Here is a 57,671-nt window from a genome sequence, read left to right as displayed (position 1 = left end):
TCCCGCCGCGGCCCGGCTGCCGGGCGTGCACATCGTCGACATCGAGGGACTGCGCGGCGACTCCGAGACCCAGGCCGCCGAGGACGACACCCTGGCGGCCCGGTCGATCGTCGCCGCCGAGCTCGCCGACTACCTCACCCATCAGCGTCAGGCCGAGGTCACCCCGACCGTCGCGGCCCTGCGTCAGCGCGCCGCCGACGTCGTCGAGGCCGAGATCCTGCGTCTCGAGACCCGCCTCCCCGACCTCGAGGGCGCGCAGCGCGACGAGGTCGCCAAGACCGTCCGGCGCGTCGTCGACAAGCTGCTGCACGCACCGACCGTGCGGGTCAAGCAACTGGCGTCGACCCCCAACGGGGACCACTACGCAGAGGCGCTACGCGAGCTGTTCGAACTCAAGCCCGGTGCAGCGGAGGCGGTTTCGGCTCCTGACCATCTCGGTGGCCTGCCCGCGGGCGACGCGGCCGGCGAGCTGGGTGACCGATGAGCGCAACCTCTCCCGCGCCGATCCGGATCGGTACGCGGGGTTCACTGCTGGCCACCACCCAGTCGCAGACCATCGCCGACGCGTTGATCGCCGCCGGGCATCCCGCCGAACTGGTCATCATCAAGACCGCCGGTGACGCCTCGGCCGCGCCGGTGGCCGAGATCGGCGTCGGGGTGTTCACCACCGCCATCCGCGTGGCCCTCCGGAACGACGAGGTCGACGTCGCGGTGCACTCGTACAAGGACCTCCCGACGGCGCCCGAGGAGGACCTGACGATCGCGGCCGTCCCGACGCGCGTCGATCCCCGGGATGCGCTGGTCGCCCGCGACGGACTGGTGCTCGGCGAGCTCCCGCCCGGCTCGGTCATCGGGACCTCGGCCCCGCGACGGGCCGCGCAGCTTAAGGCATTGGGTCTCGGTTTGGAAATCCGCCCCCTACGAGGCAACCTAGATTCTCGGTTGGGCAAAGTCGCCAGCGGCGAACTCGACGCAGTCGTGGTCGCCCGCGCCGGGCTCGTGCGGATCGGACGGACCGAAGTGGTCTCCGAAGCGCTCGAACCGGCGGTCATGCTGCCGGCTCCGGCGCAGGGTGCACTCGCTGTGGAGTGCCGCTCAGACGATGCCGAACTGGTGAGAATTCTCGCCGAGTTGGACGACAAGTCCACCCGCGCGGCCATTGATGCCGAACGGGCGGTACTGGCGGCTCTCGAAGCCGGTTGTACCGCACCGGTCGGTGCGATCGCCGAGGTGGTCGAATCGATCGACGAGGACGGGCGCATCTTCGCCGAGCTGTCGCTGCGAGCGGCAGTGGCGGCCGAGGACGGATCGGACGTGATCCGTGCTTCGGCGGTGGGTCCGGTCGATCGTGCCGTTCAGCTGGGCAAGGATCTCGCCGCCGAACTGCTGGAGCTGGGAGCGGGCGACCTCGTCAACTCTCCCTAGCAGAGAACGAACTGCAGCCCTCGCCGAGAGGGCAGGAGAGTGCGAACCCATGAGCCGTACGAAGAAGGCAAATCCCGGACGGATCCTGTTCGTGGGGTCGGGTCCCGGGGACCCAGACCTGCTCACCGTGCGGGCGCGCACCGTGATCACCAACGCGACCACCGCCTACATCGACCCCGATGTGCCCGCGCCCGTGGTGTCGCTGATCGGTAGCGCGCATCGCGACGAACCCGCCGCCGACACTCGCCGATCCACCAAGAAGGCCGAGAAACCCGCCGACGACACGGCGTCTGCCGCCCCGGCCGTCGAGCCGCAGGCCGTCGCCGACGAGGCCGGCCGGGCCGATGCCGGACAGGCCGACGAGGAGTCGGTGGTCCGGCCGGCACTCGGCGACCCGGCCGAGGTCGCCAAGACCCTCGTCGCCGCGGCCCGCAACGGCGACGACGTCGTGCGCGTGGTCTCCGGCGATCCGCTGACCACCGACTCGGTCCTCGCCGAGGTCAACGCCGTCGCCCGCACGTCGGTCACCTTCGAGGTCCTCCCGGGTCTGCCCGCCGCCTCCGTCGTGCCGAGCTACGCCGGCATGCCGCTCGGCTCGACCCACACCGAGGCCGACGTCCGCGGCGAGGTCGACTGGGCCGCGCTGGCCGCCGCCCCGGGACCGCTGGTGCTGCACGCGACGTCGGGGCACCTCGCCGAGACCGCGAGCGCGCTCACCGAACACGGCATGGCGCCCCAGACCCCGGCCGCGATCACCATCAACGGCACCACCTGTGCGCAGCGCACCATCGAGGCCACCCTCGCGACGCTCAACGAGCAGGGCAACGCGCTCACCGGCCCGCTGATCGTCACGGTCGGCAAGGTCGTGGGTGCGCGCGGCAAGCTCTCGTGGTGGGAGTCGCGCGCCCTGTACGGCTGGACCGTCCTGGTGCCGCGCACCAAGGACCAGGCCGGCGACATGAGCGAGCGGCTCGTCAGCCACGGCGCCATGCCCAAGGAGGTGCCGACGATCGCGGTCGAGCCGCCGCGGAGTCCCGCGCAGATGGAGCGTGCCGTCAAGGGTCTGGTCGACGGGCGCTACCAGTGGGTCGTGTTCACCTCCACCAACGCGGTCCGCGCGGTGTGGGAGAAGTTCGCCGAGTTCGGACTCGACGCCCGCGCATTCTCCGGCGTCAAGATCGCCTGTGTCGGAGAGGCCACCGCCGAGAAGGTGCGCTCGTTCGGCATCAACCCCGAACTCGTGCCGTCGGGTGAGCAGAGCTCGCTCGGACTTCTCGAGGAGTTCCCGCCCTACGACGACGTCTTCGACCCGGTCAACCGAATCCTGTTGCCACGCGCCGACATCGCCACCGAGACACTGTCCGAGGGCTTGCGCGACCGCGGCTGGGAGATCGACGACGTCACCGCCTACCGGACCGTGCGCGCGGCACCGCCGCCCGCCGAGACCCGCGAGATGATCAAGACCGGCGGCTTCGACGCGGTCTGCTTCACCTCCAGCTCGACCGTGCGCAACCTCGTCGGCATCGCCGGAAAGCCGCACGCGCGCACCATCGTCGCGTGCATCGGACCCAAGACTGCCGAAACCGCAACCGAATTCGGGCTGCGGGTGGATGTGCAGCCGGAGAACGCGTCGGTGGTCGAACTGGTCGACGCGCTCGCCGAGCACGCCGCCCGACTCCGGGCCGAGGGCGCACTTCCGCCTCCGCGCAAGAAGTCTCGCCGTTCGCGTTCGTGAGACGAAGGACACCGCGATGGCACCCGTGATCCGGCCCCGGCGGCTGCGCACCACCCCGGCGATGCGTCGGCTGGTCGCCGAGACCTCGCTCGAGCCGCGGCATCTGGTGTTGCCGATGTTCGTCGCCGACGGCATCGACGCGCCGGTGCCGATCTCGTCGATGCCGGGCGTCGTGCAGCACACGATGGATTCGCTGCGCGGTGCCGCGGCCGAGGCGGTCGCGGCCGGCGTCGGCGGGTTGATGCTGTTCGGCGTCCCGCGGGCGGAGGACAAGGACGCCACCGGGTCGGGGGCCGACGCCGAGGACGGGATCCTCAACCGCGCCCTGCGCGGCCTCGCCGACGATCTCGGCGACGCCACGGTCCTGATGGCCGACACGTGTCTCGACGAGTTCACCGATCACGGCCACTGCGGCGTCGTCGACGGTCGGGGTCGCGTCGACAACGACGAGACCCTCGAGCGGTACGTGTCGATGTCGCTGGCGCAGGCGCGCGCGGGTGCGCATCTCCTCGGGCCGAGCGGGATGATGGACGGTCAGGTCGCCACGATCCGTGCCGCCCTCGACGCGGAGGGCTTCACCGACACCGGGATCCTGGCCTACGCGGCGAAGTACGCCTCGGCGTTCTACGGTCCGTTCCGGGAAGCCGTCGGCTCGTCGTTGCAGGGCGACCGGCGCACCTACCAGCAGGACGCGGCCAACCGGGCGGAAGCGCTGCGCGAGGTACGCCTGGACCTCGAGGAGGGTGCCGACATCGTGATGGTGAAGCCGGCGATGAGCTACCTCGACATCGTGCGCGACGTCGCGGAGATGAGCGAGGTCCCGGTCGCGGCGTATCAGATCAGCGGCGAGTACTCGATGATCTCCGCCGCCGCCGAACGGGGCTGGATCGACCGGGACGCCGCGATCCTGGAGTCGCTGACCTCCATCCGGCGCGCCGGTGCGTCGATCGTCCTGACCTATTGGGCGACCGAGGTGGCACAGCGGCTGTCGTGATCCCGCGCGTAGCGCTTGTCGTGACGCCCGTTCACTAGGCTGGTCCCATGTCCGCACCGTACGGCCCCGCGCCTGAGTCCGACCCCGGCGGGTCGTCGCAACCGAAGATCCCCGACTCCGTCTCCATCGCCGTCGAGCTGTGGGTGGTGGTGATCGTCGGGCAGATCGTGGCGCTGTTCGCGCAGACGGGCACCTTCGTGGACATGATCGGCGATCAGGTGCGATCGGCTCCCCAGGAGGGGATCCCGCCCGAACAGGTCGACTTCATGACGTCGTCGGGGTTCGTGGTGGGTGTGCTCGTGGTGACCTCGCTGTTCCTCACCGCGATCACCGCGCTGGTCGTCTGGTTCACCCGCAAGGGCTACAACTGGGCCCGCGTGGTGCTGTCGGCGATGGGTGTCTACGTCGTCGTCAGCCTGCTGTTCTCGCTGTTCGGGGACACGTCGCCGACGTGGGCGATGATCCCGCAGGTGATCAGCGGCGTCGCGGCGCTGGGCGCGACGGTCCTGCTGATGCGGGGCGACTCCGAGAAGTACTGCCGGGCCATGGCGCAGGCGCGTAGGCCGCAGCCGGTGCATCCGCCGATGCCGCCCTATCCGCTCGGTCAGAACCCGTACAGCCAGAGCCCCTATGGCCAGAGCCCGTATGGCCAGAACCCGTACGGCCAGAATTCTTACGGCCAGAACCCCTACGGTCAGGATCCGTACGGTCGGAACCCGTCCGATTCGAGTCCCCGGGGACAGAGCCCGTACGACCAGAACACGCCGTATGGTGACAGCGAGCATCGGGGCGAGCGCACCGGCCCGCACCCGCAGAACACCCACCCGGAGAGCCCCCAGACCGGGAATCCGAGCCCGGAGAACCAGAACGAAGGACCGAAGAACCAGTGACAAGTCCCGATCCGGCGCTGCGTCCGAAACTCGTCGTCTGGGCCTATCGGTGCTGGTTGACCTCGGGTGCCCTCCTGATCGCGCTCGGTGCGCTCGTCATCGTCGTGTCCGCGGTCGGCGACTCCGGGACCGTCACGTCCGGGGTGCTGGGCGCGATGGTCGTCGTCGTGGGTGTCGCCTACATCCTGCTGGGCAGCAAGGCATTCACCGGTGACGCGAGATGGCGCTCGTCGCTGGCGGCGCTGACCCTGGTCGTCGTGGCGATGTTGCTGTTCCTGAGCCTGGGGATGAACTTCTTCGCGTTCCCGTTGCTCGCCGGCATCATCGGCCTGTTCGGGTCGTTGCTCGCCTACCGGCCGCCCGCCGAGGCCTGGTACACCGGCAAGGAGCCGGATGCGCCGGCCCGCCGGTCCCGCAAGAAGAACACATGACCGCCGACCCGGCCGGCTCCGAGCCCGACCCCACGGAGTCCGATGTCTCGGAGTCCGATGTCCCGGAATCCGATGCCCCGGAATCCGATGCCCCGGAATCCGATGCCGCCGAAACCGACGTCGCCGAACCCGACGCGCTGGTGGAACCGGCCGGGGAGATCTTGTTCGCCGAGTCCGGCGGGAGTTGGTGGGTGGTCCTGATCGGCCCGATACTGGTCGGCGCGGTCCTCGCGATGGAGATCGCCGGACCCGGCCAGGTGCACTGGCCGGTGCTCGCGATCTTCTTCGTGCTCCTACTCGGGTTCTCCCTCGTGCAGGTCTCCGCCGCCCGGCGGCACGTCAGCGTCGAGCTCACCGAGACCACGCTCCGGCAGGGCACGGTCACGACACCTCTCGCCGACATCCGGACGATCTTCCCGCCCAACCACGGTCACGCCCCGGAGGACTGGGAGAGTGCGTCGGCGCTCGGCGAGCTGCACGGCGTGCCCCGGCGCCGCACGGGCATCGGGGTGGAGCTGACCTCGGGGACACTCGCCCAGGCGTGGGCCAGGGACGTCGAACGGTTGCGCAGCGAACTCACGCAAGCGCACGAGGCCGTCCGGCTGGGGTTGCCGCCCCGCGGCACCTCGGCCACGGGATCTGACCCGGGGGATCAGGAATCGACCGAGTGACGGCCCGCCCGGCTGTCGCGGTAGGCGCGGCGTCGTAGGTCACCGAGCCACGACGGCGCGAACTCGACGCCCGCGGGCCGGTGCAGGATCGGATCGAAGTCGACGTCGAGTCCGGTGAGGACGTGATCGAGTTCGATCCGGACCACCGGGACGAACCGTCCGACCCCTGCCTCGAGGACGATCACGATCGGCTGGTTGCGGCGCAGACGGGCGGCCAGATCCTCGATCGACAGTCCCGAGGACTCCGACGGCTCGAGGATGCGGGCTCGAATCCAGTACAGCTCGCCGTCGTACCGGTAAGGAGTCAGGCTCGACACCGCGGTCGCCCAGTGCGTCGTGGGAAGCGGTACGGGCAGGCGGCCGGCCAGCGGGGCCGGGCCGGCCAGCAGGAGGTCCCAGGCGCCGGTCGCGTTGGTCGACGGCGAGACGCCGCCGCCGCCCACCGTGCCCGGGTCGGTCGACGGGAAGCGGATGGCCAGCCCCACGATGTCCGGTAGTCCGCCGGGCGTGCCGATCCCTTTCGACACCCGCACCGACACCGGCCCGCTCCGGAAGGGCAGTGGGTGATCCGCGGACAGCGCCGCTCGGCCTCCGCACAGCAGTCCGTCGGGATGGAACACCCGTGCATGCCTGAGGGCGCCGAGCCAGCGGAACGGGGTCGTGATGAGGTCGGGTAGTGCGCTCATGAGAACTCCGGTTGTCGGGTGGACGCGCGCCGTGCCCGGAGGCGTCCCCGTGATCGGGTCCGCCGCCGGGCGACGTGCGCAGAACAACTGTCGGTCTAGCCGGACGGGTCGGGGTCGACGGCGTCCTTGATCTTGCCGATGACACCCTTCTCGGTGCCGAACTGCGGCTTCTGCGGGGTGCCCATCGCGCCGTCGTAGGTGGCGTAGAGCTTCGGGTCCGGCGGGGGGCCGGACTGCCGGTCGCCGAGGGGTTGCGGATCGGCCAGGAACTTGAACTCGTGGGCACCGTCGGGGGTGGGCCCGCTGGCCCAGCCGCCCTTGTTCGAGTCCTCTCCGTCGGAGAGGTGCCACAGCGTGCTGGCGTGCTCGCTGAACTCTTCGTCGAACAGATCGTCGGGAGCGATGGTGCCCTCCAGGCCGTCCTCCTTGAGCTCCTCGATGCCCTTCAGCCACAGGTTCTGGTGGAAGGTGTCGCGGGCGAGGTTGAACCGCAGCATCGCCTTCACGCCGGGATCGTCGGTCATGTGCCACAGACGCGCGGTCTGCACGCGTCCCTGGGCCTCGGCGGTCACATTGGCGTGGAAATCGGCGAGCAGATTGCCGCTGTGTGTGATGTAACCGCTGTTCCAGGGCACGCCGTTGCTGTCGGCCAGGCGGGGCCCGCCGCCGGAGAAGATGGCCTGGGTGGGATCGGTGCCGCCGAGGACGGCCGCGACGACGGGGTCCCCGAGCGCGTTCTCGGTCGAGTTGGTGACCGGGGCGCCCTCGAGCAGCCGCGCGACCATGGTCGCGATCATCTCCACGTGACCGATCTCCTCGGTCGCGATGTCCATGATCATGTCCTTGTACTTGCCCTTCATGCGGCAGTTCCAGCCCTGCATGAGGTACTGCATGGTCACGGTCATCTCGCCGTAGGCGCCGCCGAGCAGCTCCTGGAGCTTGCGTGCGTAGATGGGGTCGGGCTTCTCGGGTTTGACGTCGAATTGCATGTAATCGGTGTGGCGGAACATGATTCCCCTTCCGAATCGGCATGTGGGCACGCTGTGCAAGCGCGGATGGGACAAGTCACGGCACAGGCCAGAGCGGACGCGAGGCCCGGGCGATCTCGTCGGTGCGTCGCAGCGTGGTCTCCACAGCGGCGTCGGCGGCAGTATGCCCGCTTTGCCGATGACCAAACACCGGCCCGGAAAACGCACTGCGGCCACCGTCTCCTCGACGGTGGCCGCGGTGGGGCTGTGAGGCGGGCGTTCAGCCGTTCTGCAACATGGGTGCGCGCAACAGCTCCTCGGGGACGCCGAATGCGTCGACGAGCGACCGCGCGTGCGGGCGCAGCTCCTGGCACAGCTCGTTGACCCCGCGGCGGATGGCCTTGGCGCGCTCCACCGAGATGTGCCGGTGCATCAGGAACCAGGACAGGTCGTCCTCCAGTGCCGAGTAGACGAACAGGTCGCACACCTTGCCCAGAAGCTCTGCCGCCGAACGGGAATCGCAGTTCTCGATGGCTTCGACGAAGGCTTCGAGCACCACGCGTTCGATGTGGGCGTGACCCACCTTCAACAGGTGGTCCTGCGCGTTGTTGAACACCTCGAAGGCGTCGTTGTCGTCGTCGAGGGCGCGGCGCAGACGTTGCGCACACGTGCGGACGAGGTGGTCCTCGCGATTGCGGAACAGTCGGATCTGCGTGCTGCGGTCGGTGAGCGCGGACTTCTCGGTGTCCTCGTCGGAGCCGTCGAGCAGGGTCTGCACGACCTGCCGGACCGCGGTCTTCTCGGCCACGACGTCGCGGGCCATACCGGCGATGAACCGCACCCAGCCGCCGGCCGAGAGTCCTTGCACGTCCTCGGAGTACGCCGACAGCAGCTCCTTGGCGATCAGCTGCGTCATGATCGTGTTGTCGCCCTCGAAGGTGGTGAAGACGTCGATGTCGCCGCGCATGATCGACAGCTGGTTCTCGTCGAGATAGCCTGCGCCGCCGCAGGCTTCGCGGCTGACGTTGATGGCATGGGAGGCGTGCCAGGTGGCGTAGGCCTTCAGGCCGGCTGCCTGGCCCTCGAGCTGGCGCTGACGACCGGCGTCGGAATCATCGGGTGCGACCGACTGGACCTCGTGCAGCTCGTCGACGATCTCGTTCTGCGCGAACCCGATCGCGTACGACTTGGCGATGAGCGGCAACAGCTTTCGCTGGTGACCGAGGTAGTCCATCACGGTGATCTCGTCGGTGCCCTCGGGTGCCTCGAACTGCTTGCGGATCAGTCCGTAGCGGGTCGAGAGTGCCAGGGCCTTGCGGCCGGCCGCACCCGCCGTCGCGGCCACGCTCACGCGACCGCGGATGAGCGTGCCGAGCATCGTGAAGAAGCGGCGGTTGGTGTTCTCGATCGGGGAGCTGTAACTGCCGTCGTCGGCGACGTCGGCGTATCGGTTCAGCAGGTTCTCGGCGGGGACGCGGACGTTGTCGAACATGATCCGGCCGTTGTCGACGCCGGCGAGTCCGCCCTTGTATCCGCAGTCGCTGGTGGTGACGCCGGGCAGGTCGTTGCCGTCCTCGTCGCGGATCGGTACCACGAAACAGTGCACGCCACGGCCTTCGGCCTCCTCGTCGGGCCCGCCGGTGACGAGCTGGGCGAACACCGCGGCGTAGCGGGCGTGGGCGGCGGCGCCACCGATGTAGTCCTTGCGCGACGACGGGGTCGGGGAGTTGATGACGAATTCGCGGGCATCGGGGTCGTAGGTCGCGGTGGTCTCGATGGCCTGGACGTTCGAGCCGTGTCCGGTCTCGGTCATCGCGAAGCACCCGAGGACGCTCAGGTCGATGATCCCGGGCACATACTTCTCGTGATGCCGTGCGGTGCCGAGGTTCTCGACGGCGCCACCGAACAGGCCCCACTGCACACCGGCCTTGACCATGAGCGACAGGTCCGCGTAGCCGAGCATCTCGATGGCGGTGATCGAGGCGCCGATGTCCCCGCTGCCACCGTGGTCTTCGGCGAAACCGGCGGCGGCGAAGCCCTGGGAGGCGAGCTCGCGCATCACCTCGAGGGTGTGGGCGCGCGCCTCGTCGAGTGTTCGGGACGGGTCCGGCAGGAGGTCGGCGCGATTCGAGTTCTCCCGCACCGTCTCCCTCGTCGTGCGCCAGCGACCGTCCAGGACGAACCGCAGATTGTCGACGAGCAGGGCTCGCTCGTCCGCGGACAGCTCGTCGTCGGCGGACACCGGTGCCGGCGTCACCGGGTCGTCGACGGTCGGCTCGGTGGCGATGGGCGTCGGACTCGTCGTCGACGGGGTCTTCTCCGTCGAGCTCTTCTCAGCCGGAGTCTTCTCGGAGGGAGCGGTGGGGGTTGCCATGGCTCCACCGTACGTAGTGACCACGCGTCGGACCCAGCTTTTGTGGCGGCCGCTACTGACGAGTAATGCGTGCCGATCCGCTACACAGGTCGGCGCCGAACTCCTTCTTCGGGAACGGCCCGAGGGCCTCGTCGCCTCGATGTGGTGATACTTGACCCATGTCAGTCGCGGACACCGATCCGGTCGTCTTTCGCACGCGTGTCGTCGCCGAGTCGATCCGATTGTTCAGCGAGCACGGCTACGAGTCGACGACCGTCGACCAGCTCGCGGCGGCCGCCGGTATGTCCCGCCGCACGTTCTTCCGGCAGTTCGGGTCCAAGGAGGACGTGATCTTCGCCGATCACGAGTCGTTGCTCGCGCAGGTCGACGACCGGCTCGCCACCGACCACGGTGACCCGTGGCTGGCCGTCTGTGCCGCCGCGGAACTGGTCTTCGCCCACTTCGTGCGGGATCGGGAGCTCGCGGTGCGGCGGGCGCAGGTGGTGCAGGAGGTGCCGGCGCTGCGAGACCGGGAACTGGTGACGACCTATCGCTACCAGGGCGCGTTCGAGGAGTTCCTGCGTGCGCGATTGCCCGACGAGTCGCCGGTTCACGTCGTCGCCTACGTGGCGGCGGTCACCGGCACCCACAACTTCCTGCTCCGACAGATGATCCGCGGCGACGCCGAGGCCACGCCCGAACGGCTGCGTGTGGAACTGGAGCGGGTGGCCTTGGCACTCGGTGCCGCACGCCTCGGGGAGGTGTCGACGCCGGTGGCGGACTCGGGCAGACAGGTCACCGTCGTCACCTACCCGGCGGGCACCGCGCCGGCCGAAGTTGCACGTCGCGTGGCCGAAGAGCTGGGGGAGGGCTGACTCCGGCGCGCGGCCGCGGGACAATCGCCGCGGATTCGAGGACAATCGGCCGGGTAAGGGTTCGTGCGGATTGACATGGCACTCAGTGCCGTGCTGCACTGGTCGTCAACATCTGCCGGTACACGCGTGCCGGGAACGAACAGGCACCGCAGGTGCCGTGAGGAGTTGTCATGGGTTACGGAAATCCCGACTTCAACGTCTTCGAGCTCCCGGAAGAGCACATCGCGCTGCGCGAGGCGATCCGTGCGCTCTCCGAGAAGGAGATCGAGCCCCACGCCGCCGACGTCGACGAGAACTCCCGGTTCCCCCAGGAAGCGCTCGACGCCCTCGTCGCCTCGGGATTCAACGCCATCCATGTGCCCGAGGAGTTCGGCGGCCAGGGCGGCGACTCCATCGCGGCGTGCATCGTCATCGAAGAGGTCGCCCGCGTCGACGCGTCGTCGTCGCTCATCCCCGCCGTCAACAAGCTCGGCACCATGGGCCTGATCCTCAACGGCTCCGACGAGCTCAAGCAGCAGGTGCTGCCCGGGATCGCCTCCGGCGAGGCGATGGCGTCGTACGCACTCAGCGAGCGCGAGGCCGGCTCCGACGCCGCGGGGATGAAGACCCGCGCCCGCAAGGACGGCAACAACTGGGTGCTCAACGGCTCCAAGTGCTGGATCACCAACGGCGGCAAGTCGACCTGGTACACCGTCATGGCCGTGACCGACCCGGAGAAGAAGGCCAACGGCATCTCCGCGTTCATGGTGCACAAGGACGACCCCGGCTTCACCGTCGGACCGCTCGAGAAGAAGCTCGGCATCAAGGGTTCGCCGACCGCGGAACTCTACTTCGAGGACTGCACGATCCCGCTCGACCGCATCATCGGCGACGAGGGCACCGGCTTCAAGACCGCGCTGCAGACCCTCGATCACACCCGCCCGACCATCGGCGCGCAGGCCGTCGGCATCGCCCAGGGCGCGCTCGACCAGGCGATCGCCTATGTCAAGGACCGCAAGCAGTTCGGCAAGCCGATCAGCTCGTTCCAGGGTGTCGAGTTCATGATCGCCGACATGGCGATGAAGGTCGAGGCCGCTCGCCTCATGGTCTACACCTCGGCCGCCCGCGCCGAACGCGGCGAGAAGAACCTCGGCTTCATCTCCTCGGCGTCGAAGTGCTTCGCCTCCGACGTCGCGATGGAGGTCACCACCGACGCCGTACAGCTCTTCGGCGGTGCCGGATACACCCGCGACTTCCCGGTCGAGCGCATGATGCGCGACGCCAAGATCACCCAGATCTACGAGGGCACCAACCAGATCCAGCGCGTCGTCATGAGCCGCGCGCTCCTGCGCTGAGCGCCCCCACCGCTGGTTGAGCCTGTCGAAACCACGGATTCGCCCCGCCGGCCTTCGCCGGCGGGGCGTTTCGTCGACTGGGCGTCGTTTTCCGTCGACTGGGCGTCGGATTTCGTCGACTGGGCGTCGAATTTCGTCGAGCGTGCGATCGTCGCCGTGCCTCACGTCGGGTAGATGAAACCGATCCGCCTCCTGCTGCGTCCGAGTCTGTATGACGATCTTCGTGACCGGTGCCGTCCCCTTGACCACCCGCAACGACGCAACGCTCGGTGACATGGCGTCGGCGCAGTTCGACGTCGGATTCCGGCATCTGCGAGGTAGCAACTTCGTCGATCGGTCGACGCTGCTCACCGCGCGGCAACGGATTCTGGCAGTCGCCGCGAGTGCGCAAGGCGAACCCGTGGTGGGAGGTATGGCGGCGGCGATACTCCTCGGCTCGGCGTGGTACGACGACGACTTCAGCATCGAACTCGTCCGACGTACGACCGGATCCGGACGCCCCGCCAAGGGGACCATCACCCACCGGTTCGACATCGACCCGGCAGATTGGTGCGTTGTCGATGGTGTGCGGGTGACGACCCCCCTCCGCACCGCTTTCGACATCGGCCGAATGCAACCGGCATGGCGCGCTCTCGGCTATCTCGATGCCTTGGCCAAGGCGACCGACCTCGACACCCGGACCCTGGCCCGGTACGCCGACGCCCAGCGGAGACGCCGCCACGTTCGTCAGATACGGGAGTTGGCACCCCTGGTCGACGCGCGAGCCGAGTCGCCGCCCGAGAGTTGGGTGCGGTTGCTCATGTTCCGGTCGGAACTGCCCACCCCGGATCTCCAGATCGCTGTGCCTAACCCGAGCGAAAAGCCCTTCGCGCGAATCGATCTGGGATACGAAGCGCTGAAGATAGGCGTCGAGTACGACGGCGAGGACTTCCATTCGTCACCGGAGCAGCGCGCTCGAGACGAAGAGCGAGACGCGAGATTACGTGAGCAGGGGTGGATCATGATCCGCGTCGATCGCCATCGCCTCCGTGACGAGCCCTTCGGGATCGTCGTCGAGATCGTCACAGCGATGAAGGCACGAGGTGCGTACTGATCGCTACGTCGACGACTTGCGACGCACCGTCGACGCAATCGAGCGCACAGTCAACGCGGCCGGACGCACAGTCGACGAATTTCGACGCACGGTCGACGGGATCCGATGCACAGTCAACGAATGTCGACGCACGGTCGACGGATGACGACGCACGCTCGGCGCGGCATCGCTCAGGCGTACGCGGACCGGAACTCGATGCGCGCGTTCTGCTTCCGGGCCGCGTCGCGGAAGTTCTTCATCGCGCGCTCCATGTGGAAGCCGTTGGTCACGATGATGGCACCGTTGGCGCCCATGGCCTTGAGCATTCCGACGGTGTAGTGCGCGTTCTGCACGGTCGACGTCGACCGCCCCTCGTTGACCATCTGCCACATGGGGATTCCGCGACGGATGAGTCCGAGGTTCATGAACTGCGCTTCGGTGACCGGTAGCCAATGGGTGTCGCCACCGGAGACGATCATCCGGTTGAACGGGTGTTTCTTGCCCAGGTTGGCGGCGACGTCGAGTCTGCGCTTGAGAACGTCGGGCGTCTGGCCGAGGACACCGAACTTGGCGCCGAGGACGACGATGTAGCGCGTCGGCGGACTCTGCCAGAGGAAGTTGCTGTTCGGGGTCCCGAGTTCGGAGCTGCCGAGGTCGACGCTGCCGAAATCGGTACTGATCGCGGCATTCTGGACATTCGCGACCGGTTCCGACGGTGCGGCGGCGACCGCCACCGAGGCGGCCGTGGCGATCGCGGCCGCGGCAGCCGCGGTCGTGAGGGTTCTACGACGCATGGTGACCGAGTGTAGGGATCAGTACGGCCGTGCAGGTATCAGATCGATAACACCTGCATCACTAGTCACTTACGTAACACATTCAGGTGAGGGCGACGTACTTCACCGAGAGGTACTCGTCGATGCCCTCGCTGCCGCCCTCGCGCCCGATCCCGGACTGCTTGATCCCACCGAACGGTGCAGCGGCATCGGAGATCACGCCTCGGTTGACCCCGACCATGCCCGAGTCCAGGCGCTCCGCAACTCGCATGCACCGCTCGAGGTCGCGGCTGTAGAAGTACGACGCCAGGCCGTACTCGGTCGAGTTCGCGGCCTCGATCCCGGCCGACTCGTCGTCGAAGGTGCTGATCACCGCGACCGGCCCGAAGATCTCCTCGCGGGTCACCGGTGCATACGGGTCGACGTTGTCGAGAACCGTTGCCGGATAGAAGAAGCCGCGACCCTCCGGACGTTCACCGCCGAGTCGTACGCGGGCGCCGTCGGCGACGGCCTGCTCGACCGCCTCGGCGACCTTGTCCCGCTGATCCGCGTTCACCAGCGGTCCCAGGGTCACCCCGTCGGAGTACCCCGGGCCCATGTGGACGTCCGCCATCTTCGCGACGAGCTTCTCGGTGAACTCCTCGGCGACGCCCGACTGCACCAGGAAGCGATTGGCCGCGGTGCAGGCCTCACCGCCGTTGCGCATCTTCGCGGCGAACGCGCCCTCGACGGCAGCATCGATGTCGGCGTCGTCGAAGACGAGGAACGGGGCGTTGCCGCCGAGCTCCATCGACGTGCGCAGGACACGATCGGCGGCCTGGCCGAGCAAGCTGCGGCCCACCGGCGTCGAACCGGTGAAGCTGATCTTGCGGATACGGTCGTCGGTGATGAGCGCCGACGACACGTCGCCGCTCGACGTGGTGGGCAGGACCGACAGCACACCTGGCGGGAGACCGGCTTCGGCGAAGGCCTCGGCGAGCGCGAGCATCGTCAGCGGCGTCTCGCGGGCCGGCTTGACGAGGATGACGTTGCCCGCCGCGAGCGCGGGGCCGATCTTTCGCGTCCCCATCGCGAGCGGAAAGTTCCACGGGGTGATCGCCAGACACGGACCGACGGGCTGATGGGACACCAGGATGCGTCCGTTGCCGGCCGGTGCCGGACTGAATCGGCCGCCGACGCGGACGGCCTCCTCGGCGAACCAGCGCAGGAACTCCAGGCCGTACGTCGTCTCGGCGCGGCTGTCGGGCAGGGCGCGGCCGAGTTCGAGCGTCATCAGCATCGCGATGTCGTCGGCGCGGTCGGTCAGCAGCTCGAAGGTCCGGCGGAGGATCTCGCCGCGCTCGCGCGGTGCGGTGGCCGCCCAGTCGGCGGATGCGGCGACCGCGGAGTCGAGCGCGGCACGGGCGTCGACGACTCCCGCGTCGGCGACCGAGACGAGCGATTCCTCGGTTGCGGCGTCGTAGACCTCGAAGGTCGCGCCGTCGGCGGCCGGGGTGGCCCGGCCGTCGATCCAGAGTCCGGTGGGCACGCCGTCGAGCACGGCCTGCGGGTCGAGAATCTCCCTGTCGCTCATGCGCATTCACATCCTCGTCACTCGGCTGCGGGACACCGCTGGACGCGGAGGTCCCCTCGGCGCACCACGCTACTCGCGTGGGCGGGCGGCAGGTCGGTGGTTGCCGATGGGCTTCCCCGCACGCAGGATGGCGGAATGAACGCACGCAGGTTCGGGGATCGACGTCCGCGGCGGCTCATCCGGTCCGGACTCGTGCTGCTCGCGGCGGGTGTCGTTCTCGCCGGATGCGCACAGTCGACGCAAACGCCTGCACAGTCGACGCAAACGCCTGCACAGTCGACGCAAACACCTACACAGTCGACGCAAACGCCTGCACAGTCGACGCAAACGCCTGCACAGTCGACGGAAAAGGCCGCACGGTCGACGAAGCACGTCAACCTCGGCGACAGCTTCAGTGCCGGGACCGGCGTGAGCCCGCTCGAGGCCGACTCGCCGATCTACTGCCAGCGGTCGTCGAAGAACTACGCGCACGTCGTCGCCGAGGACGAGGACTACGACCTCACCGACGTCAGCTGCGCGGGCGCCGACACCGGCGACTTCCGCGAGGCGCAGCACCAGGGCGTACCGCCGCAGCTCGACGCCCTCGACGACAACACCGACGTGGTGACGCTCATGATCGGCGGCAACGACAAGCAGACCTACGGCCGGGCGATCCGGCTCTGCAGCGAACTCGCCGACGTCGACCGCTCGGGTGCGCCGTGCACCGATCGGTACGGGAGCTCACTGATCGACCCGGTCGCCGCCGACATCTACCCGGCGGTCCGGCAGGCGCTGCGCGACGTGCGGGACCGCGCGCCCGACGCCCGCGTCCTGCTCGTCGGCTATCCGTGGCTGCTGCCGCCGACCGTCGGTTGTTATCCCGAGATGCGGCTCGCCGAGGGCGACGTGCCGATGATCCGGGAACTCCAGACGGCGCTGAACACCTACGGACGCCGGGCGGCGGAGGACGAGGGCGTGGAGTTCGTCGACATGTCCCAGGTGTCCGAAGGCCACGACGCCTGTGCCGGCGACCGGCGCTGGATCGAGCCGATGACCACCTCGGGCCCCGGCGCGGTGCACCCCAACGAGCAGGGGCAGGCGGCGATCGCCGAACAGGTGCGCAAGGCGCTCGCGGGGTAGTCCGCGCCACCGCACGGCGACGTCCCGACCCCTCTGACCAGCGAGGATTTGGGTCACCCGGTGCCGTTTGGAACACTGTAGGCCGTGACCCCTTCCGCTGCTGCCACGCCTGCTCCCGGAACGGCCGCCTCCGCCGCGCTGTTCACCCGCGCGACGCAGGCCATCCCGGGCGGCGTCAACTCCCCCGTGCGCGCGTTCTCCGCGGTCGGCGGGACCCCGCGCTTCATCGCCTCGGCGGCCGGGTGCCGGCTCACCGACGCCGACGGCAACGACTACGTCGATCTGGTCAGCTCCTGGGGCCCGATGATCCTGGGGCACGCGCACCCGGCGGTCGTCGAAGCGGTGCGGGAGGCGGCCACCGGTGGCCTGTCCTTCGGAGCGCCCACCGAGGCCGAGATCGAACTCGCCGAGGAGATCATCGGTCGTGTCGATCCCGTCGAGCGCGTCCGGCTGGTGAACTCCGGCACCGAGGCGACGATGTCGGCGATCCGGCTCGCCCGCGGATACACCGGCCGGTCCAAGATCATCAAGTTCGCCGGCTGTTATCACGGGCACGTCGACGCACTGCTCGCCGCCGCCGGGTCCGGCGTCGCCACGCTCGGCCTCCCGACGAGCCCCGGCGTCACCGGTGCGTCGGCCCACGACACGCTCGTGCTGCCCTACAACGACCTCACCGCCGTCGCCGACGCCTTCGCCGAGTTCGGCGACGACATCGCCGCCGTGATCACCGAGGCGGCGGCCGGGAACATGGGCGCGGTCGCGCCGGTGGAGGGCTTCAACGCCGGACTGCGCGATCTCACCCGACGCCACGGCGCGCTGCTCATCATGGACGAGGTCATGACCGGCTTCCGGGTGAGCCCGAGCGGCTGGTACGGGCTCGAAGGTGTGGCCGGTGACCTCTACACCTTCGGCAAGGTCATGAGCGGGGGACTGCCCGCCGCGGCCTTCGGTGGCCGCGCGGATGTGATGGAGCGGCTGGCGCCGACCGGGCCGGTGTACCAGGCGGGCACGCTGTCCGGTAATCCCGTCGCGGTCGCGGCCGGTCTTGCGACCCTGCGCAACGCCGACGTCGAGGTGTACCGCACGCTCGACGCCAACGCCGACCGGCTCGGCACGCTGCTGCACGAGGCCCTCGCCGCGGCCGGGGTCGCCCACCGCGTGCAGAAGGCGGGCAGCCTGCTGAGTGTGTTCTTCACTACCGACCCGGAGATCCCGATCTTCGACTACGCCGGCGTCTCGGCCACCGAGACCTGGCGGTTTGCGCCCTTCTTCCATGCTCTGCTCGAGCGCGGCGTCTACGCACCACCGAGCGCCTACGAGGCCTGGTTTGTGTCCGCGGCGCTCGACGAGGATGCTTTCTCGCAGATCGCCGATGCGCTGCCCGCGGCAGCGCAGGCGGCCGCGACCGCAGCCACCCCGGGGGACAACGCCTGATGCACACGATCGTCCACATGATGCGCCACGGAGAGGTCGACAACCCCGACGGCATCCTCTACGGCCGTCTGCCCGGTTTCCGCCTCTCCGGCGACGGCCAGGCGCAGGCGCGCAAGGTCGCCGATGCTCTCGCCGACCACGACGTCAAGGCCGTGTTCGCCTCGCCGCTGCAGCGTGCGCAGGAGACGGCCACGCCGATCGCCGCCGCGCACGGCGTCCCGATCCTCACCAACGACGACCTCATCGAAGCCGACAACGTCTTCGAGGGCCTCAAGGTGTCGGTCGGCGACGGCGCACTGAGCAAGCCGCGCCACTGGCCGAAGCTGCGGGACCCGTTCACCCCCTCCTGGGGTGAGCCCTACATCCAGCTCGCGCACCGCATGCTGGCCGCGGCCAACAAGGCCCGCGACGCGGCCCGCGGTCACGAAGCCGTCTGCGTCAGCCACCAGCTGCCCGTGTACACGCTCCGCCGGTTCCTCGAAGGTCAGCGCCTCTGGCACGACCCGCGTCGTCGGCAGTGCTCACTGGCCTCGCTGACCAGCCTCATCTACGACGACGACGCGCTCGTCGACATCATCTACTCCGAACCGGCCGGGGCCTCGGACCCGCTCGCCACCGGTGCGTGAGCCGGCTGTGACAGGAGTCCCGCTCGCTGCGCTCCCGGCGACAGCAAGAGAAGTGAAGGTCTGACGTAGTGCGCAAGTTCCTCCTGCCGGCGATGCTGTCGGCCCTGGTCCTGCTGATCGCCGGCTGCAGCACCGGTGACGACGCGGTCGCGCAGGGGAACACCTTCCAGTTCGTCTCACCGGGCGGGCAGACCGTCATCACCTATGCGCCCGACGAGCGCAAGCCGATCGCCGCTCTCACCGGCGAGGACCTGGTGACCGGGCAACCGCTGTCGCTGTCCGACGGCCGGTTCGCGGACAAGGTCGTCGTCGTCAACGTGTGGGGATCGTGGTGCGGCCCCTGCCGCGGCGAGGCCGACGACCTCGAGCGCGTCTACGAACGCAATCGCGCCGACGGCGTGGAGTTCCTCGGCATCAACCTGCGCGACGACCGCGAGTCGGCGAAGGACTTCGTCATCGACCGCAACGTCGGCTTCCCGTCGATCTACGACTTCCCCGGTATGTCGCTGGCCGCGCTGACCACGCCCACCTCGGTGGTGCCGACGACGATCGTGCTTGATCGCGAGCACCGTCCGGCGGCCGTCTTCCTCAAGGCGATCTCCGACAACGAGCTCGACGAGGTCGTCAAGCGCGTCGCGGCCGAGCCGGCGGGGTCGGTGTGATGAACCCGTCCACAGTGGAACTTTCTGGCCTGGAACCGACCACCCTGGTACTCGCGTCGTCGATCGGCGACACGTTCGCCGACACGGTCTCCAGCGGGCCGCTCCTGCTCGCCTTCGCCGCGTGCCTGCTCGCCGGACTCGTGTCCTTCGCCTCGCCGTGCGTCGTCCCGCTCGTCCCGGGGTACCTGTCGTATCTCGCGGGTCTCGTCGGAGCCGAGGCGCCCGCGGTGAAGGTGGGCGAGAGCGCGAAGAGCGGCCGCTCGCGGGTCGCGCTCGCCGCCGGCCTGTTCGTCCTCGGCTTCACCGTCGTCTTCGTCGCCGCCACCGCCACCGTCCTCGGCGTGACGAGCACCTTCGTACTGAATCGTGAACTGCTGCAGCGCATCGGCGGGGTCGTCACCATCGCCATGGGCCTGGTGTTCATCGGTCTCATCCCGGCGTTGCAGCGCGAGGTCCGCTTCGAGCCGCGGCGGGTCTCCAACATCGTCGGGGCGCCGCTGCTCGGCGCGGTCTTCGCGCTCGGCTGGACGCCGTGCCTGGGGCCGACCCTGGCCGCGGTGATCGCCACCGTCAGCGGGACCGAGGGTTCGACGGCGGCCAAGGGCGTGACCCTCATCGTCGCGTACTGCCTCGGCCTGGGCCTGCCCTTCGTGGTGCTGGCCTTCTCCTCGGCGTGGGCCCTGCGCAGTCTCGGCTGGCTCCGCCGGAACGCCCGCACGATCCAGGTGGTCGGCGGTGTCCTGCTGATCGGGGTCGGCGTCGCCCTGCTGACCGGCTGGTGGGACCAGTTCATCGTCTGGGTCCAGGTCCGCTTCGTCACCGACACCCAACTACCGATCTGAGCGCTGGACCCATGACCGATCTGACCGACCGCCCGCAGGTGGACACCCCCGAGCCGGCCCCGAAACCCCACTGGGCCCGCCGCCGGGTGCTGTGGCCGCTGCGCAACCTGTGGCGATCGCTGACCTCGATGCGGACCGCGCTGATCCTGCTCTTCCTCCTCGCGCTCGCCGCAATCCCCGGTGCCCTGCTCCCGCAGCGCGAGCTCAACGAGCAGAAGACGCTCGAGTACATCGCCGCTCGCGGTCAGCTCGGTGTCTGGATGGACCGGCTGCAGCTGTTCGACGTCTTCTCCAGCGCCTGGTTCACCGCGATCTACGTGCTGCTGTTCATCTCGCTCGTCGGTTGTCTGACGCCGCGGATGGTCGAGCACTTCCACAGTCTGCGCGCGAAACCCGTTGCCGCGCCCCGCAACCTGTCCCGTCTGCCCCGGCACGTCACCCACACCGTCGACGGCGACCCGGAGACGGTCGCGCGCCGGATCGATGGCCGGCTGCGCGGCTGGCGTCGCGAGGTGGTGGTCCGCGAGCCGAGCAAGGCGTACCCGGACGGATGCGTCGAGGTCTCCGCGGAGAAGGGCTACCTGCGCGAGTTCGGCAACCTCGTCTTCCACTTCGCCCTGCTGGCACTGCTGGTGTCGATCGCGCTGGGCAAGATGTACGGCTACGAGGGCACCCGCAGTCTCGTCGCCGACGGCGAGCAGGGGCTGTGCAACACCTCGACCGCCGTCTACGACTCGTTCCGCGCCGGCAACCTGGTCGACGGCACGGACCTCTCACCCTTCTGCTTCCGCGTCGACGACTTCTCGGCGACCTTCCTGCCCAGCGGTCAGCCCGACATGTACGACGCCACCATCCGCTACGCCGCGGGCAGCGACGGCAGCGTGGCCGACCTCGGTGATCCCGCCGGCTGGGCGACCACCTCGGTCCGGGTCAACGAACCGCTGCGCGTCGCGGGCGATCGCGTCTACGTGCTCGGCAACGGGTTCGCGCCGACGTTCACGGTGACCTTCCCCAACGGGGAGAAGCGCACGCAGACGACGCCCTTCGTGCCCGACGAGCTCCAGACGATGCTCTCCTCCGGTGCCGCGCGCTTCGACACCCCGGCCGGCCTGTATCCCGACGCCGACGACCGTCGCAAGAACCAGATCGCCCTCGAGGGCCTGTTCGCGCCGACCGCGTCGTTCCACGGCTCGCTGCTGACCTCGTCGTCGCCGGAACCCGACGACCCCTTCGTCGCGATCCGGATCTTCAAGGGCGACACCGGTCTCGACACCGGCAAACCGCAGAACGTCTACTCGCTCGACCAGGATCTGATCGAACAGGGCCGTCTCCAGCGCCAGGCCCAGGTGAATCTCGGGGTCGGCCAGAGCCACACCCTGGCCGACGGTACGACGGTGACCTTCGACGGTTACGAGCGCTGGGTGTCGGTGCAGGTCTCGCACGACCCGGCCCAGGTCTGGGTGCTGGTGAGCTCGATCGTGATGCTCGGCGGTCTGCTGGTGTCGCTGCTGATCCGTCGCCGGCGCATCTGGGCCCGGCTTGTCCCGGTACCGGCCGCGAGCGCCCGTGTCGACGGCGATGACCAGGCCGCTGATGGCCACGACAACGGGCAACGACGTACTGTAGTAGAGATTGCCGGGCTGGCGCGCACCGATCAGGCCGGCTGGGGTGAGGGCTTCGACGAGCAGGCGGCCGATCTCGTTGCCGGCGACGCCGACGCACCCGCCTCGCGGCGGACGACCCGGCGGCTCTAGCAGCCGGCGAAAGGAAGCACATGAACTCCGAAGCTCCGGCGATGCCGATCGACGAGACGCTCGCGCGGTACTCCGACCTGCTGTACGGCACCGCCATGACGGTCTATGTCGTCGCGGTCATCCTGTTCCTGGGCGCGCTCGCCGCGGTCCGCGGCCGGCGTCTCGAGCAGAAGCAGCTGGTGAACGCGGGTGCGAGCGGGACGCAGACCCGGATGCCGGGACGTGTCGACGAGTCGTCGCGCCGGACTCTCGGCGAGAAGCTCGGCAACATGGCGCTGCCGGTCGTCGTCGTCGGGCTGGTCGCCCACATCGCGTCGATCGTGCTGCGCGGTATCGCGACCGACCGCGCGCCCTGGGGCAACATGTACGAGTTCATCTCGATGACGTGTGCCGCGGGCGTGCTCGCCGGATTGGTCATCCTGCGCAAGCGCGAACACCGTCCGCTGCTCTCCTTCGTGCTGCTGCCGGTCATCCTGCTGATGTTCATCGCCGGCCGCTGGCTCTACACCCAGGCGGCACCGGTCGTGCCGGCCCTGAAGTCCTACTGGCTCGCCGTGCACGTGTCGATCATCTCCGTGTCCTCGGGCATCCTCCTGGTGTCGGGTGTCGCGAGCATCCTCTACCTGGTCAAGATGCGCTGGGCGGCGACCTCGCCCGACGACGCCGCCGCGGTCTCGACCCGCCCGGGCGTCGCCGGCGCGATCCGTCGTGTCGTCGAGCACCTGCCGTCGGCCGAACACCTCGATCGGCTGGCCTACAAGTGCGTCGTGATCGGCTTCCCGCTGTTCGGACTCGGTGTCATCTGCGGTGCCATCTGGGCCGAGGCGGCGTGGGGCCGGTTCTGGGGCTGGGACCCCAAGGAGACGGTGTCCTTCATCGCGTGGGTGATCTACGCGGCCTACCTGCACGCGCGGGCGACGGCCGGCTGGCGCAACAACGCCGCGGCCTGGATCAACGTCGCCGGATTCGTGGCGATGCTGTTCAACCTGTTCATCATCAACCTGGTCGTGTCGGGCCTGCACTCCTACGCGGGTCTGTAGGAGGCCCGGCCGTCAGCCGGGGGTGTCGCTCGGGGCGTTCTCTTCGGCCTTCTTGGCCAGCGCCTGCGCCTTGACCAGTTTGAGCAGATCGATGAGCGCGTCGATGGTGTCCGGGCAGAGCGACCCCATGTCGATCCCGGACAGATGGCTGCCGGTGACCTGGAGCATCTCGACGTAATTCTGTTGCTGCCGAACACGTTCGAGATCTTCATCGGGGTTGGACAGGAAGTATGTGACGCTCACGTCGAAGGCGCGGGCGATGGCTTCGACCGTCCGGAACGACGGGGTCCGGGCCTTGCCGGTGCGCAGTTGGGAGATGTAGGCGTCGGACAGCGAATATCCGAGCCGGTTGGCCTTCTCGGCGATCTTCTTGCCGGTATATCGKATGCCGTTCTCGTCACGACTGTGTTCGAAGAGGTAACCGATCTTCTCGGCGAAGCTCAGGTCGTCATCGGTCGACGTCCCTCGCGGAGATCGTCCCGGGGTCAACGGCGCCTTCTCTCGGATCAGCCATCGGGGAGTCGATGGTGAGGTGGACGATACCCTACCCCTGGGTATGTTCCGCAGAGACGTTCTGAACCTGGTCTCAGCTTTTCTGCCGAGCGTCACGCCTCAGATCTCGTCACCGTCGGTGCCGTTGGTACCGCGGGTGCGATTGTCGAGGTCGCGCAGGAAATCGGGGTCGTCGTCGGGGCCGAGCGGGCCGCGCGGACGGGCGCGACGAGGGCCGGACGAGGGGGTGTCGCCGGACTCGTCGGAATGGGGTCCGAAGGCGCGCCACATGAGGAAACCGATGGCGAGCAGACCCAGAACGGCGAACAGATAGATCATGACAACCTCCCGTCGTCCAGCGTACGTGAGATGTCGGAGCGGCCTGGGCGAACGCCCGGCGCCGGGAGCACGCGAGCGCGCCGGGTGTCGCCGGGGTCAGTGGGTACGGCGATTGAGCAGTGCGACGACGTCCTCTTCGCGGAAGCGTCGGTGGCCGCCCGGGGTGCGGATCGAGCCGAGGATGCCCGAACTCGCCCAGCGCGCGACGGTTTTGGGATTCACGTTGAACATCGCGGCGACCTGGCCGGGGGTCAGTGTGTGCTGGCTGGCGAGCCCCGGGGTGATGTAGGTGGCGGGCGGTGCTGTCTCGATGCTGGTCATGATTCCCCCTGGCGTGTTGGAGTGCTCGGTCGGTGCGCCGGAGGTGGCGAAGCGGCTCTGCACGTGGTGGATGAGTTCTTCATGAATACACGCAAATCGCCCAGGTACTCGAACCGTCAGCGGGAGGTAAAGAGCGTGCAAAGGCCCGCGACCTGCGGGAGCGCGACGACCGCCCAGTACGCTGAGGGGGTGAGTGAAGCGCACGACCCAATCCCAGGCAAGAAGGCCGCGCCCGACGAGGCCACCTCCGCATCCACCGCCGCGGACACCGCGCCGCAGGCGGGTGGACGCCCGATGACCGTGGCGGTCGCCCTGTTCCTGTACACGTTCGCGCGGCTGCTCCTCGTCGCCGCGGTCGTGGTGATCATCATGGTCGGCGGCCGCCTGGTCGACGTCGAGGTGCCTTTCCTGGTGGCCGCGGTGTTCGGTGTGCTGATCGCACTTCCGCTCGGCATGGTCCTGTTCAAGACCCTGCGCCTGAAGGTGAACAGCGAGATCGCGGCGCTCGAGGCCGGTCGCCGGTCCAAGCACGACGATCTGCAGGCACGGCTCCGCGGCGACAAGTGAGGCCGACGCGGCTCGTCGACCGTCGCGCCGACCGCGCCTGGACCCAGAACGCCGTCCGCCTCATCGAGGCCGACGGCCGGCGCAGTGCCGACACCCATCTGCTCCGCGTCGCGTTGCCCGCGTGGTCGCGCTGGACCGAACCCGGCCCGACCGGGCCCGGCGGGGCCGGGCGCGATGGGGAAGGGGCTCGCGAGGTCGGCGTGGACCTCTATGTGAAGGACGAGTCGACCCATCCCACGGGGTCGCTGAAGCACCGGTTGGCGCGCTCGTTGTTCCTCTATGCCCTGTGCAACGGGTGGGTCGTCGAGGGCACCCCGGTGATCGAGGCGTCGTCGGGGTCGACGGCGGTCAGCGAGGCCTACTTCGCCGAACTGATCGGGGTCCCGTTCATCGCGGTGATGACGCGGAGCACCTCGCCCGCGAAGACCGCGCTGATCGAACGCCACGGCGGGCGGTGCCATTTCGTCGACCACCCCGGCGAGGTCTATGCCGAGGCGCTGCGTCTCGAGGCCGAACTCGGCGGCCACTTCATCGACCAGTTCACGATGGCCGAGCGTGCGACCGACTGGCGCGGCAACAACAACATCGCCGAGTCGATCTTCGCCCAACTGGCCGAGGAAGAGCATCCGATACCCACCTGGATCGTCGTCGGGGCCGGCACGGGCGGCACATCGGCGACCCTGGGGCGATATGTGCGCTACCGGCGACACGACACCTGGCTGGCGGTCGTCGACCCGGAGAACTCGGTGTTCCTGCCGGCCTATGAGTCTGCCGACGGCACCCTGACCGCCGAGACGGGATCGCGCATCGAAGGGATCGGGCGTCCGCGGGTGGAGCCGTCATTCATCTCGCAGGTGATCGACCGCATGATCGGTGTGCCCGACGAGGCGTCCGTCGCGACCGCCCGCCGCGTGAGCGATCTCCTCGGCCGCCGCGTCGGCGGATCCACCGGCACCAACATGTGGGGGGCCTTCTCGCTCGTCGCCGAGATGGTCGCCGCCCGGACGCCGGGCAGCATCGTCACGTTGCTGTGTGACTCGGGGGACCGGTACGCGACCACCTATTTCGACGACGACTGGCTCGCCTCCCAGTCGTTCGCCCTCGGGCCCGCCGAGACGGTGCTCGACGAGTTCCTCGCCACCGGTCGCTGGACCGCCTGAGACCCGGGCGGGACGCCGCGGGTGGGCTACGATCCGGAAGTGTCGATGGAACCCGGGCGGATGCCCGGCACCGGAAGTGCCCTGGTAGAGGCGGTCGATCTGGTGCGCGAGTACCAGATGGGCGACGAACGGGTCCGCGCCCTGGACGGTGTGAACCTCTCGATCGACGGCGGACAGTTCGTGTCGGTGGTCGGCCCGTCGGGTGCAGGCAAGAGCACCCTGCTGCACGTGCTCGGAGCTCTGGACACCCCGACGTCGGGGCGGATCAGCATCGACGGGGTCGACCTCGGTGCGCTCGACGACACCGCGGCCTCGGAGTTCCGGCGCAATCGCGTCGGTTTCATCTTCCAGTTCTTCAACCTCGTGCCGACGATGTCGGCGTGGGAGAACGTCGCACTGCCGCGCCTGCTGGACAACCAGTCGTTGCGCAAGGCGAAACCTCGTGCCGTGGAACTGCTTCGGCGGGTCGGACTCGGCGATCGGGTCGACCACCGGCCCTCGGAGCTGTCCGGCGGTCAGATGCAGCGCGTCGCGATCGCCCGTTCGCTCATCATGGACCCGACGATCCTGCTCGCCGACGAACCGACCGGCAACCTGGACTCCAAGACGGGTGAGGCGGTACTCGAACTGCTCTCGGAGGTCGCGCACGACACCCCCGACCGGCTGGTGGTGATGGTGACCCACGATCCGAAGGCGGCCGCGGTCGCCGACACCACCATCACGGTCCGCGACGGGAAGATCGCCTAGTGCCGACCCTCGTTTCCCTGCTGGCTGAGCAGGGGAGGAGAGCGACGACCCGTGTCGAAGCCCTCCTCGCCGGGCTCACCCGCATCCGGCTGCTCAACATGCGCGAGATCCGTACCCACCGGCTGCGCCTGCTCACCTCGTTGGCGGTGGTGGTCGTGTCGTCGGCGTTGCTGATCGCGGTGCTCGGGACCTACGGGTCGGCGTCGGAATCGGTGCGGGACTTCAACAATGCGGTGTCGGGGGTCGCCGACATCGAGGTCGCCGGCATCACCGACACCGGCGTCGACGAGTCGCTGGCCGGCGAGATCCGCCGCGATGTCGACGCGGCGGCGGCCGTCGTGCCGATGATCCGCGGATCGGTCGTCGTCGACGGTTCGGCCGTGCCGCTGCTCGGCTCCGATCAGCGCGTCACCCAGCTCTCGGGCAGTCTGCGAGGCGCCCTGCAGCAGGGGCAGGCCGGGACCGGTCCGGGGACCGTCGATCTCGATCGCCTGCGGACCGGCGTCTTCGTCGGTCCGGGTCTCGGTCTCGAGCGCGGAGACCGATTGACCGTCAACGGGATCGAGGTCGAGGTCCTCGAGGTGGTCGACAACGAGCAGGCCGCGGGTCTCAACAACGGCCGCTTCCTCTTCGCCTACGTCGATCTCGCGCAACGACTCGTCGGGCTCGGCGGCCGGCTCGACTCGATCCTCCTCGTGACCGAACCCGGCGCCGACGTGGCCGCGGTCCGCGCGCAGGTGCAGGGCATCGTGGCCGGCCGCGCGGTGGTCGTCGATCCCGACTTCCGCGCCAAGCAGGCCGAGGTCGCGAGTTCGGTGACCCGCGATGCGACGCTGCTGGTCTCGCTCGTGTCGCTGGTGATCGCCGCGTTCCTGGTGTTCAACACGATGAACATGGCGGTGGCCTCACGGCGCCGGTCGCTCGCGATGATCCGGGCGCTGGGCGCCAAGCGGTCTCACCTCGTCGGCGACATGCTCGGCGAGGCCGCGCTGATGGGTCTCGTCGGCGGCGTACTCGGCATCCCGCTCGGGATCCTGGCCGGGCGGGCCGTGATCAGCAGCCTGCCCGAGCCGCCGGCCGATTCCGTCGGCACGGTCATCAACTATCACCTGCCGGGTTATGCGCCCGCGGCCGCGGTGATCGCCTGTGTGGTCGCGTGTGTCGCGGCGACGACGCTGGCCGCGCGGGCGGTGTTCGCGGTCTCGCCGGTGGAGGCGATGGCTCCCGTCGAGGTGTCGGACTCCGCGTCGCGTCGTGGTCCCGCGGTGGTGATCGCCACCGTGCTCGGCGTCGCCGGTCTCATCGCGTCGTGGGTGGTCGTGGCGACCGTGCCGGGCCGCCCGGCCATCGTGGCCGGCGTCTTCTATCTGGTAGGCGCGCTGCTGCTGTGCTTCGCGCTCTCGAAACCGTTGGCCTGGGCGGTGGTTCGGGTGGCGCGTTGGTTCGGTGGCCCCGGACAGCTCGCCTCGGTGAACACCGAGCGCGCCCCGCGGCGTGCGTGGGCGACGCTGATGACGGTCGCGGTGGCCATCGCGGTCGGGATGGGGACGTCGGGAGCGCTGGACAATCTGGTCTCCTCGATGTCGAAATCCCTCGACGGACTCGGTGATCCGGACTTCTACGTGTCGTCGACCTCGGCCGCGAGCCTGCCCCTGGGGCCCATCCTGCCGGCGTCGGTGACCGAACGCGTGGCCGCGGTTCCCGGCGTGACCGAGGTGATCGGCGGTCAGTGGGCCGCGGTGAACATCGGCGAGAGCAAGGCGAACGTGCAAGGGCTCGAGCCGGGTTCGCGGGCACCGTTCATGCGCAAGGCGTCGCCGGAAGCGGTGGCGAGCGTGCTCGCCGGCGACGGCATCCTGATGTCGAACGTCCTGGCCCGCGCATTGGGCGTGGGCACGGGCGACACGGTGGAACTCGCGACCCCCAACGGCCCGCGGCAGACGGTCGTGCGTGACACCGTCGACTATGTCTCCCTCGACTCCGGCGTGGCGGCCATGTCGCAGGAGTTGCTGGGGGAGTGGTTCGATCGCGACGGCGACACCTACCTGCAGGTGATCACCTCGCCCGATGCCGACCCGGATGCCGTCCGCCGGGATCTCGAGGCGCTGGTCGCCGGCGTCCCCACGACGGGCAACAAGCCCATCAGTGTCTACAGCGGCGCCGAGGCCCTCGCGGCCACCCAGGCCACCGTCGAGCAGGCGGGCGCGTTCGCGGTCGCCATCCAGTGGATCGTCGCCGGTGCGGCCGCGATCGCACTGCTCAACACGCTGCTGCTGTCGGTCCTCGAACGACGCCGCGAGCTGGGCGTTCTGCGGGCGATGGGGGCCTCCCGCCGGTTCGTCTCGCGGACAGTGCTCGCCGAGGCGGGCGCGGTCGCCCTGGTCGGGTCGGTCCTCGGCGTCGTGCTCGGTGCCGCCATGCATCTGCTCAGCAACCAGATCCTGACCATCACGACGTCCCTGACGGTGCTGTACTCGCCACGACCGTCGACCCTGCTCTTCGTGACCATCGCGGTGGCGTTGTGCCTGGTCGGCGCCTTCATCCCGGCGGTCCGCGCCGGGCGCATGAACATCAGCGAGTCGATCCAGAACGAGTAGTCCGGTCGCGGAGACGCGATCGGAACGACGATGCCGCACACCCGGTCCGTCAACAATTCTTGACACGGGCCGTATGTCAACATAACCTGACACCATGCACGACGACCACAGCACCGACACCGCACCCGACGCATCGAGCGCCGAGCTGGCCGGAGACGCCGCGAGCGGCGATCCGGCGAGGGGTCTGGCCGCGGTACGCGCACTGCGCACCCTGGCCGACCGACTCGAGGACGTGCAGGTGGCCAACGCCCGTGCCAACGGGTGGAGCTGGCAGGCGATCGCAGAAGTGCTGCAGATCAGCCGACAGGCCGTGCATCAGAAGCACGCACAACGTGAGGCCCGCGCGAGCGGGCCGGAAGGAGACACAGATGTTTGAGCGAATCAGTCGCGATGACAAGATGCTGCTGGCTTTCGCCACGCAGGAGGCCGGCGACCTGGGTCACCGGCAACTCGGTAACGACCACCTGATCCTGGGCATGCTCTGCAATGCCCGCAGCCCGCTGTTCGCGCTGCTCGCCGACCAGGGACTGACGCTCTCGTCGGCCCGGGAGGCGGTACGGAAGTACCACGACGAGCACGCGGATCGATCCGAGACCCCCGAGACCGCCGCCGACGAGTCGGTGCGAGAGCGCTACGAAGAGGACCGAGAGGCACTGCGCAGCATCGGGATCGACCTGGACAAGGTCCGGGAGGCCGTGCGCGGGCGCTTCGGTGAGGACCTGTCCGACGGCTGGGGCGAGCGCGCCGAGCGCGGAACCCGAGGTCGTGGTCACGGGCGGCGCGGGGACGGACGCGGTGGAGACCGACGCCGGGGGCACGGGCACCGGCACGGTCATGGTCGCGGACCCCGTCCGGACTGTGGTCCCGAGGGCTTCGGTCCGGGCGACTTCGGTCCCGGCGGTTTCGGTCCGGGCGGCTTCGGCCCGGGACCCTGGGGCCAGGGTTTCGGCCCCGGTCCGGGCGGACCGTTCGCCGGGGAGGGGCCGTGGGAGTCGGGACGCGGCCGGCGCGGACCCCGGGGCCGGGGCTCCCGGCCGCGTTTCTCGACCGACACCAGGGACGCCTTCGGCCGGGCCATGGAGATCGCGCGGGAACGGGGTGACCGACGCCTGCGCGCCGACCACCTGCTCCTCGGGATCATCGACACCGCCGACGACGCGTCGCAGGCGCTGATCGGATCCGCCACCACCGCGGCGGAACTCCGCGCCGCCGTCGTGGCGGGACTGCCCGACATCGAGGCCCAGGTCTGACAGCCGAGCCGGCCGACCTCAGGTGAGCGCGAGCGTGACCGCCGTGACGACCGCCCAGGCGAGCATCGCCTTGCCGGTCGTGCCGATCGACGGGATCAGCCCGGGGCCGGCCGCGCCCGTGCGCACCGGTGTGTGGGCCTGCCACAGCAGCGGGAAGGTCACCAGCCCGAGCAACGCCCAGGGGGTCGCGAACGCCAGGACCACGCTCATCGCGAGCGGGGTCGCGAGGAGTATCGCGAAGAGCGTGCGGGTCCGGGCGTCGCCGAGGCGGACGGCCAGTGTGATCTTGCCCGATTCGGTGTCGCTGGGGATGTCTCGCAGGTTGTTGACGACCAGCACGCTGCTCGAGATCGCGCCGATGCCGACCGCGCAGGCCAATCCGACCCAGTCGACGCGGCCCGAGGAGACGTACTGCGTGCCGAGGACGGCGACGAGCCCGAAGAAGGTGAACACCGCGACCTCACCCCAACCGGCGTACCCGTAGGGGCGCTTGCCGCCGGTGTAGAACCAGGCGCCGGCGATGCAGATCGCCCCGACCAGCACGAGCCACCAGGCGGTCGCGATCGCGAGGACCAGCCCGCACACCGCGCCGATCCCGAAGCACAGGAACGCGGCGGTCTTCACGGCCTTCGGCGATGCCGCCCCCGACCCGACCAGGCGCATCGGGCCGACCCGATCGTCGTCGGTTCCGCGCACACCGTCGGAGTAGTCGTTGGCGAAGTTGACGCCGATGATGAACGCGACGGCCACCGCGAGCGCGAGGACGGACTTCCACCACGACACGTCGCCGTAGTGCAGCGCCGCGCCGACTCCGGCGACGACCGGCGCGATCGCGTTGGGGAGCGTGCGCGGGCGAGCGCCCTGGATCCACTGCGAAGGGGTAGCCACGTGTCGATCCTGCCACGGCGTCGGAAGCCGACCGGCTGCCCGGTAGGTGTAGAACTTCGTAGCGCCAGGCGCGACGACACACTACGTCTGCGGGGATGGAACCGGTTGGTGCGCAGGTGCGTCTGAAGGCCATGCATCTTCCGGCGGAGTTTCGGGCGCTCGCCCTCCACCAGGACGGCGTGGTGACTGCTGCCGATGCGCGCATGCACGGAATCAACCGGTCGGCGGTACACCGCCGGGTGCAGGCCGGCGAGTGGATTCCGGTGCATCCGCGCATCTATCGGCTCGCCGACCACCCCGAGACCGACCGCACGCGAATCCGGACCGCGACGCTTGCCGTCGGCGTTCACGGGGTCCTTTCGGGACTCGCAGCCGCATGGTGGCACGGAATGGTCGACGCCCCGCCCGCCACGCCGACGGTCACCGCGCTGCGCGGCCGCCACGGTCATCCGGTGACGGGAGTCCGGATTCTCAACCGCGCTCTCGCCGACGCCGACGTGCTGACCCGGGACGGGCTACCGGTCACCGGGGTCGCGTTGTCGGCTTTTGGAGGGGGCGGTGCAGGGTGGCGTCGAGGTCATCGATTCTGCGCTGCTGCAGCGGCGCACCACGGTCGAGCGTCTCGTCGAGGCCTACGACCGGCGGCGCCGTTGCGTCGGCGCGGCGGACATGGGTCCGTTGATCCAGCTGCTGGAATCGGGTGCGCGGTCGGCCGCGGAGCGGCTCGCTGTCACGATCCTCCGGACCGCGGGTATCGACGGGTGGGTGGCAAACCGTCCGAGCTGCGGGTACGTGATCGACTTCGCCTTCTTCGACCGGATGGTGGCGGTGGAGCGACGGACTCGCTTTCCACCGCGACGCCGCCACCTTCCAGCGGGACCGGACCCGACGCAACGCGCTCATCGCAGCCGGTTGGACGGTGCTGAACTTCACGTGGGGTGACCTTCGCGACCGGCCCGAGTGCGTGGTTTCGGCGGTTCGGCGAGCGGCATGTGGGTAGATGTCGCACATCGTTGCGCCAGGCGCGACGGCGCACTACATCTGCACACCGAAGCGAGCCCGCAACGCACGGCGGTCGTACTTGCCGGGCCCGCGGAGGGGGAGCGCGTCGAGTTCGACGACCCGCCGGGGTGCCGCGTAGCGGTCGAGTCGTTCGGTGACCGACCCGCGAATGCGGTTGACGTCCAGGCGTTCTCCGGGACGGATCACGACGAACGCGGTGACCGCCTCGCCGAGCCGGTCGTCGGGGAGTCCGACGACGACGCATTCGGCGACCGCCGGGTCGTCGGCGATCACGGCCTCGACGACCTGGGGTACGACGGTCAGGCCACCGGTCGAGATGGCCTCGTCGGCGCGGCCGACGATGCCGAGCAGCCCGTCGTCACCGACGACCCCGAGGTCGTCGGTGCGGAACCAGCCCGGCTCGGCGAAGGCGGGATGGTCGGGCAGATTGCGATATCCGCGGGCGACGACGGGGCCGCCGAGCAGCACGCGGCCGACGCCGTCGGGCGCCGGATCGGCGATGCGGACCGCGACGTCGTCGAGAGGTCGCCCGTCGTAGACGCACCCCCCGGCGGTCTCGCTCATCCCGTATGTCGCGACGATCGGCAGTCCCTCGTCGACTGCTCTGTCCCACAGCGGCTTCGGGGTCGCCGCGCCCCCGACGAGGATGGCGTCGAGCTCCCGCGAGGCGGCCGTCGCGCCAGGATGTCCGAGGACCTTGACGAGCTGGGTGGGAACCAGCGAGGTGTAGCGCCGCGGGCCCTCGAAGTCGCGTACGGCACGGGCGTACACGTCGGGGTCGAAACCGGCACGCATGTCCAGGATCACCGGCGTCTGCCCGGCGGTCAGGGCGCGGAGGAGCACCTGCAGACCGGCGATGTGATGTGGCGCCAGCGCCAGCAACCAGTTGCCGGGTCCGCCCAGGTGCTCAGCGGTTGCCCGCGACGACGCGGCGAGCGTCGCGGGCGAGTGCTGCGCGCCCTTGGGGACGCCCGTCGACCCGGAGGTCGAGACGACGAGGGACACGGGGTCGTCGATGGGTGCGTCCACGTCCAGGGCCGATCCGAGCTCGGACGCGGCGCGGGCGTCGTCGGGTACGGGGAGGAAGGCCGATGAGCCGTCGAGGAGGGCCCGCAGGTCGCCGATGCGGTCGAGGACCGCCGGCGTCGAGGGGAGCGGAAGCGGTCGCAGGGTTCTCAGGACGGGGCCCCGTCGGTCGGATCGTCCCCGCCGGGATCGTCCCCGGCGGGATCGTCGCCGCGAGGGCCCTCGCCGGAGGGGGCGTTTCCGGCGGGATCGTCGCTGAACGGCCAACCGCGGGAGACGAGGTGGGCGCGCACCCGCGAGATGTCGTCCTCGTGCGGCAGTTCGTGCGTGTAGTGGGTGATCTTGACCCCGGCGTCGATCCGGGAGATCGGTTCGGGTGGGAGGGCGGAGTCACGGACCAGCTCCGCCGAGACCTGCGTGACCTCGTCGTCGGTGAGCTGGCGGCGCAGCAGGGCCACCAGCGGTATGTAGTCGGTGTGTGGGACGCCGTCGGGGTAGCCGGCGCGCAACCACTCCACGACCTTCTGCAGAAGCGTCGGGCGGTCCACGGGGTGTCTCCGATCAGAAGCGGGGACGGTCACTTGTAGCCGAACGGGAAGATCTTGATGCCGGTGTAGTAGAAGATCGTCTGCCGGGTGATCCAGAGGATTCCGACGACGATCACCAGGACGACGATGGCGAAGATCACATACGCCAGGGGCTTCAGCGCAGGATGCGGGCCGGAGGTGGTGCCGTCGGCGTCGACGGTTCCATTGCTCAGGGATTGTAGGCGCAGTCCCACGGCGAACAGGGCGGGCAGACCGGCTCCGAGCACCAGCCCGACGAGTAGGACCTTACCGATGGCCTCGACGGTCTCCACTTCTCAGGTGCTCCTCTCCGGGTCGTGCTGGACGATGATCTCGGCCGGGATGACCGGCGGCAGCGGTAGGCCGCTGTCGCTCTCCTCGGTCGCGACCGCCTCCTCCCACTCCTCTCCGGCGCGGGCCTCGCCCTCCCAGGCGTCGTTGACGTTCTCGTGGTCGACCTTGTTCTCCTGGGCACGCCAGTACATGTAGCCCGATGCGACGACCAGGATCGCGAAGATGATGAGCGCGCCGGTGACGTCCCCGAACAGGTGCGCGATGAAGTAGCAGGCGGCGCCGACCGCACCCGCGGCGGGCAGGGTCGTCACCCAGGCGACGGCCATCCGGCCGGCGACCGACCAGCGGACCTGGGCGCCTTTGCGTCCCACCCCCGAGCCCAGGATCGAGCCCGTGGCCACCTGGGTGGTCGAGAGCGCCATACCCGCCGCGCTGGAGGTGAGGATGATGGCGGCCGACGACGCCTCGGCGGCCATGCCCTGCGGCGAGGTGATCTCCACGAGCCCCTTGCCGAGGGTCCGGATGATCCGCCAGCCGCCCAGGTAGGTGCCGATCGCGATGGCCGCCGCGCAGCTGAGGACCACCCAGAAGGGCAGTCCGTGACTGACGCTGGACGCCTCGAGGTGCCCGGTCGCGATGAGCGCCATCGCGATGACCCCCATCGTCTTCTGGGCATCGCCGGTGCCGTGCGCGAGGGACACGAGCGATGCGGTGGCAACCTGCCCGTAGCGGAAGCCGGACTCCTTCTCCTGGTCGACGATCCGGCGGGTGATGGCGAAGACCAGCCATGTTCCGCACGCCGCGACGAGGCAGGCGATGACCGGCGCGAAGAGCGCCGGGAGCAGGATCTTCGACGTGATCCCGGACCAGTTGATCCCGCTGACACCGATCGCCGCCAGACCCGAGCCGATCAGACCGCCGAACAGGGCATGCGACGAACTCGACGGCAGACCGAACAGCCACGTGAAGAGGTTCCACAGGATGCCGCCGATGAGCCCGGCGAAGATGATCAGCAATGCCGTGGTCGCCGACAGCCCGGTCACCAGTTCGCCGGCGTCGGCCCCGGACGTCTGCTGGATCTTCAGCACGTCCTTGGTGATGGTCGCCGCGACCTCCACGGACAGGAAGGCGCCGACCAGGTTGAGGACCGCGGAGAGCCCGACGGCGACCTTCGGCTTGAGGGCGCCGGTGGCGATCGACGTCGCCATCGCGTTGCCGGTGTCGTGGAAGCCGTTGGTGAAGTCGAAGCCGAGGGCTGTCACCACCAGCAGCACCAGGATCAGCATCTCGCCGCTCATGGTGATGATTGTGGGACCTACCGCCCTCATTTTCCTAAAAACCCGGCACAGTTCCGGTGAACGAGGCGCCGGCCCGGGGCCGACCTATCGAACGTTCAACAGACCCTCGGAAACCGATCGTGCCTGTGGAAGAATCCGACGGCATGACATCGATGAAGCTGGGCATGCCGATCAACTACGCGGGCGACTTCCGCGAGACCATCAACAACCTCGCGGACTTCGAAGCCGCGGGTGTGCAGCGCATCGCGGTTCCGGAGGCCTACAGTTTCGACGCCGTCTCCCAGCTCGGGTACATCGCGGCCAAGACCGAGACGATGGAACTGCAGACCGCGATCCTGCCGATGTACTCGCGGACGCCGACCAACCTGGCGATGACCGCGGCCGGCCTGGACTACATCAGTGGTGGTCGTGCGGTGCTCGGCATCGGAGCATCGGGACCACAGGTCATCGAGGGATTCCACGGGGTCAAGTACGACTACCCGCTGGGTCGGGCCCGCGAGCACGCCGAGATCTGCCGGATGGTCTGGCGCCGCGAGAAGCTGAACTACCAGGGCAAGCACTACACGCTCCCACTCGACGAGGAGCACGGCGGATCGGGACTCGGCAAATCGCTGAAGATCATCAATCATCCGGTCCGCGACAACATCCCGCTGCTCCTCGCCGCCATCGGACCGAAGAACATCGAACTGGCCGCCGAGATGTTCGACGAGCTCCAGCCGATCCTGTTCCACCCGGAGCAGATCGACGCGGCCTTCGGCGAATCGCTCGCGGCCGGCAAGGCCAAGCGGGATGCGTCGCTGGGCGACCTGGGCATCGTCGTCCAGGCCACCGCGCGCATCTCCGAGGATGCCGAGCAGATCGACAACGCCAAGCAGCTGGTGCGCCATCACGCCGCGCTGTACATCGGCGGGATGGGCGCGCGCGGCAAGAACTTCTACAACCAGCTCGCGGTCCGCTACGGCTACGCCGACGAGGCGAAGCTGATCCAGGACCTCTACCTCGACGGCAAGAAGATGGAGGCCGCGGCCGCCGTCCCCGAGGACCTCGTCACGTCGATGTCGCTGATCGGGTCCAAGGCGCAGGTCGCCGAGCGGGTCGCGGCGTTCCGTGAAGCCGGCGTCACCTGCATCCTCGCCTCGCCGACCGCGCCGACCCACGCCGAGCGGGTCGCCGAGGTCGAGCACCTGCGCGACGTCTTCGGGGGCTGATCTCGTCCCTGCGGGGTCCAGCTGACGAGTGATCCGAATACGGCGACCTGTTTTGTGACAGGTCGTCGTATTCGTTTTCCCGGTCATTCGAAGGCCGGGTGCAATTCCGGGACATTTCACCACACTTCGACGACGGTCTGTGAACGTGAATTGCTCGAGAGCATTAATGCGTTTCGACAGATCCCCGCAGCTCGCGGGAAATGCTTTTCCTGATGTGTCGAATAACGCCCGCAACAGTGCTCGCCCCGAGTTGTGGGCCGACAACCCGTCCCATAGGCTCTTGTCATCCGCTCGGCGCGCATCGGTTTCGGTCGACGTTGCCGATGTGATGACGGTGTCGGGAAATGACCGTTCGTCCCGGTAGCGCGTTCGGAGTGAGAATTCACGATGCGACCGGAGAACGGCGTGACAAGAGGACGGCACATGGTGAGTGGTGAGGCAAGGCGTTGAATTCGACGACGCCCGTGTTTCGATCTCGTGGCCGACGCATGTCATTTTCGTGCACGTCGGGGTGTGGCGGCGTGCGCGTTTCTGCTCGAGCGGATCGATTCGCAGTACTGTTCGTGACAGGTCAGGGACCGGGGGGATCAGACGGTCGGCCCGGCCCGTGAGCCCGGGTCTCCCCGGCCATGGATGTGAACGCCGGGACGTCGAATGAGCACGTCGTCCAACCCCGAGATCATCGCGCCGGACGCCCCGCGCCGATTCGCGCTCAGCGCGGCCCAGCGCTCGCTGTGGTTCACCCAGCAGGCAGCCCTCGATGTGCCGATCAATGTCGCCCAGTACGTCGAGATCGACGGCCCCATCGACGCCGAACTCTTCGTCCGCGCGACCAGCGCGGTGGTGCAACGCGCCCGGTTCACCCAGCTCCGGTTCGTCGACACCGAGGACGGGCTCGTCGGCGTGTACGACCCCGGTCTGCACTACTGGGCCGAGATCATCGATCTCCGTGACCGGCCCGACCCCCGTGCTGTCGCCGAGGAGATGATGGCGCAGGACTATTCGCGTCCGCTCGATCCGCGCGTGGACCGGACGGCACGCGGTTGCCTGTTCCGGCTGTCCGATGAGAAGTCCCTGGTCTACAACCGGGGCCATCACCTCCTCTCGGACGGGATGGGCGGCAAGGACCGGATGGTCGAGGCGCTCGCCGCCTATCACGCGGCGGTGACCGGTGAGCCGGCTCCGCCACCGAAGCCGGTCGACCTCGATCTCCCCGCCCGGGCCGATGCCGAGTACCGCGAGTCCACCCGGTTCGGCACCGACCGGGCGTACTGGCGGGAGCACATGGCGGGCGTCGGCATCGCCGCGACCCTGGCGCATCGCCCGGGGCGTCCCGCGGCGGTGGCCCGGCGAGTCGCGTCCGCGGTACCCCCGGCCACCATGGCGAGACTGCGGGACGCCGCGCAACGCGGTTCCACGATGCTGCCCAACGTGCTGGTGGCCGCCTTCGCCGCCTACCTCGGCCGGGCGGCCGCGCAGGGCGACGAGGTCATCTTCCAGTTCCCGGTCGCCGCACGGACGACCGCGGCACTGCGGGCCACCCCGCTACCGGTGGCCAACATCGTGCCGCTGCGCACCGGGGTCACCGGCGCGGGCACTGTCGCCGACGCCCTCCGCACCACCCAGGCCGCGCTCATGGGCGCGCTGCGCCATCAGCGGTACCGCGGGGAGGACATCTGGGCCGACGTCGCCGGAGACCAGTCGTCCGGGGCGACGCCGCGGACGGCCGCCCAGGAACGTTCTGGTCCGATGCTCAACCTGATGCTGTTCGACCGGGAATTCCCCTGCGGCGACGCGCGGGCCACATTCCACATCCTGACCGTGGGTCCGGCCGACGATCTGACGATCAACATCTACCCGGTGCCCGGTGAGGATCAGGATTCCTCCCTGATGATCGGCGTCGAGGCGAATCCGAACCGGTACGACGACGCGGAGGTGGCCGCACACCACGCTCAGTTCCTGTCGATGCTCGACACCTTCGCCAATGCGTTCCTCCGGGCGCCGGACACCCGGGTGGACGACCTGCCGTTGCGATTCCCCGATTCCGAGAGCGAGACCGACACCGGTTCGTCCCGGGGGCGGTCGGTGGAGGACGCCGACGCGACGCCCGTGGGCACCGTCTGGGGGGCCCTCACCGACGCCGCCGCCCGACGGCGGCACGAGCCCGCGGTCGAGTTCCCCGGAACGTCCGTACCCGCACTGCTCACCTTCGAGCAGCTGCACGCCCGTGCGCGCCGACTCGGTGCGCAGCTGCGCACCCTCGGCGCGCGGCCCGGCGTCACGGTCGCCGTCGCGGTTGCGTCGGATGCGGACCGGTTGCTCGCCTGGTGGGCCGTCGCGGCCTCGGGAGCCGCCGTGCTCCTGATCGATCCGGCCGCGCCGCAGCCGATCCCGGACGCCGTGACCGGCGCGCCCGGCGGCCTGCTGGTGATCGCGGACGACGCCGTCGATCCGTCCACCGACGTTCCCGCGGGTGAGGTGTGGACAATCGCCGGACTGGCCGAGGTCACGCCGGCGCCCGGAACGGCTGCGTCCCGCCCGGACCACACCGCATGTGTCGTCCCCGGAGTCGTCGGAGCACCCGGAACAGCGGGAGTCGTGGCGATCCCGCAGCGCGCTGTCGCAGCGCTCATCGCGGACGGGGTGTTCGCCCCGGCCGCGTCCGACCCGGGCTACGGACGACTCGCGTCTACGGCGCCGAAGGCCTCCTGGGCGTCGCATCTCGAGATCGTCGCGTGTGCCGCCCACGGGCTGCGACTCGTCGACCCGGAGACCGGCCCGGCGACGCACGGCATCGTCCCCGCCGGACTCCTCGCCGACGCGACGCCCGGCACCGCGACGACCGTACTGGTCGTCGACTCCGGCACGCCGCCGGCGCCGACCGTGCGGTTCGCCTTCGGGCGGGACGTGCGGACCACCTACAGTCCGGGTGCCGTGCTGGGGCCATACACCTTGACGGATCGCATCCGACCGGATCAGCCGACCGATCGACCGTTGCCGAGCGGCCGACCGCGACGCGGGGTCGACGTCGCGATCCTCGACCACCGGCTCCGTCCGTTGCCCCCGGGGATCACCGGTGACGTCTACATCGCGGAAACCGGTGCGCCACAGTACTTCATAGGCGAGCCCGCCCGAACCGCGACGGCGATCGTCGCCTGCCCGTGGCAACCCGGCCTGCGCATGGTGGCCACCGGGGACCGGGGTCATCGCGAGCCCGCAACCGGCGACCTGGTCATCGATCATCGTGCCGGGGACATCGTCGGGATCAACGGCGTCCGGGTCGATCTCGCACTCCTCGAGCGCGCCGCGACCGAGGTCGCCGGCGTCGCCGTGGCGAGTGCGGCAGTGCTCGGCGACGGAGTGGGAATCGCCGTCCGCGTGGCGCCGACCGGGGCCGAGGCGACGGGCACCTCCGGAATCCAGGACACGCAGCGGATCAGGGCCGCGGTGCGACGCCGGGTCAACGCCGAGTTGCCGACGGTGCTCTGGCTGCGCCGGGTGGCGATCCTGGAGTCGGTGCCGATCGACGGGTTCGGCGTCGTCGACCGTTCCGTCGCGGCCGCGCTGATCGCGGCGGCTCCGGAATCCCGCGCCGCGCAACGACGCCCGTCGACGCCGATCGAACGCGCCGTCGCCGACGCGGTGACGCACGTCCTCGGTGTTCCCGACCCCTCGATGGACGACGAACTCGTGCAACTGGGCGCCACGTCACTGGGATTCATGCAACTGGCGACGCACCTCGGTGACTCGCTCCGGGTCGTCGTGAGCGTGCGGGATCTCGGCGAGGTCACCACTCTGGCCGAACTCGCCGCCGTACTCGAGGCGGCGGAGCGACGTCGTTCCGGGCCGGGGGAGGCGCCGGGGACCCCGGGGGTCACCCGATACCGCCCGACCCGCGCGCAGCAGGAGATCTGGCTGCTCAACCGCGCCGACAAGCATGCGACCGTCTACCACCTCCCGGTGCGACTCGTTCTCGGCGAGGGCATCGCGGCCGACGTCGTCCGTGCCGCGCTCGTCGATGTCGCGGCGCGACACGAGGCGCTGCGGACCGTCTATCCCGACGCCGGCGGGGAACCGGTCGCGGTCGTCCGCGGGCTCGACGAGGCACGGACCCCGGATGCGGACACCACCGCGCCGACCGTGCCCGTTCCCATCACGACCGGCACACTCGATGCCGCCGGCGTCGACCGCGCGGTCTCGGCGCCCTTCGATCTGACGGTCGACATGCCCTGGCGTGCGGTCGTCGACGAGACCGGCGCCCGGGCCGAAGTCGTGCTCGTCGCCCACCACATCGCGGTCGACGAGTGGTCCCTGCACATCGTGGTCGAGGACTTCGCGCATGCGCTGCGCGCGCGTCTCGACGGCGTGGCGCCGGTGTGGGCCGACGACGCGGTGGGTTTCGGTGCCGTGCTGAGCGCGCGGTCGCACGTCATCGATCCGGCGGCGGAGGTCCACTGGGCGAAGGTGATGCGTGCGGCTCCCAAGCACCTCGCGCTCCCCGAGCCGGCGCGGACGCTGTCGTCGGGACTCACCTCCGGTCCGGCGACCATCCTGCGCCGGAGCATCGGTCGGGATGTCCGTGATCGTGCCTCCGCCCGTGCGCGGGACGCCGGGACGACGCTGAACACGTTTCTGTGCGTGGCTCTCTCGGCCACGGTGGCCGAGTACTCGGACACCGACGACATCGTGATGTCGGTGCCGGTGTCGGGGCGGTTCACCACCGAGGAGCTCCGGCCGGTCGGCATGTTCGTCGAGACGGTACCGGTGCGCACCACCGGCGTGCGGCACAGCGGTGTCGCCGAGGCCCTCGCCCGCGTCGGGGCGGACCTCACGGCCGCGATCACCCACGCCGACGCGGCGCCGACGGGACTCGCCGACGTCATCTTCGCCTACCACGCCTCCCGGCCGGATCTCCCCGGGGCCGCCGTCTTCGCCGATGTGGAGACGCCGCCGACCGGCCAGGCGCGAACCGCATTGGAAGTGACCGTCTTCGACGAACCGGAGGGCTTGTCGGTCGTGCTGACGGTCGCCCGGCGACGCGTCGACACGGTCGCGGCGGGGCACCTCCTCGATCGTTTCGTCCAGACGGTCGCCGCGCTCGCCGACGGTGCGCCGCAGTCGATCATCGCCCGGTGCGTTCCGGCCCCGGTCTGCCGGACGCGACCCGACCGGGTCCGGCGGACCACACCCGTCGATCCGATCGACGCGCTGCGTCGCCACGCGGACACCCGGCCGGACGCCACCGCGGTGATCGCCGACGACACGACCCTGACGTACCGCGAACTCCTCGACCGTGCCGAAGCCGTCGCGAACCGGTTGCGCGAGAAAGGTGTCCGGCCGGGTGATCGGGTGGCCCTGATCCTCCCGCGGAGCACGGACACCGTGGTCGCCATCGTCGCGGTGCTGATCGCCGACGCGGTGTACGTGCCGATCGAACCCGGCGATCCATCGTCTCGGACCGAGCTGATCCTGGCCGCCACCGCTCCCGTCGCGTACATCGAAGACGGAACCCAGGTGCGTTCTGCTGCGGGCGGTTCTCGGGCACAACGGATTCCGGGTGGGGCATACGTGATCCACACCTCCGGGTCCACCGGTGTCCCGAAGGCCGTGATGGTGACCCGGGCGAACCTGGCGGCGATGCTCGGCGCCGCGCTGGACACGATCGGGGCGACCGACCACGACGTGTGGAGCTGGGTCCACTCCTATGCCTTCGATTTCTCGGTCTGGGAGATCCTGGGCCCGTTGGCCTCCGGCGGCCGCGTCGTCGTGCTGCAGCGCGAGACGGTTCTCGACCCGCGGTTGCTGGCCGCCGCACTGGACCGGTACGGGGTCACCGTCTGCTCACAGACCCCGACGGCCTTCGGCAACCTCATCGACCCCGCGGTGTCCGCCGCCGGTCCGCTGCCCCGACCGACGACGCTGCGGACCGTCGTCTTCGGCGGCGAACCGTTGTCGCCGAGCCTGTTACGAAGCTGGGCGGTCGCCCATCCCGAGGTCGCACTGGTCAACATGTACGGCATCACCGAGACGACCGTGCACCTCACGGCCACCGAGGTCGACGTCGACGATGATCGCAGCGACATCGGTGTCCCGCTCGACGGGGTCGCGACGATGATCCTGGGCCGGGACCTGCGCCCGGTTCCGGTCGGCGCCGTCGGCGAACTGTATGTGAGCGGTGATCAGGTCACGCTCGGCTACCACGACGCACCGGGACCGACCGCGTCGCGGTTCGTCGCGGACCCCAGCGGTTCCGGACGCCGGATGTACCGTACCGGTGACCGCGTGCGCGAATTCGCCGGTGGTCACATGGTCTATCTCGACCGCACCGACGACCAGGTCCAGATCCGCGGCCACCGTATCGAACCCGGCGAGATCGTGGCCGCGCTCCGTGACGTGCCCGGGGTCGGCGACGCGCGTGTGCTGGTCGACCCGGGGAGCCGTACCGGCGACGAGCGGCTCCTCGCCTTCGTCACCGAGGACGGTCTCGCCGACTTCGACGTCCTGGACGTGCTCGACGAGGAACACCTCCGCGCGGCCTGCGCGAACAGGCTTCCGGGCCACATGGTTCCGGCGCGGGTCGCGATCGTCGACGGCTGGCCGATGACCTCGACCGGCAAGCTCGACCGCCGGCGGCTGACCGGCCTGCTGCCGCCGGTTCCGGGGACGTCGCCGCGCGCGCTGACGTCGACCGAGCTGTCCATCGCGGACGCCATGCGCGCGGTGATCGGATCCGAGGCCGAGGTCGCCGCGGACACCAACTTCTTCGCGGCCGGCGGAACCTCACTGTCGGCGGCGCGGCTCGCGGCCGCGCTCGCCGGAACAGGCGATCACGTCACCGTCGCCGACGTCTTCGCCCATCCGACGGTGGCCGCGCTCGCCGCGCACATCGAGGCCGCGGCACAGACCGCCCGCCCGGACGACGGCGTCCGCCCCGGCTTCGCCGGCCTCGCGGCTCCTGTGGCCGGGGCAGACCTGTCGCTCACACCCGAGCAGATGGACCTGTGGCTCCGGTGGCGGACCGAACCGGACTTCACCGGCTACCTGATGCCTCTCGCGCTTCCCGTCGACGCGCGCCCCGACGCGCTCCGCCGTGCCCTCGTCGAGATCGTCACGCGACACGATGCGCTGTGCACCGTCTTCCCGGTCGGCGCCGACGGGCCGGTGCAGCGCCGCCTCCGCGACGAGCACGTCGTGGGAGCCCTGGAAGAAGCGCTGGCGACGACGATCCCGATCGCGGACGCGGAGTCGATGGCAGCGACGCTGGGGACCCTGCACGCGCCGATCGACCTCGCCGGCGAGTTGCCGTGGCGGGTCCGCATCGGCGAGATGGACGGTCGGAGCTGGCTTCTCGTCGTCGCGCACCACATCGCCGTCGACGGCGAGTCGTTCCCCATCCTGTACACGGAGCTGAACTCGGCTCTGGCCGGGACACTCCCGGCGCCCGGCGGGGTCGGCTACCGGGAGTACTCGGCGTGGCGATCCCGGACACTGACCGCGCGGCACGCCGAGTTGGTCGCCCACTGGATCTCGGCGTTCGAACGCGCTGTGGCACCGTTGCGGCTCCCGGAACTCAACCCGGGCGCCGGGCACCCGCACTCCCCGGATCCGTCTGCCCCGGACCGGACGGTGGTGCACCGCGTACACCGGGCCCTCGACCGGGCCGAGACCGCGGTCCTCGACGAGCTCGCCGTGACCAGACAGAGCACGCCTTTCATCGTGGTGCACACCGCGCTCGCGGCGGTGCTGGCGAGGCAGGCCGACACCGACGTCGTCACGGTCGGCACGGCGCTGTCCGGACGCATCGATCCGCAGCTGCTCGCCGTACCGGGTCTGTTCGCCCGGGCCGTGCCCCTGCACACCCCGATCGACCTCGATCTCCGGTTCGTCGACCTCCTGGCGACGGTCACCGCGGTCGACCTCGGTGCGTTCGCGCACGCTGATCTCCCGCTCACCGAGATCACCGAGATCGCCGATCCTGAACGGGTCAAGGCCGGGACGCCGCTGTTCGAGGTCTCGTTCGGCGCCGTGCCGGACGAGCTGGTGGCGGCGACCGGTGCCGGTGGCGGCGAGGGATTCGCGTCCGGCGGCAGTCCGACCGGCGCCGATCCGCTGTGGGGTGTTCCGCTCTTCGGCGTGGATGTGTCGATGTTCCGCCGGGACGGAGCCCTTCACCTGACCATGGCGTGCACCGGCGCGGTGGCGAATGCGGCGCGGCTGGATGCGTTGTGCGACCTCGTCATCGAGACGATCCGCCGCGGTGTACGCGACCCGCTCCGCCCGGTCGCGGCGTTGCTCGCCCCCGCGCCGTCGGTTCCGTCGCTGCCGGACCTCGACGCGCAGAGCCGAACCCGGCGCCTCGAGACGCTCGACGAGCTGCTGACCGGAGGTCTCGCCGCCGAGCCGGATGCGATCGCGGTCGTCGATCGCCGCCGTGTCGTCCCAGGTGCCCGTTCTGCACTGACCACCGGCGACCTCGACCGGTCGGCGACGCGTGTCGCACGTGCGCTCATCGCCTCGGGGATCGGTCCGGGTGACGTGGTGGTCGCCCTGTTGCCGCGCTCGGTCTTCGGCGTCATCGCGACCGTCGCGGCGGCCCGCGCGGGAGCCGCTTTCGTCAACCTCGATCCCGCGGACCCGGCGGGTCGGCGACAGATGATCATCGAGCGCTGCCGGCCGCGTGCGGTCCTCACCCTGACCGCGACCGCGGCGTCCGTGCCCGCGGGGGTTCTCACCATCGCCGTCGACGAGTTGCTCGCCCGCGACGCAGATTCCGGCGCGCGGACGCCGGCCGCGGCGCCGTTCGACACCGCCGAGCGGGTGCGGCCGCTGTCGGTGGACGACCTCGCCTACATCACCTTCACGTCGGGAACCACCGGACGGCCCAAGGGCGTTCAGGTGACCCATCGTGGGCTGTCCGGCTGGGCGGGAGACACCGTGGCCCGGTTGCGGCTCGACGCGTCGGACAGGGTGTTGCACACGTACGCAACCGGATTCGATGCTCATCTGATGGGCCTTGTGCCCCCGCTGGTCGCCGGCTCGACCATCGTCGTGTGTCCGCCCGACGTGATCGCCGCCGACGAACTCGCCGAGTTCGTCGACTCCGAACGCGTGAGCGTGCTCCTGACCACACCGTCGGTGCTCGCGACCCTGCGTCCGCCGGAACTCCCCGGTGTCCGGCACGTGGCGGTCGGCGGTGAGCCCCTCGGCGCCGGGCTGGTCCGGGACTGGACCGCCGAGCACACGCTGAGCAACGAGTACGGGCCGACGGAGGCCACCGTCGCGGTGAGCAGCGCGCGATATTCGGCGGCTCCGAGCGGGCCGGTTCATATCGGCGCCGCGCTGTGGGGTGTGGGGATGTATGTGTTGGATCGTGCGCTGCGGCCGGTGCCCGACCACACCGTCGGTGAGCTCTACCTCGCCGGGAATTGTCTGGCGCGTGGGTATCTCGACGATCCGGCGGCCACGGCGCGCGGGTTCGTCGCCGATCCCCACGGGGACGGGGAGCGGATGTACCGGACCGGCGACCTCGTCCACCGTCGCCCGGACGGCACCTTCGTGATCCACGGTCGTACCGACGACCAGGTGAAGATCCGTGGCGTGCGTCTCGAACCGGGCGAGGTCGATGCGGCGCTGTCGGGCTTGCCCGGCGTCGCGACGTCGGTGACCGCGACGCGGACCACCCCGGCGGGGGAGAAGATCCTGGTGTCGTGGGTGGTGGCCGAGGACGGTGCCGAGGCCGCGGACCTCCCCCGACAACTGGCACACCTGTTGCCGCGCAGTATGATCCCGAGTGCGTTCGTGCCGGTGGCGACGCTGCCGATCGGCCGTAACGGGAAGATCGACGTCGCCGCGCTGCCCGATCCGGACTTCGTCGGCGCCGCAACGGCTCCCGCCCTCCGCGCCGGCCGGCCGCCGGCGGGGGCCACCGAGGAACTGGTGTCGGCGGTGTGGGCGGAGGTCCTCGGACGTCCGGTGGCGTCCGTGGACGCCGGTTCCGACTTCTTCGCCGAGGGTGGCACCTCGCTGTCGGCCACGCAGGTGACGTCGAGGCTGGCCGCGGCGACCGGCGCGGACATCGGGGTCCGCGTGATCTTCGAGGCGCGCACGGTGGCGGGGGTCGCCCGGCGTGTCGACGAGCTGCTCGGCTCTGGCGGACCGTCGGCTCCCGGCGTCGCGCCTGCGCGACTTCCGGTTCCGGAGGTGCTGCCGCTGGCATACCCGCAGCGCCGCATGTGGATTCACCATCACTTCGAGCCGTTGTCGACGGCGTACCACGTTCCGGTCGTGCTCCGGATCCGCGGCCGCGTCGACCTCGCGCGTCTGCGCAAGGCCGTCGACGAGGTCGTCGCGGCCCACGCCGTCCTCCGGACCGTCTATCCCGATTCGCCGTCCGGTCCGCGGCAGCGGCGGATCGAGCACCGGAGTCCGGAGCTGCGGCATCGCCTGGTCGACGCCACGGCGGGTCCTGAGGGCCTCCGTGAGCAGATCGAGGACTTTCTGCGCCGGCCCTTCGATCTGGAGTCCGAGTCCGGGTTCCGGGCCGCGGTGTTCGAGCTCGATTCGGCCGACGATCCGCACACTCATCTGGCGGCGGTGCTGCATCACATCGCGATCGACGGATGGTCGACCCGGGTGTTGCTCGCGGACCTGCTGCGCGCCTACGACGGCCAGCGACTCTCGGTGCCGGCCGACGAGGCGTTCACCTACGCCGACTTCACGCAGTGGCAGATCGCCCGGCTCGGCGATCCCGCCGATCCGCACAGCAGATACGCGCGAGAACTGCGGTTTTGGGCCTCGACCCTCGCCGGTGCCCCGGGCCCCCTCCGATTGCCGGGCAGCGTCGACCCCAGCGGTCCGGACACGGATCGAGACGAGGCGGCCCGCCGTGCCGCCGGTCGGTTGTCGACGTCCATCGTCGGGACCGATGCCCTGCACCAGACCGCGAAGACGCTGTCGGCGAGCGTCTTCCAGGTCGCCCACGCCGCACTCGCCGCGCTGCTCGGACAGTGGACCGGCGAACGGGACCTCCTCATCGGCGTGCCGGTGCACGGCAGGCATGCGCCGGAGTGGGAGTCGGTGGTCGGCATGTTCGTCAACACCGTCGCGCTGCGGACCGACCTGCCCCCGGGGTCGACGATCCGCGACAGCGTCGAGCGGGCACGGGATGCCGCCCTGGCCGCACAACCGCACAGCGAGGTCCCCTACGAGGACGTCGCCCGCACGGTTCGCCCCGATGGCCGGGCGGCGGGGGACCCGTTGATCTCGGTGCTGCTGGTCAACCAGGACGTCGTGCCCCAGTCGTCGGGCGAGGTCGTGCTCGCCGGGCCGCCCGCGGATCAACCGGGGTCCACCGCGGACTCCGTGGTGGCCACCCTGGTCCCGGAGTTCACGGCCACCGTGGACGCCAAGTACGACCTCGAAGTCGTTCTCGCCGAACGGGATGACGAGTTGCACATCACCGTCGTGCACTCCGCGTCCGTGCCGACCGAGGTGGCGCGCGCGCTGCTCGACGACTTCCGCAGATTCGTGCTCGCCGCGGCGAGCGACCCGGGGCAGCCGTTCCCCGATGCCGGTGCACCGGTCGCCGACAGGGCAGTGGCGCAGCAGATGCCGGCGGCAACCGTCGCCGGTCGGCCGGTGTCCGCGTCGGCCGTGACGTCCGCGCACCCGTCGTCCCCGGCTTCGCTCGTCGTGGCGATAGCCGAGGTGATGTCCGAGGTGCTCGAGGTGTCGCCGGGGTCGGTGGGGGACACCGACGACTTCTTCACGCTGGGCGGGACCTCGCTGTCGGCCACCCGGGTGACCTCCGCGCTGGGACGTCGTCTCGGCGTGCGTGTACCGACCCGGATGCTCTTCGAGAACCCCACCCCGGTCGCACTCGCACAGGCGGTGACCGAACTCCCCGATGAGGTGGCCGACGCCGACACCGTCGCCGTGCCGACGATTGACCCGGCCGGGGGCGAGGCCGACCTCGGCGACCTGCCGCTCGCCCCCACGCAGCGTCGGATGTGGGTGGGCGCGCAGATGCTCGGCGGTGTGCCGATCTACGCCGTGCCCGTGGTGGTTCCCGTCCCCGCCGGGACCGGTGAACCCGCGGTCGTCACCGCGGTGGAGACGCTGATCGACCGGCATCCGGCGCTGCGCACCCGGTACCTCGCCTCGCCAGACGGACCGCGGCAGCGGGTTCTGGGCGCCTGGCGACCATCCCTTCGGCGGGTGAGCACGACGCGGCTCGCGACCGCCGACGGAATCGGGATGCTGGGGGAGGCCTTCGATCTCACCGCCGAGCCGCCGGTCCGCGTGTGGCTGGTGACCGGCGACGACGAGATGACTCCGGTCGCGGCCGTGCTGATCGCGCACCACATCGCGATGGACGGCGAGTCCGCCGCGATCGTGGAGCGCGAGCTCGCTGCGCTTCTCGCCGGAGAAGAACTCGGCCCGGCGCCGACCGGCTTCCCCGTGGTCGCCCGCCAGATGGCGGCCGACGACGAGCGGTCCCGGGCCGATCTGCTGGACTTCTGGCGTCGTGCGCTCGAGGGGCACAGCGGCGAACTCGACCTCGCCCAGCGACGCCCCGCCGTTCGTGACCTCCGGACCTCCACGACCGAGTATCCGCTCGACAGCGCTGTCGGGGAGGCGGTCTCGTCGGCCGCACGCCGGTCGCAGGCGAGCGAGTTCCACATCCTGCACGCGGCGGTGGTTCTGGCGCTCGCGGTGCACTCCGGGTCCGACGACATCGCGCTGGCTACCCCCGCGTCCATGCGTCGCGAGGCCGACACCGCCGGCACGGTGGGCATGCTCATCTCCACTGTCGTGTTGCGCACCCGGATCGCCCCCGGTATGACGGTCGGCGACCTGATCACGCGTGTCCGCGACGATGACCTCGCGGCGCTCGATCATGCCGCCATCGCCTTCGACGACGTCGTCGCGCTGATCGATCCGCCGCGCGTCCCCGGACGCCATCCGCTGGTACAGGTCGCGTTCTCGCTCGCGGACCCGGCCGGTACACCGAATCCGGTGGTGACCGAACCCGATCCCTCTGGATCTGATTCCGCTGGGGCCGATTCCGATGGGGCCGATGCCGCCGACGCCTGGACGGTGCCGCGCAGCGAGTTCGACCTCCACATCGTGGCGGTGCCCGATCCAGGCGGCTGGCGGCTGCGCGTCCACCACGGCCGGGAACTGTTCGACGAGAGCACGATCCGCACCCTCGGTGAGCGGCTGGTCGCCGCGGTGGCCGCGGTGGTCGGGGAGCCGTCGCACCGCCTCGCGGCGATCGAACCGCTCACCGGCGCGGAGCGGGGATTCGTCGACGGCCGGGCGCGGCCGTCGACGGCGACCGGGGCCGAACCGCTGCTGGCCGAGCTCCTCACCGAGGCCGTCGCGGCGTTCGGCGACCGGGCCGGCATCGCCGACGCGAACCGGTCTCTCACCTACCGCGAGCTCGACGCCTGGGTCTCGGTGACCGCGCGCGCGTTGCGGCGGCGTGGTCTCGGTGCCGGCGACGCCGTGGCCGTCGTGGTACCGCGGTCGATCGAGTCGGTGGTCGCGATCTGGGCGGTCAGCCGGATCGGCGGCGTGTGTGTACCGGTCGACGTCACCTACCCCGCGGCGCGGATCGACCACGTGGTCGACGGTGCCGGGGCGAGCGTGATCACGTCCACCGACATCCCCGTGCAACCCGCGGAACCGGTGGTGTCCGAACCGGTCACACCGGTTCCGCGAGACGCGCTGGCCTACATCATCACGACGTCGGGTACCACCGGGACCCCGAACGTCGTCGGGGTGACCCATCGGGGGGTTCACCGGGTGGCGTCGCTCTCCGACGTCGCACCGACCGACCGGGTCGGGATGGCCATCAGTCCCGGCTTCGACGCGACATTCCACGACATGCTGCTGCCGCTCGCTGCGGGTGCGACGCTCGTGGTGGTCCCCGCCGGGATCGCGGGCGGCGACGACCTGACGCGGTTCCTCGACGACACGGGTGTCAGCGTCTTCACGGCCACCCCGTCGGTTGTCCGCACGTTGCGGCCGGAGTCGATCGGTGCGCTGCGCCTGGTGTACATCGGGGGCGAGGCGCTGTCGGCCGATCTCGCCGCCACATGGTCGGAGCACGCGCAGGTCCGCAACATCTACGGTCCCACCGAGACGACGGTGACCGTGTCCACCTCCGCCTACCGCCGCGGTGACCCGATCCGGTTGGGACATCCGCGCCCCGGCATCGGCGCCGAGGTGCTCGACGCGCAGCTGCGCCACGTCCCGCCGGGCGTCGTCGGCGAGCTGTACATCGGCGGGACCGGGGTCGCCCGCGGTTATCTCGGTGACCCGGCGCTCACCGCGGCGAGCTTCGTCGCCGGCTCCGACGGCGGTCGTCGCTACCGGACCGGCGACCTGGTGCGCTGGGATCGCGACACCGGCGAACTCGTCTACGTCGGTCGGGCGGACCGCCAGGTCAAGATCCGCGGGCAGCGGGTGGAACCCGCCGAGATCGACGCGGTGATCGTGCGGGCGGGCGCCCGCCGTTCGGTGACGGTGCTGCGGCGGGGTCCGGTGGGACCGGCCCTCGTGTCGTACGTGGTGTCACCGTCGGTGCCGGTCGCCGAACTCGGGGCCGCATGCCGGGCGTCGCTGCCCCGGCACATGGTGCCGAGCCGGATCGTCGAGCTCGATGACCTGCCGCTCAGCGGTGCGGGCAAGATCGACGCGCGGCGACTGCCCGAACCCGTCTGGTCGGAGTCGGTGCGCGAACCCCGGACCGCCACCGAGGCGGCGGTTCTGGACGCCTTCCGGACCGTCCTCGGTGAGTCGACGCCCGGACGCGACGCAGGCCGTGACGCCGATGGTCGCGGTACCGGGATACACGTCGGGATGGACGACGACTTCTTCGCCGCCGGTGGGCATTCGCTCGCGCTGCTGCAGTTGCGCGACGAGCTGGCGACCCGGACCGGGCGGGTCCTCGACGCGGCGGACCTGTTCGGTCACCGAACCCCGGCCGAGGTCGCCCGACTGCTGGACGGGACTGCGGGAGCGGACCTTCCGGTGCAACGGGTGCGGCCCCTGTCCCCGGACTCCGCCGAGCGTCGCCCGGAGATCTGGTGTGTGCACACGGCGACCGGGATCGTCGAACCGTTCCGGGTGCTGGGCGAGTCCCTGCGATCTGCCTCCGTGTTCGGACTGCAGCTGCCCGAACTGGTACTCGCCGGCCGGGAGCTGCCGTCGACGGTCGAGGGCATCGCGGCGCTGCACGTCGAGGCCATCCGGTCGACGCAACCGCGGGGACCGTACCGGCTCGTCGGCTGGTCCGTCGGTGGTGTCATCGCCCACGAGATCGCCCGTCAGCTCGTCGAACTCGGCGACGAGGTGGCCCTGCTGGTGCTGCTCGACCCCCGGACACCCGCCGAACTGGGAACCGTCGACGATGAGGAACTGCGAGCGGCCCATCATCCGCTGCGGGAGCTCGCCGAGCGGCACGACCCCGAGGCGCTGCGGCGTTTCGACGATCGGACGAGGGCCCTGGCCGACGCCGCTCGTTCCTACGACCTGGGGCCGGTCGCGGTCGGCAAGGTCGTCTACGTTGCGGCGCAGGACAATCCGAATCCGGAGGACTGGGCGCGGGTGGTCGATCCCGGCGGGCAGGGCGTCGTCGACGTGATGGACGCCGGCGCGACGCATGCGCAGCTGGGGAGGTCGGACGTGATGGCGCGGGTGGCCCGCAGAATCGAGGAGGAATGGTGACCGTATCGGATCCGGCGGCGACGCCGCAGATGTCGATCCTGTTCGTGTGCACGGGCAACATCTGCCGTTCGCCGATCGGCGAACGCGTGCTGGCCGGTCTCGCCGGCCGGGCGGGTGTCCCGGTGAGGTCGGCGAGCGCCGGTGTCGGAGCGCTCAACGGCCAACCCATCCATCCGCACGCCTCGGCCGTGCTGGTCGAGAACGGCTATGACGACACCGGGTTCGAGTCCCGGTATCTGCGGCCGCCGATGCTCGCGGAGTCCGATCTCGTGCTGTGCATGAGTCGCGAACATCGCGCCGCGGCGCAGCAGATGGCGCCGGCGCGATGGAAGCGGGTCTTCACGCTGACCGAGTTCGCCGCGCTCTGTGACCTCGGCGCGCTGCCCGAGATCATCGCCGGGCGTGGGCGTCTCGACCCCAACTCGCACCTGCTCGACATCGTGGATCCGATGGGCCGGCCGCGCGAGGACTTCGACCGGGTGTTCGCCGAGGTCGAGCCGAAGGTGGCGGCGGTGGTCGCGTGGCTGGCGGCGCCGGGAGCGAAGCGAGCGGGCCAATCGTCCGCGGCGCAGGCCTCCGCCGCGCCTGCTCGCACGCAGCCAACGGGGGAGAGCCGATGATCCGGCGACTGGCGGGCAACCGCGTCGTCCAGGTCGTCGCGGTGGTGATGCTGCTCGTCGCGGCCGCACTGATCTGGCTGGCGTACTCAGCATTCCAGGTGCGCGACGACCTGGAGTCGGTGCGCACGGATGCGAGCCGGGCCCGGGCGTTGATGCTCGACGGCGATCAGGCCGGAGCGCGGCAGGCCGCCGAGGCGGCGACGACGCGTGCCCGGGACGCCGAGGACCGGTCGTCCGGCTTCCTGTGGTCGGCGGTGGCGGCCGTGCCGGTCGTCGGATCGCCCCTGAAGTCGGTGCAGCAGATGAGCGATGCCGTCGCGGCGCTTTCGGCCGACGTACTCGTGCCGGCGGCCGATCTCGCCACCGTCCTCGACCCGAATCGGCTGCGCACGGGCAACACCGTGAACCTGGAGCTGCTGCGGGACGCCCAGCCGGCGCTGAAGTCGGTGGCCGCGAAGTCGGCGGCGGTGGCCGCTCAGGTCTCGGCGATCGAACCGAGCTGGCTCGGCGTGGTGGCCGATGCCCGGGATCAGCTCGCCGACCAGGTCGACGCCGCCGATTCGACGGTGCAGGCCACGAGCATCGCCGCCGAACTCGTCCCGTCGATGCTCGGCGCCGACGGCCCGCGCAACTACTTCATGGCGTTCCAGACGCCGTCCGAGGCACGCGGAACCGGTGGTCTCGTCGGCGGTTTCGCGGTGCTGAACGCGACCGGGGGGCGGGTGACCATCCCCGAGCTCGGCACCAACTCGGAGTTCCGCGACCCGGCGACCCCGCAGATCAACCTGGGTCCCGAGTACGACGCGATCTACTCCTACTACCGCCCCTACACCGACTTCCGGAACGGCAACCTCAGCGCCCACTTCCCCGACGCCGCGCAGATCTGGCTCGCGAACTGGCGTGCGCAGACCGGCCGGCAACTCGATGGGGCGATCGCGCTCGACCCGATCGCGCTGAAGTACGTCCTCGAGGTCGTCGGGCCGGTGACGGTGGGCCGCGAGAAGATCACTGCCGACAACGTCGTCCCGATCACGCTGTCGACGGCCTACCAGCGCTTCGCCGACGACAACGCCGCGCGGAAGGACTACCTGCAGTCCATCTCCCAGGCCGTCGTGAACAAGCTCATCACGTCCGGCGGAAGCACCCGCGATCTCCTCGAGGCGCTCGGCCGCGGCGTCCACGAGCGGCGGATCATGATCTACAGCACCGACGCCGAGAATCAGCGGATCCTGGAGTCGACCAAGCTGGGGCACCAGATCTCCGACACCTCCGCGCCGTACCTGCAGGTGGCCGTCGGCAACGCCTCAGGGACGAAGCTGGACTACTACCTCGAGCGCGAGATCAGCTACACCTCCGGCGGATGCGACGGTGACACGAGGGAATCGACGATCACGGTGAAGCTCACCAACACCCTCGACACCGCCGACACGACCGACTACGTGGCCGGGAACCTCGGCACCGAACTGTCGGTGAAGAAGGGCACCAACCTCGCCAACGTCGAGTTCCTGGCGACCAAGGGTGCGGTCCTGAAGGAGATGACCCTCGGCGACGGTGGTGCGTTCTACGTCGAACAGACGCTCCACGGCCGCCCGTACTACTCGACCCGTGTCGGCATCGCGCCGGGCCAGACCGCCACCATCGTGCTGACGATCGACGAGCCCACCTCGGCACACGGTGACGCCGAGGTTCCGATCCAACCGCTCGTCGACGACCCCACCGTCACCGTGGACGTCCCGGCGTGTGGGCCGGAGAACTGATCGTCGCAACCGGGCGCGCTTGTGAACGAGTAGCGTTCGAGGTTCGAGGTTCGAGGTTCGAGGTTCGAGGTCCGACGCAGGTGCGTTCGGTGGTGGCCGGCCAGGGCACGCGGCTCAGTAGTAGTACGGGTAGTCGTCCCAGCGCGGGTCGCGCTTCTCGAGGAAGGCGTCGCGGCCCTCGACCGCCTCGTCGGTCATGTAGGCCAGGCGGGTCGCCTCCCCGGCGAACACCTGCTGGCCCATGAGGCCGTCGTCGGTGAGGTTGAACGCGAACTTCAGCATGCGCTGGGCGGTGGGCGATTTGCTGTTGATCCGGCGCGCCCAGTCGATGGCGGTGGTCTCGAGGTCGGCGTGCGGGGCGACGCGGTTGACTGCGCCCATCCGGTGCATGGTCTCGGCGTCGTAGGCCTCCCCGAGGAAGAAGATCTCGCGCGCGAACTTCTGCCCGACCTGCTTGGCGAGGTAGGCGCTGCCGTAGCCGGCGTCGAAGGAGCCCACGTCGGCGTCGGTCTGCTTGAACCGGGCGTGTTCGGCGGACGCGAGGGTCAGGTCGCACACGACGTGCAGGGAGTGCCCGCCGCCGGCGGCCCAGCCGTTGACGACGGCGATGACGACCTTGGGCATCGTCCGGATGAGGCGCTGGACCTCGAGGATGTGCAGTCGCCCGCCCTCGGCCTTCACCCGTGCCGCGTCGACGGTGTCGGCGCCGGCCGCCGCGACGTCGTCGTCGTGCGAGGTGGCGTACTGATAACCCGAACGTCCGCGGATGCGCTGATCGCCGCCGCTGCAGAACGCCCACCCACCGTCCTTGGGGCTCGGACCGTTGCCGGTGAGCAGGATGGTGCCGACGTCGGGAGTGCGCCGCGCATGGTCGAGGACGCGGTACAGCTCGTCGACGGTGTGGGGGCGGAAGGCGTTGCGGACCTCGGGGCGGTCGAACGCGACGCGCACGATGCCGTGCTCGCGCCCCTCGCCGACGTGGCGGTGATACGTGATGTCGGTCAGATCCGCGAAGCCGGGCACCACCGCCCACGACGAGGGGTCGAAGGGCTGGCCGGCCGGTCGCTGGTTTTCTGACGTCCCCGTGGTGTCTGGCGTGGCGGTCATGGGGTCAGCCTAACGACGGCCCGTCTGCGTGCTCCTCCCGCCCGACGCCCGGCGGACCGGTGGGGAGAGGTCACGAAGTCGACACAACTCCGACGCGGATTGCACTCAACCATTGGATGGTGGCCGGCTGTGGGCTCGAACATCACCGAAATCTCAGTTTCGGGTGCTTAGCTGTCCGTATGGCTGTATGGGGGTGGATCTTGATCGTCGGGGGCGCGTGGTGTGTCGTGTCCGCGGCGGTCGCGGTGATCGTCGGGAGGGCGGTCCGGATCCGAGACGAGAGAGAACGCGGACCGCGCGGGGTGCCGGACTACATCCCGGAGTCCACACGGCGGCTGGCCCGAGGCGGGGTGTGCGTGGATCTCGCCGACCGTCGTCGCGGCGCCGAGAACGCGGCGAGCGGGCCGTCACCGCGCCGCACCGACACCGGCTAGGTCACAGGGCTGCTGCCTCTTATACGGTTGACCGGTGAGTGAAGCGAACGATCGCGTCGTCGAAACCGTCGAAGAGGACCCGCACGAAGGTGGTTTCCGGGCGCACACGGCCATCACCACCGAGCGCGGCGGACCCCGCTACGGAGAGTTCAGCGAGCAGGTCCGTCTGCTCATGGACAACGCCCGGTACGCATGCCCGGACGACGCGCTCGTCGACGAACTCATCGAGCACCTGACCGCTGTCAACGACCGGCTCGCCGCCGTCCGGATCGACGAATGGCATTCGCCGGCCGGGACCCGTATCGACCTGCCCTCGCGGGGCAACATCACCCTGCCGCCGTACGTCGTCACCGAGGTCGACGACAACGGGGTCGTCGCCGAGCTGACGTTCCGCGATTTCCATCTCGGCGGGAACAACGCCGCGCACGGCGGGCACGTGGCGGTCGCCTTCGACGACGTGGGCGGCTTCGCGTCGGCCGTCGCGATCCAGCACGTCAGCCGGACCGCCTACCTCACCGTGCAGTACCGGTCCATCACGCCGCTGAACACGCCGCTGCGCATCCACGCCTGGGCCGACCGCATCGAGGGTCGCAAGGTGTTCATCAAGGGCACCCTGCACGACGGCGATCGCCTCTGCGCCGAGATGGACGCGCTGTTCATCAAGCTCAACCCGGGCCAGGCCTAGCTGTACTGACCTGAGAGGTTAGGTACGCGGTCGGCGGGTGGTCGACCTTTGAGTGAGGTGTGGCCGCGGTGGTGATTGTAGTGATGCAGCCAGCTTGAGTACTCAGCGCAGCGTTCGGCGTCGCTGGTGTAGAGCCGCGCGTAGGCCCACTCATCGGCCAGCGTGCGGTGAAACCGTTCCACCTTGCCGTTGGTCTGTGGCCGGTAGGGGCGGGTCCGGCGATGCTTGACCTCACCGAGCGCGTCACGGAAGACGTGGGATCGGTAACAGGATCCATTGTCAGTCAGTACATTCCGGACC

The 57,671-nt window shown here is 69.9% G+C and carries 44 protein-coding genes and 1 pseudogene (1 of these 45 running past the window's edge); 30 read left to right on the top strand and 15 right to left on the bottom strand.

Translation table 11 applies throughout. From position 1 onward, the window contains the following. The 7 genes in view from CA982_RS12800 to CA982_RS12770 are tightly spaced (at most 49 nt apart) and all read left to right on the top strand, a layout consistent with a single transcriptional unit that may run on beyond the window. Window positions 1–484: the 3' end of a glutamyl-tRNA reductase gene (locus CA982_RS12800; RefSeq protein WP_086535699.1), read on the top strand. 935 nt of this gene lie to the left of the window's left edge; the window shows 484 of its 1,419 coding nt (coding positions 936–1,419); the start codon falls outside the window, past its left edge; it ends in the stop codon at window positions 482–484. Then, window positions 481–1,425: a hydroxymethylbilane synthase gene (gene hemC / locus CA982_RS12795; RefSeq protein WP_086535698.1), complete on the top strand. Its 945-nt coding sequence runs from the start codon at window positions 481–483 to the stop codon at window positions 1,423–1,425. The genes CA982_RS12800 and hemC overlap by 4 nt, the downstream gene beginning before the upstream one ends. Before the next feature lie 49 nt (window positions 1,426–1,474). Next, complete coding sequence (locus CA982_RS12790; protein ID WP_086535697.1) at window positions 1,475–3,160, top strand: bifunctional uroporphyrinogen-III C-methyltransferase/uroporphyrinogen-III synthase; 1,686 nt, start codon at window positions 1,475–1,477, stop codon at window positions 3,158–3,160. Window positions 3,161–3,176: 16 nt separating this feature from the next. Continuing rightward, window positions 3,177–4,154 (top strand): porphobilinogen synthase, encoded by a 978-nt coding sequence (hemB, locus tag CA982_RS12785; protein WP_086535696.1) that lies wholly within the window; start codon window positions 3,177–3,179, stop codon window positions 4,152–4,154. 47 nt (window positions 4,155–4,201) lie between these two features. Continuing rightward, window positions 4,202–5,044, top strand: coding sequence for an MFS transporter (locus tag CA982_RS12780; protein ID WP_086535695.1), 843 nt, complete (start codon window positions 4,202–4,204; stop codon window positions 5,042–5,044). After that, on the top strand, window positions 5,041–5,475 hold the full coding sequence (locus CA982_RS12775; protein ID WP_086535694.1) for a hypothetical protein: 435 nt from the start codon (window positions 5,041–5,043) through the stop codon (window positions 5,473–5,475). Before CA982_RS12780 ends, CA982_RS12775 begins: the two co-directional genes overlap by 4 nt. Next, complete coding sequence (locus CA982_RS12770) at window positions 5,472–6,146, top strand: DUF3093 domain-containing protein (protein WP_086535693.1); 675 nt, start codon at window positions 5,472–5,474, stop codon at window positions 6,144–6,146. Before CA982_RS12775 ends, CA982_RS12770 begins: the two co-directional genes overlap by 4 nt. On the opposite strand, the gene CA982_RS12765 is transcribed toward CA982_RS12770, so the two are convergent. The 3 genes from CA982_RS12765 to CA982_RS12755 all read right to left on the bottom strand — a co-directional run bounded on the left by CA982_RS12765 (window position 6,128) and on the right by CA982_RS12755 (window position 10,174). Then, window positions 6,128–6,832, bottom strand: a complete 705-nt coding sequence (locus CA982_RS12765) for a hypothetical protein (protein ID WP_086535692.1) — start codon at window positions 6,830–6,832, stop codon at window positions 6,128–6,130. The genes CA982_RS12770 and CA982_RS12765 overlap by 19 nt on opposite strands. 95 nt (window positions 6,833–6,927) lie before the next feature. Further along, a complete protein-coding gene (locus CA982_RS12760) occupies window positions 6,928–7,842 on the bottom strand; it encodes a manganese catalase (RefSeq protein ID WP_014925549.1) in 915 nt (304 codons plus the stop codon). Window positions 7,843–8,080: 238 nt separating this feature from the next. Beyond that, window positions 8,081–10,174 carry an acyl-CoA dehydrogenase family protein gene (locus tag CA982_RS12755; RefSeq protein WP_086535691.1) on the bottom strand — a complete coding sequence of 698 codons (2,094 nt, stop codon included), beginning with the start codon at window positions 10,172–10,174 and terminating at the stop codon, window positions 8,081–8,083. Between the two features lie 158 nt (window positions 10,175–10,332). Here CA982_RS12755 and CA982_RS12750 point away from each other — a divergent pair, with 158 nt between their 5' ends. The 3 genes from CA982_RS12750 to CA982_RS12740 all read left to right on the top strand — a co-directional run bounded on the left by CA982_RS12750 (window position 10,333) and on the right by CA982_RS12740 (window position 13,455). Beyond that, window positions 10,333–11,028, top strand: a complete 696-nt coding sequence (locus CA982_RS12750; RefSeq protein WP_086535690.1) for a TetR family transcriptional regulator — start codon at window positions 10,333–10,335, stop codon at window positions 11,026–11,028. 170 nt (window positions 11,029–11,198) lie between these two features. Beyond that, the gene (locus CA982_RS12745; protein ID WP_086535689.1) at window positions 11,199–12,362 is read left to right on the top strand and encodes an acyl-CoA dehydrogenase; all 1,164 of its coding nucleotides are present in this window, start codon (window positions 11,199–11,201) and stop codon (window positions 12,360–12,362) included. 211 nt (window positions 12,363–12,573) lie between these two features. Next, a complete protein-coding gene (locus tag CA982_RS12740; RefSeq protein ID WP_144066024.1) occupies window positions 12,574–13,455 on the top strand; it encodes an endonuclease domain-containing protein in 882 nt (293 codons plus the stop codon). 170 nt (window positions 13,456–13,625) lie between these two features. Here the strand turns inward: CA982_RS12740 and CA982_RS12735 are convergent, their stop codons facing one another. Further along, a complete protein-coding gene (locus CA982_RS12735; protein WP_086535688.1) occupies window positions 13,626–14,228 on the bottom strand; it encodes a YdcF family protein in 603 nt (200 codons plus the stop codon). Between the two features lie 82 nt (window positions 14,229–14,310). Then, window positions 14,311–15,780, bottom strand: a complete 1,470-nt coding sequence (locus CA982_RS12730; protein WP_086535687.1) for an NAD-dependent succinate-semialdehyde dehydrogenase — start codon at window positions 15,778–15,780, stop codon at window positions 14,311–14,313. A gap of 135 nt (window positions 15,781–15,915) precedes the next feature. Here CA982_RS12730 and CA982_RS12725 point away from each other — a divergent pair, with 135 nt between their 5' ends. The 7 genes from CA982_RS12725 to ccsB all read left to right on the top strand — a co-directional run bounded on the left by CA982_RS12725 (window position 15,916) and on the right by ccsB (window position 23,257). Next, window positions 15,916–16,899: an SGNH/GDSL hydrolase family protein gene (locus CA982_RS12725; RefSeq protein ID WP_086535686.1), complete on the top strand. Its 984-nt coding sequence runs from the start codon at window positions 15,916–15,918 to the stop codon at window positions 16,897–16,899. Window positions 16,900–16,983: 84 nt separating this feature from the next. Beyond that, window positions 16,984–18,333, top strand: coding sequence for a glutamate-1-semialdehyde 2,1-aminomutase (gene hemL, locus CA982_RS12720; protein ID WP_086535685.1), 1,350 nt, complete (start codon window positions 16,984–16,986; stop codon window positions 18,331–18,333). Continuing rightward, window positions 18,333–18,959, top strand: a complete 627-nt coding sequence (locus CA982_RS12715; RefSeq protein WP_086535684.1) for a histidine phosphatase family protein — start codon at window positions 18,333–18,335, stop codon at window positions 18,957–18,959. The genes hemL and CA982_RS12715 overlap by 1 nt, the downstream gene beginning before the upstream one ends. A gap of 68 nt (window positions 18,960–19,027) precedes the next feature. Beyond that, entirely contained in the window at window positions 19,028–19,621 is a 594-nt protein-coding gene (locus CA982_RS12710; protein WP_086535683.1) for a TlpA family protein disulfide reductase, read from the top strand. Beyond that, entirely contained in the window at window positions 19,621–20,463 is an 843-nt protein-coding gene (locus CA982_RS12705) for a cytochrome c biogenesis CcdA family protein (protein ID WP_086535770.1), read from the top strand. The genes CA982_RS12710 and CA982_RS12705 overlap by 1 nt, the downstream gene beginning before the upstream one ends. 11 nt (window positions 20,464–20,474) lie before the next feature. Continuing rightward, on the top strand, window positions 20,475–22,217 hold the full coding sequence (gene resB, locus CA982_RS12700; RefSeq protein ID WP_086535682.1) for a cytochrome c biogenesis protein ResB: 1,743 nt from the start codon (window positions 20,475–20,477) through the stop codon (window positions 22,215–22,217). Between the two features lie 20 nt (window positions 22,218–22,237). Next, window positions 22,238–23,257, top strand: a complete 1,020-nt coding sequence (gene ccsB / locus CA982_RS12695) for a c-type cytochrome biogenesis protein CcsB (protein ID WP_086535681.1) — start codon at window positions 22,238–22,240, stop codon at window positions 23,255–23,257. A gap of 12 nt (window positions 23,258–23,269) precedes the next feature. Here ccsB and CA982_RS12690 read toward each other — a convergent pair whose 3' ends face one another. The 3 genes from CA982_RS12690 to CA982_RS12680 all read right to left on the bottom strand — a co-directional run bounded on the left by CA982_RS12690 (window position 23,270) and on the right by CA982_RS12680 (window position 24,409). Continuing rightward, on the bottom strand, window positions 23,270–23,746 hold the full coding sequence (locus CA982_RS12690; RefSeq protein ID WP_086535680.1) for a helix-turn-helix domain-containing protein: 477 nt from the start codon (window positions 23,744–23,746) through the stop codon (window positions 23,270–23,272). Between the two features lie 123 nt (window positions 23,747–23,869). After that, the gene (locus tag CA982_RS12685) at window positions 23,870–24,088 is read right to left on the bottom strand and encodes a hypothetical protein (protein ID WP_086535679.1); all 219 of its coding nucleotides are present in this window, start codon (window positions 24,086–24,088) and stop codon (window positions 23,870–23,872) included. A 96-nt stretch (window positions 24,089–24,184) separates the two neighbouring features. Then, window positions 24,185–24,409 carry a BldC family transcriptional regulator gene (locus CA982_RS12680; protein ID WP_010842012.1) on the bottom strand — a complete coding sequence of 75 codons (225 nt, stop codon included), beginning with the start codon at window positions 24,407–24,409 and terminating at the stop codon, window positions 24,185–24,187. A 189-nt stretch (window positions 24,410–24,598) separates the two neighbouring features. Between CA982_RS12680 and CA982_RS12675 the strand changes: the two genes are divergently transcribed. From CA982_RS12675 to CA982_RS12650, 6 genes are all read left to right on the top strand, one after another. Further along, window positions 24,599–24,976 carry a DUF4229 domain-containing protein gene (locus tag CA982_RS12675; protein WP_086535678.1) on the top strand — a complete coding sequence of 126 codons (378 nt, stop codon included), beginning with the start codon at window positions 24,599–24,601 and terminating at the stop codon, window positions 24,974–24,976. Continuing rightward, complete coding sequence (cds1, locus tag CA982_RS12670; protein ID WP_086535677.1) at window positions 24,973–26,136, top strand: L-cysteine desulfhydrase Cds1; 1,164 nt, start codon at window positions 24,973–24,975, stop codon at window positions 26,134–26,136. The genes CA982_RS12675 and cds1 overlap by 4 nt, the downstream gene beginning before the upstream one ends. A gap of 45 nt (window positions 26,137–26,181) precedes the next feature. Then, window positions 26,182–26,883: an ABC transporter ATP-binding protein gene (locus CA982_RS12665; RefSeq protein ID WP_086535769.1), complete on the top strand. Its 702-nt coding sequence runs from the start codon at window positions 26,182–26,184 to the stop codon at window positions 26,881–26,883. 98 nt (window positions 26,884–26,981) lie between these two features. Beyond that, on the top strand, window positions 26,982–29,480 hold the full coding sequence (locus CA982_RS12660) for an FtsX-like permease family protein (protein WP_244176251.1): 2,499 nt from the start codon (window positions 26,982–26,984) through the stop codon (window positions 29,478–29,480). A gap of 94 nt (window positions 29,481–29,574) precedes the next feature. After that, window positions 29,575–29,856, top strand: coding sequence for a helix-turn-helix domain-containing protein (locus CA982_RS12655; protein ID WP_086535676.1), 282 nt, complete (start codon window positions 29,575–29,577; stop codon window positions 29,854–29,856). Continuing rightward, window positions 29,849–30,730, top strand: coding sequence for a Clp protease N-terminal domain-containing protein (locus tag CA982_RS12650; RefSeq protein WP_086535675.1), 882 nt, complete (start codon window positions 29,849–29,851; stop codon window positions 30,728–30,730). Before CA982_RS12655 ends, CA982_RS12650 begins: the two co-directional genes overlap by 8 nt. A gap of 18 nt (window positions 30,731–30,748) precedes the next feature. Here the strand turns inward: CA982_RS12650 and CA982_RS12645 are convergent, their stop codons facing one another. Continuing rightward, on the bottom strand, window positions 30,749–31,618 hold the full coding sequence (locus tag CA982_RS12645) for a 1,4-dihydroxy-2-naphthoate polyprenyltransferase (RefSeq protein ID WP_086535674.1): 870 nt from the start codon (window positions 31,616–31,618) through the stop codon (window positions 30,749–30,751). A 131-nt stretch (window positions 31,619–31,749) separates the two neighbouring features. Here CA982_RS12645 and CA982_RS12640 point away from each other — a divergent pair. Beyond that, window positions 31,750–32,618, top strand: a pseudogene (locus CA982_RS12640) (DUF559 domain-containing protein). A gap of 35 nt (window positions 32,619–32,653) precedes the next feature. Here the strand turns inward: CA982_RS12640 and menE are convergent. The 4 genes from menE to CA982_RS12620 are packed head-to-tail and all read right to left on the bottom strand — an operon-like array spanning window position 32,654 to window position 35,825. Further along, a complete protein-coding gene (gene menE / locus CA982_RS12635) occupies window positions 32,654–33,820 on the bottom strand; it encodes an o-succinylbenzoate--CoA ligase (protein WP_086535767.1) in 1,167 nt (388 codons plus the stop codon). After that, complete coding sequence (locus CA982_RS12630; RefSeq protein ID WP_086535673.1) at window positions 33,817–34,215, bottom strand: DUF3349 domain-containing protein; 399 nt, start codon at window positions 34,213–34,215, stop codon at window positions 33,817–33,819. The genes menE and CA982_RS12630 overlap by 4 nt, the downstream gene beginning before the upstream one ends. Before the next feature lie 29 nt (window positions 34,216–34,244). Further along, on the bottom strand, window positions 34,245–34,526 hold the full coding sequence (locus CA982_RS12625; protein ID WP_086535672.1) for a hypothetical protein: 282 nt from the start codon (window positions 34,524–34,526) through the stop codon (window positions 34,245–34,247). A 3-nt stretch (window positions 34,527–34,529) separates the two neighbouring features. Beyond that, the gene (locus CA982_RS12620) at window positions 34,530–35,825 is read right to left on the bottom strand and encodes an inorganic phosphate transporter (protein ID WP_086535671.1); all 1,296 of its coding nucleotides are present in this window, start codon (window positions 35,823–35,825) and stop codon (window positions 34,530–34,532) included. A gap of 143 nt (window positions 35,826–35,968) precedes the next feature. On the opposite strand from CA982_RS12620, the gene CA982_RS12615 reads away from it, so the two are divergent. The 4 genes from CA982_RS12615 (at window position 35,969) to CA982_RS12600 (ending at window position 55,145) form a co-directional block, all read left to right on the top strand. Further along, the gene (locus CA982_RS12615; RefSeq protein WP_086535766.1) at window positions 35,969–37,033 is read left to right on the top strand and encodes an LLM class F420-dependent oxidoreductase; all 1,065 of its coding nucleotides are present in this window, start codon (window positions 35,969–35,971) and stop codon (window positions 37,031–37,033) included. A gap of 654 nt (window positions 37,034–37,687) precedes the next feature. Continuing rightward, on the top strand, window positions 37,688–52,768 hold the full coding sequence (locus CA982_RS12610; protein WP_086535670.1) for a non-ribosomal peptide synthetase: 15,081 nt from the start codon (window positions 37,688–37,690) through the stop codon (window positions 52,766–52,768). Then, a complete protein-coding gene (locus CA982_RS12605) occupies window positions 52,762–53,388 on the top strand; it encodes an arsenate reductase/protein-tyrosine-phosphatase family protein (protein ID WP_244176244.1) in 627 nt (208 codons plus the stop codon). The genes CA982_RS12610 and CA982_RS12605 overlap by 7 nt, the downstream gene beginning before the upstream one ends. Continuing rightward, window positions 53,385–55,145: a DUF4012 domain-containing protein gene (locus tag CA982_RS12600; protein WP_086535669.1), complete on the top strand. Its 1,761-nt coding sequence runs from the start codon at window positions 53,385–53,387 to the stop codon at window positions 55,143–55,145. The genes CA982_RS12605 and CA982_RS12600 overlap by 4 nt, the downstream gene beginning before the upstream one ends. Window positions 55,146–55,259: 114 nt before the next feature. Here CA982_RS12600 and CA982_RS12595 read toward each other — a convergent pair whose 3' ends face one another. Then, window positions 55,260–56,252: a 1,4-dihydroxy-2-naphthoyl-CoA synthase gene (locus CA982_RS12595; RefSeq protein WP_086535668.1), complete on the bottom strand. Its 993-nt coding sequence runs from the start codon at window positions 56,250–56,252 to the stop codon at window positions 55,260–55,262. Window positions 56,253–56,431: 179 nt separating this feature from the next. Here CA982_RS12595 and CA982_RS12590 point away from each other — a divergent pair, with 179 nt between their 5' ends. Together CA982_RS12590 and CA982_RS12585 are read left to right on the top strand one after the other, a co-directional pair. Continuing rightward, window positions 56,432–56,686: a hypothetical protein gene (locus CA982_RS12590; protein WP_244176243.1), complete on the top strand. Its 255-nt coding sequence runs from the start codon at window positions 56,432–56,434 to the stop codon at window positions 56,684–56,686. 34 nt (window positions 56,687–56,720) lie between these two features. Beyond that, a complete protein-coding gene (locus CA982_RS12585) occupies window positions 56,721–57,371 on the top strand; it encodes a PaaI family thioesterase (protein ID WP_086535667.1) in 651 nt (216 codons plus the stop codon). Here CA982_RS12585 and CA982_RS12580 read toward each other — a convergent pair. Next, on the bottom strand, window positions 57,368–57,671 hold a 304-nt coding region (locus CA982_RS12580; RefSeq protein ID WP_144066023.1), incomplete at its 5' end, for an integrase core domain-containing protein. The genes CA982_RS12585 and CA982_RS12580 overlap by 4 nt on opposite strands.

This window comes from Gordonia lacunae (assembly GCF_002149015.1).
Classification (GTDB): domain Bacteria; phylum Actinomycetota; class Actinomycetes; order Mycobacteriales; family Mycobacteriaceae; genus Gordonia; species Gordonia lacunae.
Note: the sequence above shows the minus strand (reverse complement) of the source record. Positions and strands in the feature narration are given on the sequence as shown.

What these genes read in the sequence shown, in the direction of transcription:
- CA982_RS12730 (WP_086535687.1), bottom strand. Translation starts at nt 15,780, where the DNA reads ATGAGCGACAGGGAGATTCTCGACCCGCAGGCCGTGCTCGACGGCGTG.
- CA982_RS12660 (WP_244176251.1), top strand. Translation starts at nt 26,982, where the DNA reads ATGCGCGAGATCCGTACCCACCGGCTGCGCCTGCTCACCTCGTTGGCG.
- CA982_RS12655 (WP_086535676.1), top strand. Translation starts at nt 29,575, where the DNA reads ATGCACGACGACCACAGCACCGACACCGCACCCGACGCATCGAGCGCC.
- hemC (WP_086535698.1), top strand. Translation starts at nt 481, where the DNA reads ATGAGCGCAACCTCTCCCGCGCCGATCCGGATCGGTACGCGGGGTTCA.
- CA982_RS12595 (WP_086535668.1), bottom strand. Translation starts at nt 56,252, where the DNA reads ATGACCGCCACGCCAGACACCACGGGGACGTCAGAAAACCAGCGACCG.
- CA982_RS12780 (WP_086535695.1), top strand. Translation starts at nt 4,202, where the DNA reads ATGTCCGCACCGTACGGCCCCGCGCCTGAGTCCGACCCCGGCGGGTCG.
- CA982_RS12715 (WP_086535684.1), top strand. Translation starts at nt 18,333, where the DNA reads ATGCACACGATCGTCCACATGATGCGCCACGGAGAGGTCGACAACCCC.
- CA982_RS12740 (WP_144066024.1), top strand. Translation starts at nt 12,574, where the DNA reads ATGACGATCTTCGTGACCGGTGCCGTCCCCTTGACCACCCGCAACGAC.
- CA982_RS12755 (WP_086535691.1), bottom strand. Translation starts at nt 10,174, where the DNA reads ATGGCAACCCCCACCGCTCCCTCCGAGAAGACTCCGGCTGAGAAGAGC.
- CA982_RS12765 (WP_086535692.1), bottom strand. Translation starts at nt 6,832, where the DNA reads ATGAGCGCACTACCCGACCTCATCACGACCCCGTTCCGCTGGCTCGGC.
- CA982_RS12615 (WP_086535766.1), top strand. Translation starts at nt 35,969, where the DNA reads ATGACATCGATGAAGCTGGGCATGCCGATCAACTACGCGGGCGACTTC.
- CA982_RS12665 (WP_086535769.1), top strand. Translation starts at nt 26,182, where the DNA reads ATGGAACCCGGGCGGATGCCCGGCACCGGAAGTGCCCTGGTAGAGGCG.
- ccsB (WP_086535681.1), top strand. Translation starts at nt 22,238, where the DNA reads ATGAACTCCGAAGCTCCGGCGATGCCGATCGACGAGACGCTCGCGCGG.
- CA982_RS12705 (WP_086535770.1), top strand. Translation starts at nt 19,621, where the DNA reads ATGAACCCGTCCACAGTGGAACTTTCTGGCCTGGAACCGACCACCCTG.
- CA982_RS12600 (WP_086535669.1), top strand. Translation starts at nt 53,385, where the DNA reads ATGATCCGGCGACTGGCGGGCAACCGCGTCGTCCAGGTCGTCGCGGTG.
- CA982_RS12735 (WP_086535688.1), bottom strand. Translation starts at nt 14,228, where the DNA reads ATGCGTCGTAGAACCCTCACGACCGCGGCTGCCGCGGCCGCGATCGCC.
- hemB (WP_086535696.1), top strand. Translation starts at nt 3,177, where the DNA reads ATGGCACCCGTGATCCGGCCCCGGCGGCTGCGCACCACCCCGGCGATG.
- CA982_RS12650 (WP_086535675.1), top strand. Translation starts at nt 29,849, where the DNA reads ATGTTTGAGCGAATCAGTCGCGATGACAAGATGCTGCTGGCTTTCGCC.
- CA982_RS12685 (WP_086535679.1), bottom strand. Translation starts at nt 24,088, where the DNA reads ATGATCTATCTGTTCGCCGTTCTGGGTCTGCTCGCCATCGGTTTCCTC.
- CA982_RS12610 (WP_086535670.1), top strand. Translation starts at nt 37,688, where the DNA reads ATGAGCACGTCGTCCAACCCCGAGATCATCGCGCCGGACGCCCCGCGC.
- resB (WP_086535682.1), top strand. Translation starts at nt 20,475, where the DNA reads ATGACCGATCTGACCGACCGCCCGCAGGTGGACACCCCCGAGCCGGCC.
- CA982_RS12760 (WP_014925549.1), bottom strand. Translation starts at nt 7,842, where the DNA reads ATGTTCCGCCACACCGATTACATGCAATTCGACGTCAAACCCGAGAAG.
- CA982_RS12745 (WP_086535689.1), top strand. Translation starts at nt 11,199, where the DNA reads ATGGGTTACGGAAATCCCGACTTCAACGTCTTCGAGCTCCCGGAAGAG.
- CA982_RS12605 (WP_244176244.1), top strand. Translation starts at nt 52,762, where the DNA reads ATGGTGACCGTATCGGATCCGGCGGCGACGCCGCAGATGTCGATCCTG.
- CA982_RS12620 (WP_086535671.1), bottom strand. Translation starts at nt 35,825, where the DNA reads ATGAGCGGCGAGATGCTGATCCTGGTGCTGCTGGTGGTGACAGCCCTC.
- CA982_RS12770 (WP_086535693.1), top strand. Translation starts at nt 5,472, where the DNA reads ATGACCGCCGACCCGGCCGGCTCCGAGCCCGACCCCACGGAGTCCGAT.
- CA982_RS12750 (WP_086535690.1), top strand. Translation starts at nt 10,333, where the DNA reads ATGTCAGTCGCGGACACCGATCCGGTCGTCTTTCGCACGCGTGTCGTC.
- CA982_RS12680 (WP_010842012.1), bottom strand. Translation starts at nt 24,409, where the DNA reads ATGACCAGCATCGAGACAGCACCGCCCGCCACCTACATCACCCCGGGG.
- CA982_RS12725 (WP_086535686.1), top strand. Translation starts at nt 15,916, where the DNA reads ATGAACGCACGCAGGTTCGGGGATCGACGTCCGCGGCGGCTCATCCGG.
- CA982_RS12590 (WP_244176243.1), top strand. Translation starts at nt 56,432, where the DNA reads ATGGCTGTATGGGGGTGGATCTTGATCGTCGGGGGCGCGTGGTGTGTC.
- CA982_RS12790 (WP_086535697.1), top strand. Translation starts at nt 1,475, where the DNA reads ATGAGCCGTACGAAGAAGGCAAATCCCGGACGGATCCTGTTCGTGGGG.